Annotated in this window: 52 protein-coding genes and 1 tRNA gene; 34 read left to right on the plus strand and 19 right to left on the minus strand. The window is 38.5% G+C overall.

The annotated features are described in order from the left end of the window. The first annotated feature begins 478 nt into the window (after positions 1-478). A complete protein-coding gene (locus JI666_RS11355) occupies positions 479-1,075 on the plus strand; it encodes a sulfite oxidase-like oxidoreductase (RefSeq protein WP_136947938.1) in 597 nt (198 codons plus the stop codon). A 61-nt stretch (positions 1,076-1,136) separates the two neighbouring features. Here the strand turns inward: JI666_RS11355 and JI666_RS11360 are convergent, their stop codons facing one another. Next, positions 1,137-2,531 (minus strand): N-acetylmuramoyl-L-alanine amidase, encoded by a 1,395-nt coding sequence (locus tag JI666_RS11360; protein WP_206891838.1) that lies wholly within the window; start codon positions 2,529-2,531, stop codon positions 1,137-1,139. Positions 2,532-2,633: 102 nt separating this feature from the next. Next, positions 2,634-3,218 (minus strand): YiiX/YebB-like N1pC/P60 family cysteine hydrolase, encoded by a 585-nt coding sequence (locus JI666_RS11365; RefSeq protein WP_206891839.1) that lies wholly within the window; start codon positions 3,216-3,218, stop codon positions 2,634-2,636. Between the two features lie 174 nt (positions 3,219-3,392). On the opposite strand from JI666_RS11365, the gene JI666_RS11370 reads away from it, so the two are divergent. Beyond that, positions 3,393-4,103 (plus strand): hypothetical protein, encoded by a 711-nt coding sequence (locus JI666_RS11370; RefSeq protein WP_206891840.1) that lies wholly within the window; start codon positions 3,393-3,395, stop codon positions 4,101-4,103. Between the two features lie 26 nt (positions 4,104-4,129). On the opposite strand, the gene modB is transcribed toward JI666_RS11370, so the two are convergent. The 6 genes from modB to liaF form a co-directional block, all read right to left on the minus strand. Next, complete coding sequence (modB, locus tag JI666_RS11375) at positions 4,130-4,789, minus strand: molybdate ABC transporter permease subunit (protein WP_206891847.1); 660 nt, start codon at positions 4,787-4,789, stop codon at positions 4,130-4,132. Positions 4,790-4,795: 6 nt separating this feature from the next. Then, complete coding sequence (gene modA, locus JI666_RS11380; protein WP_206891848.1) at positions 4,796-5,548, minus strand: molybdate ABC transporter substrate-binding protein; 753 nt, start codon at positions 5,546-5,548, stop codon at positions 4,796-4,798. A gap of 324 nt (positions 5,549-5,872) precedes the next feature. Beyond that, positions 5,873-6,757, minus strand: a complete 885-nt coding sequence (locus JI666_RS11385) for a phosphatase PAP2 family protein (RefSeq protein ID WP_206891852.1) — start codon at positions 6,755-6,757, stop codon at positions 5,873-5,875. Between the two features lie 89 nt (positions 6,758-6,846). After that, entirely contained in the window at positions 6,847-7,488 is a 642-nt protein-coding gene (locus JI666_RS11390) for a response regulator (protein WP_206891853.1), read from the minus strand. Further along, positions 7,478-8,518: a sensor histidine kinase gene (locus JI666_RS11395; RefSeq protein WP_206891854.1), complete on the minus strand. Its 1,041-nt coding sequence runs from the start codon at positions 8,516-8,518 to the stop codon at positions 7,478-7,480. Before JI666_RS11395 ends, JI666_RS11390 begins: the two co-directional genes overlap by 11 nt. Positions 8,519-8,534: 16 nt before the next feature. Continuing rightward, positions 8,535-9,254 (minus strand): cell wall-active antibiotics response protein LiaF, encoded by a 720-nt coding sequence (gene liaF / locus JI666_RS11400; protein ID WP_206891856.1) that lies wholly within the window; start codon positions 9,252-9,254, stop codon positions 8,535-8,537. Positions 9,255-9,763: 509 nt separating this feature from the next. Between liaF and JI666_RS11405 the strand changes: the two genes are divergently transcribed. Continuing rightward, a complete protein-coding gene (locus tag JI666_RS11405) occupies positions 9,764-10,093 on the plus strand; it encodes a hypothetical protein (protein WP_136947928.1) in 330 nt (109 codons plus the stop codon). Positions 10,094-10,119: 26 nt separating this feature from the next. On the opposite strand, the gene JI666_RS11410 is transcribed toward JI666_RS11405, so the two are convergent. Together JI666_RS11410 and JI666_RS11415 are read right to left on the minus strand one after the other, a co-directional pair. Next, entirely contained in the window at positions 10,120-10,950 is an 831-nt protein-coding gene (locus tag JI666_RS11410; RefSeq protein ID WP_206891858.1) for an alpha/beta fold hydrolase, read from the minus strand. 305 nt (positions 10,951-11,255) lie between these two features. Further along, complete coding sequence (locus tag JI666_RS11415) at positions 11,256-12,596, minus strand: sodium-dependent transporter (RefSeq protein WP_206891866.1); 1,341 nt, start codon at positions 12,594-12,596, stop codon at positions 11,256-11,258. A gap of 310 nt (positions 12,597-12,906) precedes the next feature. Here JI666_RS11415 and yugI point away from each other — a divergent pair, with 310 nt between their 5' ends. Then, complete coding sequence (yugI, locus tag JI666_RS11420; RefSeq protein WP_136947925.1) at positions 12,907-13,326, plus strand: S1 domain-containing post-transcriptional regulator GSP13; 420 nt, start codon at positions 12,907-12,909, stop codon at positions 13,324-13,326. 429 nt (positions 13,327-13,755) lie between these two features. On the opposite strand, the gene JI666_RS11425 is transcribed toward yugI, so the two are convergent. Further along, entirely contained in the window at positions 13,756-13,986 is a 231-nt protein-coding gene (locus tag JI666_RS11425) for a DUF378 domain-containing protein (RefSeq protein ID WP_206891868.1), read from the minus strand. A gap of 165 nt (positions 13,987-14,151) precedes the next feature. Here JI666_RS11425 and JI666_RS11430 point away from each other — a divergent pair, with 165 nt between their 5' ends. From JI666_RS11430 to JI666_RS11440, 3 genes are all read left to right on the plus strand, one after another. Continuing rightward, complete coding sequence (locus tag JI666_RS11430) at positions 14,152-15,315, plus strand: iron-containing alcohol dehydrogenase (protein WP_206891870.1); 1,164 nt, start codon at positions 14,152-14,154, stop codon at positions 15,313-15,315. Between the two features lie 380 nt (positions 15,316-15,695). Continuing rightward, positions 15,696-17,057 carry a glucose-6-phosphate isomerase gene (locus JI666_RS11435; protein ID WP_206891872.1) on the plus strand — a complete coding sequence of 454 codons (1,362 nt, stop codon included), beginning with the start codon at positions 15,696-15,698 and terminating at the stop codon, positions 17,055-17,057. Positions 17,058-17,446: 389 nt separating this feature from the next. Next, on the plus strand, positions 17,447-17,857 hold the full coding sequence (locus tag JI666_RS11440) for a YugN-like family protein (RefSeq protein ID WP_206891874.1): 411 nt from the start codon (positions 17,447-17,449) through the stop codon (positions 17,855-17,857). Here the strand turns inward: JI666_RS11440 and JI666_RS11445 are convergent. After that, positions 17,848-18,846, minus strand: coding sequence for a potassium channel family protein (locus JI666_RS11445; protein WP_206891886.1), 999 nt, complete (start codon positions 18,844-18,846; stop codon positions 17,848-17,850). The genes JI666_RS11440 and JI666_RS11445 overlap by 10 nt on opposite strands. A 118-nt stretch (positions 18,847-18,964) precedes the next feature. Here JI666_RS11445 and JI666_RS11450 point away from each other — a divergent pair, with 118 nt between their 5' ends. Further along, positions 18,965-19,273, plus strand: coding sequence for a YggT family protein (locus JI666_RS11450; RefSeq protein ID WP_206891888.1), 309 nt, complete (start codon positions 18,965-18,967; stop codon positions 19,271-19,273). 217 nt (positions 19,274-19,490) lie between these two features. Beyond that, complete coding sequence (locus JI666_RS11455; protein ID WP_206891890.1) at positions 19,491-20,189, plus strand: DUF4386 domain-containing protein; 699 nt, start codon at positions 19,491-19,493, stop codon at positions 20,187-20,189. On the opposite strand, the gene JI666_RS11460 is transcribed toward JI666_RS11455, so the two are convergent. Then, a complete protein-coding gene (locus JI666_RS11460; protein ID WP_206891893.1) occupies positions 20,186-20,782 on the minus strand; it encodes a Crp/Fnr family transcriptional regulator in 597 nt (198 codons plus the stop codon). The genes JI666_RS11455 and JI666_RS11460 overlap by 4 nt on opposite strands. A gap of 182 nt (positions 20,783-20,964) precedes the next feature. On the opposite strand from JI666_RS11460, the gene JI666_RS11465 reads away from it, so the two are divergent. Together JI666_RS11465 and JI666_RS11470 are read left to right on the plus strand one after the other, a co-directional pair. Beyond that, positions 20,965-21,144, plus strand: coding sequence for a hypothetical protein (locus JI666_RS11465; protein WP_206891895.1), 180 nt, complete (start codon positions 20,965-20,967; stop codon positions 21,142-21,144). A gap of 154 nt (positions 21,145-21,298) precedes the next feature. After that, positions 21,299-21,371: transfer RNA gene (locus JI666_RS11470), tRNA-Ala, on the plus strand. A 217-nt stretch (positions 21,372-21,588) separates the two neighbouring features. Here JI666_RS11470 and JI666_RS11475 read toward each other — a convergent pair. Both JI666_RS11475 and JI666_RS11480 read right to left on the minus strand, forming a co-directional pair. Then, complete coding sequence (locus tag JI666_RS11475; RefSeq protein WP_206891897.1) at positions 21,589-22,122, minus strand: hypothetical protein; 534 nt, start codon at positions 22,120-22,122, stop codon at positions 21,589-21,591. After that, entirely contained in the window at positions 22,113-22,289 is a 177-nt protein-coding gene (locus JI666_RS11480; protein WP_206891900.1) for a hypothetical protein, read from the minus strand. Before JI666_RS11480 ends, JI666_RS11475 begins: the two co-directional genes overlap by 10 nt. Before the next feature lie 621 nt (positions 22,290-22,910). Here JI666_RS11480 and JI666_RS11485 point away from each other — a divergent pair. From JI666_RS11485 to argH, 21 genes are all read left to right on the plus strand, one after another. Then, positions 22,911-23,321 (plus strand): hypothetical protein, encoded by a 411-nt coding sequence (locus tag JI666_RS11485; RefSeq protein WP_286170764.1) that lies wholly within the window; start codon positions 22,911-22,913, stop codon positions 23,319-23,321. Between the two features lie 64 nt (positions 23,322-23,385). Continuing rightward, positions 23,386-23,667, plus strand: a complete 282-nt coding sequence (locus tag JI666_RS11490; RefSeq protein ID WP_206891902.1) for a hypothetical protein — start codon at positions 23,386-23,388, stop codon at positions 23,665-23,667. Then, positions 23,654-23,908, plus strand: coding sequence for a hypothetical protein (locus JI666_RS21695; protein ID WP_286170765.1), 255 nt, complete (start codon positions 23,654-23,656; stop codon positions 23,906-23,908). Before JI666_RS11490 ends, JI666_RS21695 begins: the two co-directional genes overlap by 14 nt. After that, the gene (locus JI666_RS21700; protein ID WP_286170766.1) at positions 23,905-24,228 is read left to right on the plus strand and encodes a hypothetical protein; all 324 of its coding nucleotides are present in this window, start codon (positions 23,905-23,907) and stop codon (positions 24,226-24,228) included. The genes JI666_RS21695 and JI666_RS21700 overlap by 4 nt, the downstream gene beginning before the upstream one ends. Further along, positions 24,189-25,145 carry an ImmA/IrrE family metallo-endopeptidase gene (locus JI666_RS21705; RefSeq protein ID WP_286170767.1) on the plus strand — a complete coding sequence of 319 codons (957 nt, stop codon included), beginning with the start codon at positions 24,189-24,191 and terminating at the stop codon, positions 25,143-25,145. Before JI666_RS21700 ends, JI666_RS21705 begins: the two co-directional genes overlap by 40 nt. Positions 25,146-25,526: 381 nt before the next feature. Continuing rightward, on the plus strand, positions 25,527-25,763 hold the full coding sequence (locus JI666_RS11500) for a TIGR04540 family protein (RefSeq protein WP_349769327.1): 237 nt from the start codon (positions 25,527-25,529) through the stop codon (positions 25,761-25,763). Between the two features lie 23 nt (positions 25,764-25,786). Continuing rightward, the gene (locus JI666_RS11505) at positions 25,787-28,873 is read left to right on the plus strand and encodes a DUF499 family protein (RefSeq protein WP_206891906.1); all 3,087 of its coding nucleotides are present in this window, start codon (positions 25,787-25,789) and stop codon (positions 28,871-28,873) included. A 19-nt stretch (positions 28,874-28,892) separates the two neighbouring features. After that, entirely contained in the window at positions 28,893-29,450 is a 558-nt protein-coding gene (locus JI666_RS11510) for a DUF3780 domain-containing protein (RefSeq protein ID WP_206891908.1), read from the plus strand. 11 nt (positions 29,451-29,461) lie between these two features. Next, the gene (locus JI666_RS11515) at positions 29,462-32,380 is read left to right on the plus strand and encodes an anti-phage-associated DUF1156 domain-containing protein (protein WP_206891910.1); all 2,919 of its coding nucleotides are present in this window, start codon (positions 29,462-29,464) and stop codon (positions 32,378-32,380) included. Positions 32,381-32,394: 14 nt separating this feature from the next. Beyond that, on the plus strand, positions 32,395-35,094 hold the full coding sequence (locus tag JI666_RS11520; protein WP_206891912.1) for a phospholipase D-like domain-containing anti-phage protein: 2,700 nt from the start codon (positions 32,395-32,397) through the stop codon (positions 35,092-35,094). A 596-nt stretch (positions 35,095-35,690) separates the two neighbouring features. Then, the gene (locus tag JI666_RS11525; protein WP_206891917.1) at positions 35,691-36,875 is read left to right on the plus strand and encodes a GTPase; all 1,185 of its coding nucleotides are present in this window, start codon (positions 35,691-35,693) and stop codon (positions 36,873-36,875) included. A 333-nt stretch (positions 36,876-37,208) separates the two neighbouring features. Continuing rightward, on the plus strand, positions 37,209-37,415 hold the full coding sequence (locus JI666_RS11530; protein ID WP_414635140.1) for a DUF1643 domain-containing protein: 207 nt from the start codon (positions 37,209-37,211) through the stop codon (positions 37,413-37,415). A gap of 416 nt (positions 37,416-37,831) precedes the next feature. Beyond that, positions 37,832-39,169, plus strand: a complete 1,338-nt coding sequence (locus tag JI666_RS11540; RefSeq protein WP_286170768.1) for a deoxyguanosinetriphosphate triphosphohydrolase family protein — start codon at positions 37,832-37,834, stop codon at positions 39,167-39,169. 265 nt (positions 39,170-39,434) lie between these two features. Beyond that, entirely contained in the window at positions 39,435-40,340 is a 906-nt protein-coding gene (locus tag JI666_RS11545) for a TIR domain-containing protein (protein ID WP_206891923.1), read from the plus strand. Further along, entirely contained in the window at positions 40,333-40,866 is a 534-nt protein-coding gene (locus JI666_RS11550) for a restriction endonuclease (RefSeq protein WP_206891925.1), read from the plus strand. Before JI666_RS11545 ends, JI666_RS11550 begins: the two co-directional genes overlap by 8 nt. Before the next feature lie 806 nt (positions 40,867-41,672). After that, on the plus strand, positions 41,673-42,608 hold the full coding sequence (locus JI666_RS11555; protein ID WP_206891928.1) for an aldo/keto reductase: 936 nt from the start codon (positions 41,673-41,675) through the stop codon (positions 42,606-42,608). 286 nt (positions 42,609-42,894) lie between these two features. After that, the gene (locus JI666_RS11560) at positions 42,895-43,746 is read left to right on the plus strand and encodes a DegV family protein (protein ID WP_206891930.1); all 852 of its coding nucleotides are present in this window, start codon (positions 42,895-42,897) and stop codon (positions 43,744-43,746) included. A gap of 242 nt (positions 43,747-43,988) precedes the next feature. Beyond that, entirely contained in the window at positions 43,989-44,858 is an 870-nt protein-coding gene (locus JI666_RS11565; protein ID WP_286170769.1) for an alpha/beta fold hydrolase, read from the plus strand. A gap of 206 nt (positions 44,859-45,064) precedes the next feature. Then, the gene (locus JI666_RS11570; RefSeq protein WP_206891933.1) at positions 45,065-45,478 is read left to right on the plus strand and encodes a MerR family transcriptional regulator; all 414 of its coding nucleotides are present in this window, start codon (positions 45,065-45,067) and stop codon (positions 45,476-45,478) included. Positions 45,479-45,537: 59 nt separating this feature from the next. Then, on the plus strand, positions 45,538-46,818 hold the full coding sequence (locus tag JI666_RS11575) for a hemolysin family protein (protein WP_206891934.1): 1,281 nt from the start codon (positions 45,538-45,540) through the stop codon (positions 46,816-46,818). Between the two features lie 306 nt (positions 46,819-47,124). Then, on the plus strand, positions 47,125-48,603 hold the full coding sequence (gene argH / locus JI666_RS11580) for an argininosuccinate lyase (RefSeq protein WP_206891935.1): 1,479 nt from the start codon (positions 47,125-47,127) through the stop codon (positions 48,601-48,603). Between the two features lie 169 nt (positions 48,604-48,772). Here argH and JI666_RS11585 read toward each other — a convergent pair whose 3' ends face one another. Next, positions 48,773-50,347, minus strand: coding sequence for a high affinity choline transporter 1 (locus JI666_RS11585; protein ID WP_206892166.1), 1,575 nt, complete (start codon positions 50,345-50,347; stop codon positions 48,773-48,775). Between the two features lie 772 nt (positions 50,348-51,119). Next, complete coding sequence (gene cudC / locus JI666_RS11590; protein ID WP_206891936.1) at positions 51,120-51,668, minus strand: choline uptake/conversion transcriptional regulator CudC; 549 nt, start codon at positions 51,666-51,668, stop codon at positions 51,120-51,122. A gap of 284 nt (positions 51,669-51,952) precedes the next feature. Here cudC and betB point away from each other — a divergent pair, with 284 nt between their 5' ends. Beyond that, a complete protein-coding gene (gene betB / locus JI666_RS11595; RefSeq protein WP_206891942.1) occupies positions 51,953-53,425 on the plus strand; it encodes a betaine-aldehyde dehydrogenase in 1,473 nt (490 codons plus the stop codon). A gap of 143 nt (positions 53,426-53,568) precedes the next feature. After that, on the plus strand, positions 53,569-55,251 hold the full coding sequence (gene betA / locus JI666_RS11600; RefSeq protein WP_206891944.1) for a choline dehydrogenase: 1,683 nt from the start codon (positions 53,569-53,571) through the stop codon (positions 55,249-55,251). A gap of 104 nt (positions 55,252-55,355) precedes the next feature. Here betA and JI666_RS11605 read toward each other — a convergent pair whose 3' ends face one another. After that, on the minus strand, positions 55,356-56,759 hold the full coding sequence (locus JI666_RS11605; protein WP_206891946.1) for a trypsin-like peptidase domain-containing protein: 1,404 nt from the start codon (positions 56,757-56,759) through the stop codon (positions 55,356-55,358). A gap of 213 nt (positions 56,760-56,972) precedes the next feature. Then, complete coding sequence (locus JI666_RS11610) at positions 56,973-57,389, minus strand: cbb3-type cytochrome c oxidase subunit I (RefSeq protein WP_206891948.1); 417 nt, start codon at positions 57,387-57,389, stop codon at positions 56,973-56,975. Between the last annotated feature and the right edge of the window lie 282 nt (positions 57,390-57,671).

The raw sequence follows: 57,671 nt of genomic DNA on the forward strand, positions 1-57,671 counted from the left end.
CAGACACTGAGAAGCCGGCCAATACACGACTTTAGACGATCGTAAGATCAGTCCATGCAGGAGCATACGCCGGCCTCTGCGTTAGGATGAGACTCAACGCAGGAATGTAGGCACAAGATGCCAGGAGAAATGGGAGGGTGAGTCCACCTAGCAAGCAGAGATCATAGGTGCCCATCATTGTAAAATAGGGAGGCCCTTCCAGTCTCTTGACGCAACGCGTAAGCATCATTCCCTTTATTTTGAACAATTTAAAAATAAAGGAATATTAAACTGGACTATACGGTGAGAAACTTTTTTCAAAAAAGAATAAAGTGGTTTAAACCCCTGTCATAATAACTTTTTCCGAGGGAGTCGAGCTCCTTCCGCTCCAATCAACTCCGTAATATTGCTTATTTATACGTTGCCCCTATAAATAAGCATATGTTTATAAAAAAAACTGTCTGGTAAACTATAGTAAAGAAATGAAAAGAGGTGCTGTATGTATTTTGGTAAAGTAAAGGATCATAACCATGACCGTCTTCCGCCAAACCAGCAACTTACATCAGGCTGGCCTGTCCTGCATGTAGGAGATGTGCCTTATTACAACAAGGATTTATCGAATTGGGATTTAAGAATAGGTGGATTGGTTGATCGTCCAACCGTTCTAACATTTGATCAATTGTTAGCCTTACCTGAAACCTCTCAACAAAACGATATTCACTGTGTAACAGGGTGGTCAAAGTTCGATAATGAATGGCAAGGCATTTCAACCCGTGCGATAGCCGAACATGTTGGAATTCGAAAAGAAGCGAAGTTTGTGATGCTAGAAGCGGAAGAGGGATGGACGACTAATGTTCCGCTTGATGATTTTCTAGCCGAAACGAGTCTTTTGGCGTACAAGCATAATGGGGAATCGTTAACACCTGAGCACGGTTACCCATTACGAATGGTGATTCCACATTTGTATTTCTGGAAAAGCGCTAAATGGGTAAGAGCAATTAAATTTAGATCTGAAGATCAACAAGGATTTTGGGAACGGAATGGGTACCATATGTATGGGGATCCTTGGAAAGAACAGCGATTTGCGTGGGATTAATGAGCAGAATATCATAAGAAAACGTTCAGCCTAAAGAGCTGAACGTTTTTGGTATGACAGATTAAATTTCGAGATTATCCAAAGTAGATTTAAGTTTTTCTTGTTGTTTCTCTAATCCATCAATAGCGAACTCTACCATTCTTTCATAGTGCTTTAAAATGAGTTGACCGTATGTTGTTCCTGGAACAGCCCACTTTCCGTTTAATGCTTGCCACGTTGTAGCAGATCCTCTTTGAACGAGTGAAAAGCGCGGATCTACTAGTTTGTCACCTACAGGTAATGGTTTAGTTGAAGTGTAGGCGTAGAGATGCTGAAGATGAGCGATAACACCTGTTGAAGCATCAGGAAAAGATGCACCAGCAGCGCCTCCTCCAGTCGCCCCTAAACCAGCAAAGTTGTTTTGTTCTGGTTTAACGTCACCTGTGAATCGGAAAAAGTTCGTTTCATGAATGGCTTGAGCCAAAGCTATATCTCCGCGTATACCGTAACGTTTACTGTGAGAAAGATAGAGTGCCCCAAGGTTTGGTGCTTTCGAGTTAATTGAACGAATATAAGCATTCATTTGAGCCGCTGTTAAAATTGTAGGTCCTTGAATAGGGTGCCCTTTGTCTGGTTCCGGCTCAGGCTCAGGCTTAGGGGGTTCTTCAGGTGGTGTGATTTTGTCTATTAGCACAAATGCTTCAAATCCTGCTTTGTTTAACCTTTCAACAAGTGCATCTGCATTTTCCATTTCCTTAAATGCGCCTGCCTGGACTCGATAAAAGGTTTGATCATTTACGACTGCCGTTACAACAAAAGCGTTGAACCCTTTCTGGATTAGAAGATTTAATTGGTCGTCCGCCAATTCCCTTTTACTGAATGATCCTGCAATGACTTTATACAACGAACCTTCTGGTGGAGCGGGTTTAAGTGGTAAATTCATAGCAGCTGCTGTAGCATCTGCTATGCCATTTGACATGTCCATAATAAATGCAGGACTTGTGAGAAGTTTAAGATCAGAAGCATTATCCACAAACAATACTTCGATCAGCATAGCACTCATATTCGTTTCGCGTAGAACATGGAAGTTTGCACGTTTTCTACCGCGATTCAAAATTTGATACTTTTTGAGAACAGAGTTTGCAATTCTGTCGTGAATCCTTGCTTGAAGTTGAATTGTTTCACTTGGAATTGTTCCATTGTAGATATAGCTCTCAAATCCACTTCCACCTGAGGCGTTGTGGTGAATACTAAGGAAGAAATCCGGTTTTAATGCATTCGCAAAGTCAGTTCTTTCCTTCAATTCCATCGTTTTGTCTGAATCTCGAGTAAGAACAACTTTGACATCATATTTCGACAGAAGACGATCTCTAACCATACGTGAAATAAGAAAGTTGAAATTTTTTTCCTTATAAGTCTTAAATGTCGCGCCTGGGTCAGATCCGCCGTGTCCAGGGTCAATGACAATTAATTTCAATATACTCCCTCCATCTATGTCGGATACTAGTAGTATATTAAAAAAACGAGAATTGGCATGGACAAACTCAACAATTTGGAGGTTTTTGGTATAAATAGGCTTTTAAGGAATGAGTTCATATAGTGGTTTAACAGATGGGTCTTTCGAGATGTGCTCAGGATATATGAACCCCCGGCCATCGTCTTGAAAAGATAGCCCCGCTTTCTTGTAACATTCTTGAACAAATTCTGAACAAATATATTTATCATTTCGAATTGATGTAAGATCATCGATCACGACGCTTGCGAGGATTTTCACTATTTCTTCAATATCATATGGTTGACCTGTTAAGTCTGCTCCACGCCTAAGCATAGCGTTCAATTTGTTAGGAACAAGGTCCTTTACAGCTGAATGTCTTGCAAGATAAAGATTACCTTTGTATGGTTTACCAGAATTTCGATAGTCACTGAAGTAATGAGAGAGCGGAACAATTCGAACACCATAGCTTTCAACACTTTCTAGAATCATCAATCGATCTACCCATTGGAAAATAAGAGATACATGGCTAAACCGAGACTTAGAAACTTTTTGGATGATTTTACTGACAGGATAAGAGCCGCTACAAAGAAGGAGATCGCCTGTTTGGATGTCCCCACGAATAGATTGGTAGTTGTGAATGGGTAAACCTGTAAATCGGTCAGTAGACATTGTTACCTCCTTAAGGTCAGTCTACCTTTCTAGTTAGATATATAACTCTATTATCCTTTTTTGGAATTATAAATAACTAGTAAAAAGAGAAAATAGGTAAATTAGTTTCAGTTTAAATAAACTGTTGTGCTTTCTGAATGATTGGATCTATAGTAAGAAGTGAGGTGAATCGTAATGGACTTTTTTGAATTTATTGTTTTACTTGCTTTTCTTATCATGGCTGCAAATGTTATTAAACCTTTTATTGGTTCGACAAGAAAAAGAGCTGCAATCTTTGCGTTTTTGTGGCTTGCTTTGTACATAGCTGTTTGGGGCATGCCTTCTTTTATGAGTCCTGAACCGGATAAAGTGAATGGTAATGGGAATGAAGCTATATCTGACAATCAAAAAAATGAAGATGAAGCACCTGTTGAGATGAAGGAGGAGCAAGCGCGTATTGAGGAAGAAATTGATTTTGATCCAGTCTCAATTGAGCTAATTGTTAATGCAAAAGAGTTACTAGGATTATCAAGAGAAGAGTTCCTATCCAACTTTCCGCAGAAGATTGATCCTGATGAAAAGGACCCTATGAAAATGACTTTCGAGAATGGTGAAGTAACTTTTAAGAATAATATTGCCATTTCGATGACCTATTTCCCGGAAGCGCTACACTATCCAGACGACAATAGACTTCTTCTTGCAAGTCTTGGTTTTGAGGTTGAAGAATTAAGGAAAGGTTCTAATCCATTCGAAAAACCAGTTACTATTTATTTAATTGATGGCTTTTCTGATGTCACGATCTATGGAGAAGATAGCGGAGAGAATCAAATAATCGATAAAATATATTTAAAGAAAGAATATTATCCGCCTTCCAACCAATCAGATGATGAAGAAACGGAAGAATAGAAAACTCGCATAATATGCGAGTTTTTTCATGTTCTAACGGCAATGCGGTAAGAAAGGAGAAGCATAATTGTAGATATTAGGGTTGTGACCACTACCCATGACCAGGCGAGCGTCATTTGACCAGAGTCAATTGCAACATAAATGGCTGTGGGCATGGTTTGTGTTTTGCCAGGAAGGTTTCCAGCGAACATTAACGTCGCCCCGAATTCTCCAAGTGCCCTGGCGAAACTTAAGATGACACCAGATAGTAACGCGTTAGAAGCTAGCGGAATCGAAACCTTTTGAAGCACCATCCACCTTCCTGCACCATCGACACGGGCTGCATCTTCAATATCCCGATCTACCGATTCGAACCCGACCTTTGCTGATTGGTACATAAGTGGAAAGGCAACGACGCTAGCGGCTATAACGCCAGCCTGCCATGTAAACACAAGGGGGTGGTGGAAGATCGCTTCAATCCATTGTCCGATTGGGCTCGAGGCTCCGAAAAGGACAAGAAGAATGAAACCAACTACGGAAGGAGGGAGCACGAGCGGGAGCATAATAATTGTATCAATAATGCTTTTTCCTCTAAAAGTTCTCCCAGCCATCAATCTGCTGACGGAGATCCCAAGTACTGTCACAATAACACTTGCTACAAGTGAGATTTTCAGTGATATCCAGATGGGATCAAGAAAGTTAACCATCGGTTCTCACTTCTTTCCTTGAAATCCATATTTCTTAAATATAGTCATAGCCTCTTGGCTTTGTAGGAAAGCGAAGAAGGTTTGGGTTTCTTTACGCGCATCCCCTACAACACCTGCCGGGTAAGTAATTGGTGAGTAAGTGCCAAGAGGAGCTTCTGCCACAAGACTTACATTGTTAGATGTTAAGTAATCCGTCTTATACACGATACCAGCATCAGCATTGCCTGTTTCAACATAAGTAAGCACCTGTCGAACATCTTTCCCGAAAATGAGTTGATCATGTAGCTTGTCCAGCATTTGCAATGATTCCAATGCTTCTTTCGCATAAGCGCCAGCTGGGACGGTTTCAGGTGTGCCAATTGCAATTCGGTCTATGCTGTCTGACAGTAAGTCATCCCATCCTGTCAGCGATGTTCCTTCATTTGTTATAAGAACAAGCTTATTGCTTAATAAATTCGTATGTAGTTCTGGATCAATCAAATCATCTTTTATTAACTCTGTAAAATGATCCTCTGACGCTGATAGGAAGACATCGATTGGAGCACCCTGCTTGATTTGGTTGGCAAGAACACCAGAAGAAGCAAGATTAAGGTTAACATCTGTATCAGGGTGATCTTCTTCGTATTTTGCACTCAGTTCCTCCATAGCATCACTCAAGCTTGAAGCTGCAGCAATCGTTAGAGTTGATTGTTCTGCTTCATTTGTCCCGCAACCCGAAATAACGAAAAGGAGAAGAAAGAGTGTTAATAAATGCTTCATATGTAAGGTCCTTTCATAATCTAATCTTTCATCTATTATAACGGAGAATGAGATTTTTGCACGGAATGAATGCCTAAAAAAGGGTTCATTTCCCAAACTATGTGTTGGAAACGAACCCTTCTATTATGATAGTTCTTCATTCTAATATTAGCGTCTTTTTTAAAGGGTAATTTCTCAAAAATTGTTGCTTGTAAAAGAATTTTTGTATAAAGAATCAAACTTGGCTGATTGGAGTGTAAGGATGCTCAGCGCCCGCCCCGCGGAAAGCGAGCATCCTGGAGCGGAAATCCCTCACTCTTATAGCAACAAAGTATACGAAAAAAGCTACTTATAAAATAACTTTGGCTTTGAAAGAAGCGCATTGTTTTTGCAAATTGGGTGCTCGATCTTTGAACTACATTTGTTTTCAAACTTATGGTCAATTACCTGCTTATAAGGGGGAGGAGTTAATTTTACATGGCGATCTTCACGATAAGGTGTGTCAATCATTTGGCCACGGCTATTTTCTTCTCTGCTTATTTCGGATACGACGATCGAACCAATTTGTTTTCCAAGTCGAAGTCCTTCTGAGTTATCAATCGGGAAATGAACGCCTGCGTAAAGTCTAGAGTCGGCGCATTCTTCGGCAAGTTCAAATAGACGTTTTCTCTCTGTTGGAAAGAAGTAAGATAAGATTTCTGCTGTAACTCCTGCTACGGTTGCATGTCCTGAAGGATACGTTGGATGTCTGGGGGTACAGACAATCGTAGCGAGTTCTTGATCAAGCTGGTTTGGCCTTGCGACATTCCATCTGTATTTTAAGTACCAGGCAGTTGTGAAAGCATCGTTCATTCCTGCTGATACGCACGCGATAATTCGAGCTGCTCGAGCGGCTGTTACACCGTAGTTATCAATTAACTTATCAATGATCGGGGTCCATTGTTTGCTAGCTACTCCTGTTCCCCAATACTCTGCTAACGTCACTTCATGGGGAGTAACGTGATCTAACGTTTCTTTTACTTCCTCTAGTTCTGCATCCCAATCAATTGTTGAAGGATGCTTGATTGCCAAGCGTATCGGCCTTCCATTAAGCGTCTCAAAGCGTCCGAGTGGCTTGTTTCGGATGTAATAATCCGGCCACGATCCTGCATAAGGTTCTTCTGGATTATGAGGGGGAGTGCTTTCGCCAGCGTAAGGAAGCTCTGACCACTTTTCATAACTATCTGCCATCGCTTATTCCTCCTTGAATCACTACTTCCTATAGTAAATGCGACCTAGTGGGAAGAGGTGCGAAAATTGGAGGGCCAACAAATAATGAATTAGCGTGCTAAACCATTGCGAATGGCATACACAGCAGCCTGTGTGCGATCTTGTACCTCAAGCTTACTTAAAATATGGCTAACATGGGTTTTAACCGTCTTTAAACCAATATATAATTCTTCCGCAATCTGGTTATTCGTCTTGCCCTGACCAATTAGGAGAAGGACTTCTTTTTCTCTTTTCGTTAACTCATCATGTAGCTGGGATTTATGTTTCGTACGAAATTGATTCATCATTCGCTGAGCCACTTTTTGTTCGATCACGCTTTCTTCTAGAACTGCTTTACGTATAGTGGAGATGATTTCGTCTGCTGAAGCTGTTTTAAGAAGGTAGCTGAAAGCGCCAGCTTCAATTGCTGGGAAAACCTGTTCATCATCATAAAAGCTCGTAATGATGATGATTTTGATTGAGGGGTAGTGTGCCATGATCTCTCGTGTTGCTTCAATTCCGGTCATCTCTGGCATAATCAAGTCCATTAAAATCACGTCAGGTTTCATTTCCTTAGCGATTGAAACAGCTTCCCTCCCATTACTTGCTTCACCAACGATACGAAAATCAGGCTCTGTTAATAAATAGGCTTTCAAGCCCTTTCTTACCATATCGTGGTCATCTACGATCATTAAATTAACGTTATTGGTCATGTTTTGAATCCTCCATTGGAACGCGAACTTCCACTAGCGTTCCTTCCTCTATTCGTGATACTATGCTAAGCTGACTTCCTATTTCATCACAGCGTTCTTGCATGGAGCCAAGGCCATATGCACCTTTTCGATCGTGCTCCATCGTAAAGCCTGTACCATTATCTTTAATTTGCAGAAGCAATTGATTGTTTTTCAGTTTGCATGTGATGTGAATATCAGAGGCATCAGCATGCCTTAGTGCATTCCCAAGGCTTTCCTGAACAATACGAAATAAATTATCTTCAATTCCTTTCGACAACTCAGGAAGTTGATCTAATAAAAGGTGGAAGTCTACACCTGACTTCTTTTGTAACTCCTGAATGAGCTTCTCAATTCCATCGCCTAATGTATCATCTGAAAGGTGTACGGGTCTTAAGTGGAGAAGAAGCGCTCGCATTTCGACTTGAGCCTTACTTGCTAGATCAGCAACATCAATCATCTGCGTTTTAGCTGTTTCCATATCTCTATCCATTACCTTAAGGGCAGCAGAGGACATCATGTTTAACGCAAAAAGCTGCTGACTTACCGCATCATGGAGGTCACGTGCGAGCCTTTGGCGTTCTTCAATAATCGCTGCTCCTCTAGCTTGATCGGCTAAATCAGCCTTTTGGTTGGCGAGATTTTGTAAGGATGTCACTTGCTTTTGAAGTTTTTCAGCAAGTTCATTTAATTCTTCACTAATCGTTCCAATTTCGTCTTTTTCCGCCATCTCAACTCGCTCTGAGAACTTTCCCTTTGATAGACTTTTAATGTGCATTGATAGATCTTCAAGTCGATCTTTAACTGAACTTGTATTTTTATAACTGAAGTAGCTTCCCACAATAAGAACAATAATCATAGTAACGATTGGGAACACTAGACTAAGCACAAGCTCAGAAATGGGAGAGAATAGTAGCCAGATTTGGACAAATAAGAAAAAGATAAGGCCCGCAAATAACGATATATAAAGAGTGGATTTAAAGAACGTCCACCTTAATGTTAAGCTTTTCAAACGTCTGAATCCTCCTTTAAATCCGATCTACTCTTACATCGAGTACGGAAAAGTCAAATTGAAACACTAGTCGTTGCATGGATTCTTCAAAGTCCACCGTCTGGTAATCAAGAGAGTGACCGCGTCCAACTGCATCCTGGTTGTGTTTATCGATCTTTGCTGAAATAACATGAGCACTACCTTCAACCTTGAAAGGTATTTCTTCTGGTATGAGAATGGAAATATCACCTACGAAGCCTGATAGGTTGATAACTATTTCTTCCTCAGGAATAAAAGTAGTGGAAAAGTCGAAGTCATAATCACAAACAAAGCTCCAGTCGTGAATGGATTCAACTTTCCAGTTTTCTTTCTTATAGGAGTGTGAACGGACAAGACTGAATCCGTGATTATTACGAAATTTCCCAAGCAACTTAATTCCGATAAATACAAAAAGGAGTGGCCACAGTTTCCATATGCTCCACAAACTAAAGGTAATGATGTGGAAACGATCCATAACCAGAAGCAAGCCGAGTGTTAAGAATAGGACTCCTGTGGACATCCGCTTCTTTTTCTTTGTAGGCATTAGTGCGTCTACAACATACTTTCCTCCGAGTAAAAACAACAGGAATGGATAAAAAAAGACAAAGGCTTCCGTCATTTCCATGGAAATAATGCCGATATTTATAAGAAGAAGAAAAATACCGAGAGCTACAAATGACATAGCCGCCAGGAATTGTCCTGTGTGAAAATGCTTCATACGATCTCCTCAATTCATTCTGTCTCCTAGAAAACATATTTGACAGTAATAATCATTAATCCTGCACTTCTAAAGATTGTTGTTTTGAAAGAGGTTTTGTGAAGAAATCCACACTTAGCAAATTGTAGCGGAAGGATGCTCGACTCCTGCGGGATTAGCGGGACAGGTGAGACCCCACAGGCGCGCCTTAAGCGTGCCGAGGAGGCTCACCGCCCGCCCCGCGGAAAGCGAGCATCCTGGAGCGGAAATCAACCACTAACTTTATAGAAACAATCATTAACAAAACAGTGCTTCTTAAAAAGATTCAGAATTTAAATGTTCCTATTAGTATAGTTGAATTATAGAAAGAACAAATGTAGTTGAAGGTTGATTTTTTCTCCGTCTAGAGACTGATTTTTCATGTTAAAATGTAGAAGATTAGTGGAAAGTCTCTAATATGAGAAGGATGAAAGGCAAATGAAATCGAATAGAGTATAATGAGTGAGGTTTCTTATGAGAGAGGGAATGGAATGAAACAAAAACGCATGTTTAAACTGGCTCTTGCAGGATGTGTTCTAGGCATCGTCGCAGCAGTGCTCTCCCGGTTTAATGTGGTACCTCTAATACAGGTCAGAGATATATCGTTTCTAACTGCTTTTATCTTTCCTGTTGTTGCAATCGTAGGCTGTTATTTGATGAAAGCAAAACCGATCGTGGGTGGGTTCAGTTTACTTGTTTCAGCAGCAGGCGGGATCATTTTTCTATCTATTTTCTATATCATTCCAGCTGCTTTTCTTGTTATATCCGGATTCTTTAGCATTCTCTTGAAAGAAGAGACGCAACTGGTAGCGAACAAATAAACCGCTCCTGTGTAAGGGCGGTTTTGTTATGCCTTCGAAAGGAATTCGCGAATTGCTTTCGTCGTCTCCTCAGGTCTTTCTTCTGGAATCAGATGGCCGGTATGAGAGAATACAAGAAGATCTGCATCCGGCAGATCTTTTTTCATTCGCTCACCCACTCGGAGCGGAACGAGCCGATCGTCACTTCCCCATATTAATAAAGTGGGGAAATTAATTTTGTTCAGTGCCTTTGTTGATAAGTCTTCTTCTCGCTCACGAATGAGTCGGGAAAGAGCAAGGTAGAAGCCCTTCTCATTAAAGGCTGTTGTATATCCATCAATCACTTTCTTTGTTAGAAGTGTTTCATCATAAACCAAATGCTCGAAATTTTTCTGGAGGTTAATCGCACTCATTGAAATGCTCAAACAATAAGGAAAGAAGGGAAGGTAAGAGCATAGTCTGAGACCTGGGGAAGACGATTTAATATAACTTGAGCTACATAATAATATAAGCTTTTCAATTCGTTCAGGATGTTGAATACATGTACGCAGTGCTATTTGACCTCCCATTGAGTGACCAACTAGAACGGCTTTATCAATACTCATTTCTTCAAGCAGTGCATTAGTAAGTGCGGCATACTCATGAAGGGAATAGTGAATATCGCAACTTTTCTCACTTTCACCAAAGCCAGGTAAATCGAAACACAAGAGATTGTACTCTTTATGTAGGAGCGGAAGTAGCTTACGGAAACTAAAAGATGACGAAAGAAAGCCGTGAATAAAGACAAGTGTTGGAGCGCTTATGTTCGGATGCTTGTAATACTCATATGAAAGCGTAACATTTCCAATTTTTCTCTTTTCTTTCATGTGGGCAAACACGAATAATCGCTCCTCTCTAATCGTCTATCTAAAGTTTGGCTTAAATTCAAGAAGATTATCCGACTAGAAGGTTGTTTGGATGATTACATCCAGTCATGTTCAATGAACAAAAAAAAAGACGAGGCATTTGCCTCGTCTATCAAAAGGGGGAATATAGATAGCTTACTACTTCTGTTATTCCCAAAGTTTGAGAAGAATATACCTTTTTTATAAAAATGCTTTTTTCGTATATATTGTTGCTATAAGAGTGGGTTAATTTCCGCTCCAATTAGCGAAGCGTGGTGTTTTATATTAAAGTTCTTTTACTAATAAGCAAGTAATGACGTGATTAAAACAATCAGGATAGCAGCTGGAACGATGTAGCGAATTAAGCCATACCAGATTGGGAAAATCACTCGACCAATACTTGATGACATCATCACTTCACTTGAAAGGATCTCTCGTTTCATCTTTCGTGATACGAAAATTGAGATGAGTAGTGCACCAACCGGCATCAACAGGTTACTTGCAAGAAAGTCCATTGCATCAAAAATCGATCTTCCAAAGATTGATACATCTGCTAGCACTCCAAAAGATAAAGCAGAAGGAATACCTAGCAAAAAGACAAAAAATCCAGCAATCCAGGAGACTTTCTTACGATTTCCTTTGCCACGAGTGACAGTGGATACAATGATTTCCAATAGTGAAAAAGCAGACGTTAAGGTTGCGAACAGCAAGAGGGCCATGAAGATGGTAAAGAACAAACCTCCAAATGCCATCTGGTTAAAAACAGCTGGCAGTACCGTGAAGATTAATCCAGCTCCTCCTGAAGGTTCAAATCCAAATGCGAAGACGGCAGGGAAGATCGCAAGCCCAGCAAGAAACGAAATAAACACGTTTAGGGAAACGACAGAAATGACAGACCCTGTCAAGTCAGCGTTCTTATCAAGGTAAGAGCTGTATGTAACCATCAATGAGATTCCGACGCTGAGTGCAAAGAATGATTGTCCCAGTGCATCAAGGACGCCTTCAGCTGTAAGCTTTGTTAGATCTGGCTGTAAGAAGAATGCGACACCTTCCATTGCGCCATCAAGTGAAAGGGAACGAGCAACAAGTACTAAGAAGAGCACAAAGAGTGCTGGCATCATATAGCGACTTGCTGTTTCAATCCCTTTCTGGACTCCGAATTGGACGATCGCGATCGTGATAGCTAGAAAAGCTGCCTGTGTAATTAGTGAGGTAGAAGGGCTACCGATAATTTCGCCGAATAGTTGCTCATATCTGCTGTTTGGAAGTCCTGTTAAGGACCCTGAAAAGCTTCTAAGCAAATAGGTAATAACCCATCCTCCGATGACACTATAGAAGGAGAGGATAATAAAGGAAGCTGTTACTCCAAGATAGCCTAACCACTTCCATTTGGGATTACCCGAAATGGATTCGTAAGAAGAGACAGCGTTTTGTTGTGAATGCCGACCAACTACGAATTCAGCAAGCAACATGGGAGCACCAACGGCAAATGTGAAAAGAAGAAAAACAAGGAAAAAAGCGCCTCCACCGTTTGTGCCAGCCATATATGGGAATTTCCACAGTGCACCAAGTCCAATAGCGGATCCTGCTGATGCGAGTACAAATCCGAACTTGGAAGACCATTGATCATTTGATTTCATATTGTCACCTCATATGGAATAAGTCCTAATGCATTTTATCACTATAGCGAGCGGAAAGTATTCAGTCAATATCAAATATTCTTGTATTTATTTACCACTTGGTGTAAGGGTTGATGTGATTGGGTTTTCAAGAGTTTCCTGTGATAATTTTATTTTGAAAGTAAATCCTTATAAGGACAGAAATAAATATTCTTGCTATTCCCTTAGTGGAGATGTATTATTTTAAAAAAAGGGCTAGTAGGATGCTTTGTCTTGACACAATATCTATGTTATACTAGTTAAGTTGAAAAAATTTGTTAGGAGTGTTTTCATGGCAGAACAATATAACGTCGGTGATATCGTAGAAGGGAAGGTAACTGGTATTAAGCCTTTTGGCGCGTTCGTTGCAATTGACGACCAAAAGCAAGGTCTAGTTCACATCTCTGAAATTTCTCACGGCTACGTAAAAAATATCGAAGACCAACTTACTGTTGGAGACGAAGTTAAAGTTAAAATCCTTAACGTTGAAGAAGGTTCAGGTAAAATCTCTCTTTCAATCCGTGCTACTCAGCCTAAGCCTGAGCGTCCGGAAAGAAAGCCTCGCCCAGCAGCTCCAAGCGGCGGTGGAAACAAGAAACAACAACAAACTTCTTCTCCACAAGGCTTCAACACGCTTGAAGATAAGCTTAAAGACTGGTTGAAAGAGTCTAACGACCGTCAAGCACAGTTGAACAAACGTCTTAAGAAGTAAGTGATGAAAGAAGGCAGCCATATGGCTGCCTTTTTTTGTGTAGATAAGAAAATAGAAAAATCAGTTGAGTCTAGCTCCAGCGCCCAGGTTCTCGAGTCGCTTCAGTCTTTCCGATGAACACAAAGAACGTGTTCACCGGAAAGCCTTCCATCGCTTGTCGAACCTACCGGGCGCTTGCGCTTTTCATGATCTAGCTCCAGCGCCTACCCGCTCGATATCTTAAGCCAAGCCTCATTGTGGCAAAGAGCGCCACATTGAGCCTCGTCTTAAGCTTGTCGCGGGTGAACAAGGCGCTTGCGCTTTTCAATGTCTAGCTTCAGCGCCCAGGTTCTCGAGTCGCTTCAGTCTTTCCGATGAACACAAAGAACGTGTTCACCGGAAAGCCTTCCAGCGCTTGTCGAACCTACCGGGCGCTTGCGCTTTTCTAAATTATGTTGTTGCTCGATCTGGTTCGTGTGAAAGCTCTTCAGTCGGCTTGAATAGTAAAGTTAGGCTATAAAGTCCGCTTAACCCAACAAGACCATATACAATTCGTGCAAGCGCAGCGTTTTGCCCGCCGAAAATAGCAGCTACAAGGTCAAATTGGAAAAATCCAATGAGGCCCCAGTTGATCGCACCAATGATGACTAATGCAAGAGCAACCCTTTGTATTGTGCTCATGAGACTCCCTCCTTTTATTAGGAAACATAGCGGTTCATACATAAGATAACTCGTCTTGTTAAAGATTATTCACAGCTGACAAACATTTCTAATAAGCACTTTACTTTATTTAAATTATTGAATGAGGCATAATAAACGTGATTTGAAATGAAAGGGGACATAACATTGAATAATTTTACATTCCAGAATCCAACGAAATTGATTTTCGGTAAAGGGCAACTTGAAGCTCTTAAGAATGAAATTCCACAATACGGTAAGAAAGTCCTCGTTGTTTATGGCGGAGGAAGCATTAAGAAGAACGGTGTTTATGATAGCGTGATGAAAACATTAGACGAAATTGGTGCAGAAGTTTCTGAGCTAAGTGGGGTAGAACCGAACCCACGCTTAACAACTGTTCATAAAGGTGTCGACATTTGTAAAGAAAACGATATTGATTTCATCCTAGCAGTAGGTGGCGGTAGTGTAATTGACTGCACAAAAGCTATTTCTGCAGGTGCTAAATATGATGGAGACGTATGGGACTTCGTAACGAAGAAAGCAGCTCCAAAAGAAGCTCTTCCATTCGGTACGGTTCTAACGCTAGCTGCAACTGGTTCTGAAATGAACCCTGGTTCTGTTATTACTAACTGGGAAACACAAGAAAAATACGGCTGGGGACACCCACTCGTACACCCTAAATTCTCAATTCTTGATCCAGAAAACACGTACACTGTACCTAAGAACCACACAGTATACGGAATGGTAGACATGATGTCTCACGTACTTGAGCAGTACTTCCACCCAGAAACAGAAACTGAGCTTCAAGAAAACATGCAGTTCTCTGTTCTTGAAACAGTGATGGATACAGCTCCGAAATTGCTTGAAGACATGGAAAATTACGACCACCGTGCAACCATCATGCTAAGTGGTACAGTAGCTCTTAACCAATCTCTACAGATGGGAGTTCGCGGTGACTGGGCTTCTCATAACATCGAGCACGCCGTATCAGCTGTATACGATATTCCACATGCTGGTGGTCTTGCGATCCTGTTCCCGAACTGGATGAGACACAACCTTGATGTGAACGTAGGTAAGTTCAAGCGTCTTGCTGTTAAGGTTCTTGGTGTAAGCGAAGAAGGGAAGACAGATCGCGATATCGCTCTTGAAGGTATCGATAAGCTAAGCGCGTTCTGGAGCAGCCTTGGTGCACCAAACCGTCTTGCTGATTACGATATTGATGATAGCAAGATTGACCTTATGGCTGATCGTGCAATGGCGAATGGGGCTTTTGGTAATTTCAAGTCCCTTGAGCGCGACGATGTTATTGCGATTTTGAAAGCTTCTCTATAAGAAGAATGTAGTTAAGGACCGTTCCGTTTGGAGCGGTCTTTTCTTGCTTTAGCTGGGAGTGATTTTTAGCTCATTTACGCCATTTGTGACAGCCACGGTTAGAGCAAATGAATTTGCTCACCGTGGCTGTCACACATGGCGACCTTTCAGCAGAGCTGAAAGGCGATTGAAACGAAGCGTTTCAATCGAATGAGCTAAAAATCGAGCGAAGAAAATTGTGCCCTAAAGTTATAAAAAGATTTAAGTTCAAAGCAGTTCTAAGATGTTTATAAAGAAATTAATAAGGTATACGCTTACATGGGTCGGTGTTCTTGATTTCGAATAGTTCTTGGGCTAAAGTAAAATGTGAGTGAACAAAAAATGATAATTGGAGGCTAACTATGACTTCAAAAGTAAGTTTTGACTATTCAAAAGCATTGTCGTTTGTTGGCGAACATGAAGTAACATACATGAAGGATGCAGTGAAGGCTGCACATGAAGCGCTACATAATTCAACAGGTGCAGGCAGCGATTTTCTTGGCTGGCTTACGCTTCCACATGATTATGATAAAGAAGAATTCTCACGTATTCAGAAATCAGCTGAGAAGATTAAATCAGATTCTGACGTTCTTCTTGTTGTTGGAATTGGTGGATCTTATCTTGGAGCTCGTGCTGCGATTGAAATGTTGAACCATTCTTTCTATAACGTTCTTACGAAAGAAGAGCGCAAAACACCTCAGGTCTTCTTTGTAGGGAATAACATTAGCTCGACGTACGTGAAAGATCTCTTCAGCGTACTTGAAGGAAAAGACGTTTCGGTTAACGTCATTTCGAAATCAGGTACAACGACAGAGCCTGCAATTGCGTTCCGTATTTTCCGTAAGTTCTTAGAAGAGAAGTACGGTGTAGAAGAAGCAAGACGCCGCATTTATGCTACAACTGACAAGTCAAAAGGTGCTCTTAAGACACTTGCTGACGAAGAAGGTTACGAAAGCTTCGTAATTCCTGATGATGTTGGTGGACGCTATTCTGTTCTAACTGCAGTAGGACTTCTTCCAATCGCAGCTAGCGGAATCTCGATTGAAGACATGATGAAAGGTGCGCAGGATGCTCAAGATGACTTGAACACACCTGACCTTGCATCAAACCAGGCCTATCAGTACGCAGCTGTTCGTAATGCCCTTTACAACAAAGGCAAGAACATCGAGCTACTTGTGAACTACGAGCCATCTCTACACTATTTCTCTGAATGGTGGAAGCAACTTTTCGGTGAAAGTGAAGGAAAAGACAACAAAGGTTTATTCCCAGCTTCTGTAGATTTCTCAACAGATCTTCATTCAATGGGTCAATACGTTCAGGATGGCCGTCGTAGCCTTTTCGAAACAGTATTGAACGTTGAGAAGGCACGTCATGAAATCACGATCGAAGAAGACGATAAGAACTTGGACAAGCTTAACTACCTAGCTGGTGAAACAATGGACTTTGTTAACCAGAAAGCATTTGAAGGGACTATGCTTGCTCATACAGATGGTGATGTTCCGAACTTAATCGTGAACATTCCAGAAATGACGGCTTACCACTTCGGTTACCTTGCATTTTTCTTTGAAAAAGCATGTGCCGTATCAGGTTACCTTCTAGGCGTGAATCCATTTGATCAGCCTGGAGTTGAAGCTTACAAGACAAACATGTTCGCGCTTCTAGGCAAGCCAGGATTTGAGAAAGAAAAAGCAGAGCTTGAGGATCGCCTTAATTCTCACGAATAGAAATCAGAAGAGAGTGCCGTGGGCACTCTCTTCTTTTTGTAAGAGTAGGTTGATTTCCGCTCCAGGTGCTCGCTTTCCGCGGGGCGGGCGGTGAGCCTCCTCGGCGCATAGAAACATTGCGCCTGTGGGGTCTCACCTGTCCCGCTAGTCCCGCAGGAGTCGAGCACCTTCCGCTCCAATCAACTTTACATGTTGAATTTTTATACCAAACCTTTTTCAAGAAAAAATCCTTATTAAAAAAATAGGAAAGGTTACATTTTGTGAAGTCTAGCTTCAGCTACCTACTCGAGATCTTTCGCAAGCGAACAAGTTGCTGATACTTTATAAACATGAAATCTCCCTGTTTGGACACGATAAGCGTAGACTACCTAAACAGGGAGGAAACACCAATGATTACAATGAATTCCGTGCTCGAAGGCAAAACAATTGAACTTAGCATTATGGAAGACAAGCTTCGTCAATTAGGCTACAGCTATGGTGGCGGTTGGGAGTATGATCATGGCTATTTTGATTATAAAATCGATGACGAGGACGGCTATCTTTTTCTAAGAGTACCGATTAAGGCTGTTAAAAAAGAGCTTGATGCGGATGGCGCAATCGTTGAAATCGGTCAGCCGTTCATGCTCTCTCATATGTACCAAGCAGGAGTCGACCCAAAAGGAAACATCACTAATATTACTGCTTCATTTAATCAGTTTCAGGAACCGACCGATAAGGATGCTGAAATTGATGAAAAGTGGTTGAAATATGGTGAGCGCTATTTGAAAGAACTTGATGCAGCGCTCATGCCTTATGTGTGAATAACGAGTAGACGGTCATCTGATTTAATAGGATACGTTGGAGGTGGATTCATGACGAGTTCATCTCCTCTTTTTACTCCAATCAAGAGGATGTCTTTTTCGTTTAGTCGCTGTGCTACATCACAAAATGAATCTTCATTGAAATGCTCGGCGCTCATAAACCCAAGCTGATTAGGTTTCAGATGAGTTAGCATCTCAAGTAACGTTGTTGAAATTCCATGTGAGAACACACTATTTGTCATCACGGTACTGAGTAGATGGGCACTCTCAATAATTTCATCAGCGCCAGCACGTTCAGCATTCACAATTTGTTCTGGAGATAGAATCTCCACAATCGTATAGATCGAGGGGTTAATTCCCTTTACGGTCAAAAGCGTTAGGATTGTTTGCATATCAACTTCAAGCTCACTTTTGTATTGATCAGCTGTGATGAGAACGGTTTGGGCATCTTTCACATTTGCACTACGTAACGTATTATCCTCACCTGGATTCCCACGAATAAAATGAATGCCTTCTTTTTGAAGTGGGTTTTCAGTCAGAGAATGGTCAATTAAGACAATTGCTCGTTCCGGCTGGTTAGAAAGCAGTGCTTTAATCGTATGCCTGCTCCTCGAATTCCAGCCAACAACAACAACATGGTTACTCCGCTCATAGCTTCGCTCACCACGGCCGAGCGCACCCTGTGTTATCACAAAAGATGAGGCAAGCTTTGCCATATAAAATGTCATAAATCCTGCACCAAACATGATAAAGATCATGGCAACAGATTTTCCTATAACTGATTCAGGTGAGGTATCTCCATAGCCGATCGTGGAAGCTGTCACGATCGCAAACCATACACCATCAAAAACACTTGGAAACATCTCTGGCTCTATCAGATGCATAATAAAACCCATTGTAACAAGAATAAGTACAATTAAAACACCGAGTTGTAATACCGGTGGATACCGAGATATATAATAAACGAAGTCACGCATTCTCAATTTCAAACGCTCTCCTTTCTCCACTCCCATTATGCCCATCATTAACTGGAAAAAAACGACACGATTGTGATCAATCGCAATAGGGTAAAGAAAGGATATGACAGTTTAAAAAAGGGTGATCAACATGAGAACTATATCATCATTCCTCGTATCGGTCGTTCGCCTCATCTTCGGCATCATCGAAGCGATTCTAGGAATTCGTATATTATTGAAATTATTCAGCGCAAACCCAGGGGCACCGTTCGTCCAATGGATCTACGACTTCTCAGCTCCATTGTTATATCCGTTCAGAAATATCTTTCCAACCACGGAATTCGCCGGGCAATACGTTGTTGAATTCTCTGCGGTGTTTGCACTGATTGTGTATAGCATAATTGCATCGCTAATTGTTCGATTTGTGGCGATGGGATTAATTGATCGGGAGAGAAGATAGGGTAGAAGAACGCTTGAGAAGAGCGTTTCTTTTATTATGGAAAAGATGAAGAAACCCTCGTGCATTCGCATGAGGGTTTTTATTGAGAGAGTATAGTGAAATAGAAATAACCATCAGCCCAAATTTCTAAAAAAGGATTATTCTTGATTTAAGTCAATGAAAACCTTCCTCAGACAACATACAATCGAGATAACATCAACGTCTGGGAGGTTTTTATATGAAATCAAAGAGAACAACGAAACAAAACATGCAGCAGAAAGCGGCAGTCTTTTCTGGTGTTGCACTACTTGTCATGACAGTTACTGTAATTTTTGCTCAGGGATATGTTCACAGTTCATTAGTCATTGATGGAGATGCAGTAGCGACATTGAAAAACATCCATGCATCTCAAGCCTTGTTTCGTCTTGAGGTACTTGGATGGCTTATCATTTTTATGACGGATCTGATCGTATCATGGGGTTTTTATCTATTCTTGAAGCCCTTCCATCAAGGATACGCATTATTAGCCGGTGGGCTTCGTTTCCTTTACACAGCTATTCTAGCCATTGCGGTTTCACATCTTGTGATAACCAATAATCTTGTTCAGAATTCATCGGATCGAGTGGCACAGCAAGCGATGGATTCCATCACAGCTTTTGAAGCAATCTGGTCATTTGGATTAATCATTTTTGGGCTTCATCTGATCGCAGTCGGCTTGGTCGCAATAGCTACAAAAAAGATACCGAAAGTGATGAGCATTCTAGTCATTATTGCGGGCTTCAGCTATTCCCTTATTCATTTCATGTACAATTTCATGCCACATATTGAAAATTTTACAGGGTTACTAGAATTGATTCTGATGGCACCAATGGTAATCGGTGAATTAGGTTTTGGGATATGGTTATTGGTGAAAGGGAGAAAAGTGACGATGGACTAATCAACTATTCTGAGGTGATTTGCTACGGACCGTTTCTTAATACGACTTAGAGATTCTGGCTTAATTCCCAGGTAGCTTGCTAGTTGGTACTGGGGTACCCGATCAATTAAATCTGGTCTTTTTTTCATCAAGTTTTGATAGCGCTCTTCTGGTGTCGAAGAGATGAAAGAGGAGAAATCATCCCTTATAGCACCCATATCTTCTTCCATCATTTTGCGAGTCATGTCCTCTAACAACGGATGCATGTCGTAAGCTTTCTGCTCAGTAGATAGATCACCTACAACAAGCGTACAGTCTTCCAAACAGCTAAGAGAATATGGAGATACTTTGTCAGGAGTATGCTGATTAAAGATCGTGGCACTCTGTTCCTCCGTAAAGAAATTGTACGTATTCTCATTTCCATTTTCATCTACAGCGTAAAGCCTGACACACCCTTTTAGAACAAAATAGCATTTGTCAGGAATTTCTCCCTGATGTAAAAGGATCGTTCCTTTCTTAAAAGCAGCAACAGGAACATCTACTGTCAGTTTTCTTAATTCGGATTCACTAAGATCAGAAAAGCGTTTCATATACTGGATAAGGACATCTTTCATGAAAGTCATCTCCCTAATCAAGATTTGTATTTACACGTAAGTATAACAATAGGAAACGGGTATAGGTAAGGCGGATTATAACAGCTTATTCAACTAACTAAGCAAATCCGCAAAAAAATTAAACATGATGCTTATACTCATTAGTATACTTAATGAAAAAGCTAAAGTAGGGGGAGATTAGGTTGAATCTATTTTTCTTCATTTCAGTAATTGTTGGGATGACTTATATTTTTTTGTGTTTTGTATTCCACTTTGACTTTAAAAAGAAGAAATTAGAGCTAGAAGAAAAGAAACTAGAGTTGGAACATAGGAAGTTTGAAGTCAATGAAGAAACTCAGGAACAAGGAGAAGAAAAGCTTTGAAAAGAGTCCAATGATTAATAGGTCTTCACTATACATCTCATACTATGGTAATTTGTCGATGACCACTTTCACATATTTCAAAAAACAAGTTGCCCTCTTAATAAAAGCTATGATAAAATAAATTTTGTCGACAGGAAATCGCTGTCATTTATACGGGGCATTAGCTCAGCTGGGAGAGCGCTACACTGGCAGTGTAGAGGTCAGCGGTTCGAGCCCGCTATGCTCCATCAATGGAAAACCCCCTCTTGCGGAAGCAGGAGGGGGTTTTTGTGGTTTTGGAATATAAGGTTTAAGTGTAGTCATAATAGTGATATATGGTACAGATCGACTCGTATTGTCTTTGGTTTTCTTCAATATCATTTACCAAGTGATCTATTTCCTTTTCATCGCTAATTCGGTTATTCTTACAAATAATAAACTCCTTATATTTACATACAGATATCTCTATAAACGAATATACGACAATAATAAACCGCTTTCATTTTGCTGGATGACTTTAAAATCATTTCTATGATAAAACTCCATTAACTCTCTGTTTTCTTGAAATTCTACACAAACGAATCGTAAAGCTGATAAGTCAAATATACGTTGGCAATTTTCAAGAGCGTATTCTAAAATTTCTTTGCCCTTTACGACTTTTTTATAATGATCATTTCTTCCTAATTGAGCAATTAGTATTGTATTGAAGGTAACGGCATTTTTGTCACCGGTTAGCTTACGTCGGGTGTTTCCAGAAACTTCTTCAGAAAAGTGGAAGGGTTTAATTAATAGGGTGAAGTAACCCACGATGTCTTTGTTAGTAGGATGAATAATGAGGCTCGTACGGGTAAGAGATCTTTTTTCGTTAGGGATCGAATTATTATGTAAGAAAGACTCCACGTCTTTGTTTTTACAAGTAAAGAATCTGGAAAGGTAATCATACAGTGTTTCTTCCTCTCCAGAGACCCCGATCAAACTAGATAGACTAATTATTTCCATTTGTTTGATTTTAAGATCTTTGCTGCGTGAGCAATTCTTTCATCTTTAGTTAAATTCAAATCATTGAAAGCATTAGTTTGTCTAATTTTTTTACGTGGAGTCTCAAGAATTTGACTTACTTCATCTTCATTAAGAACAAATTTTCCTGTTATGGCGGTAGTAGCCATATCCATTTCCTCCTCTTCGCACAATTTTATCACCTCCTAATTTGAACATAGGGGGTAACATTATATGCGTTATTAACCCATATTATACCACTTGAAGGTTTTTTAAGACAGTAGAAGGTATTGATTATTAAAGAGAAGGAATCACGGGGATGGTTCTAGTGATGCTATCTAGAAATAACAATGTTTGCGTGGTTCTAGATTGGGATCAGATATAGCAGTATCCTTGTATCATTAACGGTTCTAAAGATTCACTTTAAATTGATATTTCGCAGCAATACTCAAAGAAAACCCAGATGATCTAACCATATCGATTAGATCATCTGGGTTTTTTATGTACACGAGTAAGTCAGTAGACTCTGTAAGCTGATTGCTTCTTTTTCTATATAAAGATAAAAGAGGAATGAGGGACAGGTTCGTCGTCCCTCGCAACATGTCTACAATCAATGAAGTTTATGAATTTTATTAAGACACACTTCAGCCATTTTAATGTTTGCAAAAGGAATTTTTCCACTAACTATTGTTTATTAAATCCTTATGGGGACGTTGTACCTGTCCCTCCTTCCCTCGATCTGGATCATCAGAAATTGGAACGTGAAATTGAATGAGAAAGGTAGGTTGGAAATGATGCGGAAACGCCAAAACGTTACATTACATGAAGAAACGATTGATTTAATAAATGAGTATCAAGAGCAACATCATATTCGATATCCCGGTGAAGCGTTGGACCGTATGGTTGCGGAATGGGAAGAACAACAGTCGAAGGATCATTCGCTAGAATATGTGATGAGTTTGATGGCGAATCGTTTTCAAGAGGTCTTTTCTGATGAGATGAAACGGTTACGGTTAGCAGCAAACAGCACTAACAAAAATACGCAAGTGCTTCTCGAATTAATGAATGGGTTTGCAATGGATCAAAATTTGGAGAGCTGTGTCACCACACAGCTTTTTGAGAGTCAGACAATGAAAGATGCGAGGGAAGCTGTTGAAGAACGGATCATTCATCAACGTCTAAAAAGAATTAGTGGGGACTAGGAGAAGGGGATATCAACTTATTTTATTTTTTCATTACTTTTAAATATCGAGAGGAGTTGGATTCATGTTGTTGTTCGATCAAAACTATGAGATGGGTGTATTTAAAGGTTTCGGGAATAAAAACAATCTAATCATCGAGGTAGGCTCTCAAGAATATGTGCTTGAATTAAACAAAGAAGAGATAGCTGATGTCGTCTACCATTTAATGCATCATGAGAACTTACTCATTCCTTTTAATAAAGAAACGCAGCAGTTGGTTTTACGTTCTGATCAAACCTATGCTGAAGAAGAAATGGATGAGCTCATGAATATCAGTGATGGAGCTGATGAACATGGCGAAGAGTAAGCGAGCTTATCAAAAAAAGTCACCTGAACAAGTCAAAGAGGAAATTGAAAAACTCACGGCTGGAATGGAAGAACGTATTTCAAATCATTTTCATTCGCCGGTCCAGTTAAAAGAGTACTTGGACTTCATGGGAAAGTTTTATCGCTATTCTCCTCGAAATACAGCACTCATTGAATCCCAGTTTCAAGGAGCTGAAGCTGTTGGTTCATATACATTTTGGAAGGAAAAAGCTTTCCAGTGAATAAAAAGGAAAAATCCATTAAAATACTTGTGCCTAATCGATTAGGAAAGCAATTTCAAAATAAAGAGGGGGAATGGATCCCTCTTAAAAAAGCTACCAAACAAGAAAAACAACTAGTGAATGACGGCCAACTCGATAAACGAGATGGTCGTCTTGTTTTTTCTACAGGAAGTATATTTGATATTTCTCAAACAAGCGCAACCCAAAAGGATTTACCTCAAATTTTTCCGAACAAGTGGATCGATGGCGAGGTTGAGCATTACAGTCAATTACGGAAGGGATGGAGGCGATTGCAGAAAAGAATAACATTCGTATTGTGAAGCCTTATGAGGAGCTTGGGGCAACAAAAGGAGTCAGTTATACAGAAAGAGGAGAGGTAGCTCTTAATCCCCGAAATTCCGAACGTCAAGATGCGAAGACTTTACTCCATGAGCTTACACATGCCAAACTCCATACAAAGGACAATTTCAACGCCTACTCAAAACCTGAAAAAGAATTTCAGGCAGAAATGACAGCTTATACTGTTGCTTCTTATTTTAATATTGATACTAGTGACTACTCGTTAGATTATTTGCATCACTGGACGAAGGGGCATGAATTTAACGATCATGAGAGGTTGCTACAAGAAGTTCAGGTAACAGCTAAAGAATTTATTTCGACAATGGAAGAATCTATGAACCAAGAAAAGGAAGGAGAAAAAACTATGAGTTTTTGTGAATCAAAACATGAAATGAAAGAGGATAAAAAAGAAAGAGAGGGAATATCTACTGAAAAGCTTTCGGAACTGTACCGAAGCCAAGTGAGCAAGGCTGAGAAGTATAGCGGACCTTTTAATAAGAAAGAAAAACTTGAAGAGCAATATTCTCATCAAGACTTTAAAGATGCTTATAAAAGAGAGATTACGAATTTTTTTGAACCAATGGTCGGAAAAGGATTAGATAAAGAAGAAAACAATGATTGGCAAGAACGTTTGAGAAAGATACGTACTTTTCAAGATACTCATAGTAAAGAAGAGGTGTATCAACTTAAAAAGGACTCTCTTCAAGAATTGAAAGAAATTCCTTTAACGGATTGCGAAGAGCAGCGACTATCCCGAATAGAAAATAAGATGGATCGAGAGTTCCATGAAGAGAAAGGAAAAAAAAGCATCACTTCGGAAGTGAGGAATGGAAAGGAGAATAAGGAGGCTTTTCAGCAGAAGGAAAAGCCAAAAGAAAAAGTAGAGATCGAACGATAGGCAGGGAGTTTTCTCCATGTCTTTTTTTTATAGCTAATTTTAGAGAGGAGGAAGTGCTGCATGGCCAAACATGTAATCGCGGACCAAAGATTGCTCGGAATGTGGATCTCATAGATTATCTTGAGCGTAACTCAGAGCCATTGAAGAGAGAGGGAAGATAACAAAGTAAATGAAATGTGCCTTTTGGATCTTAGAGGCGTAATTTTTATACGATATTTTACTATTATAATGGAGAAGAATGTAGAAATAGCCGATGTTATTTACAATAATTGTGATAAAATTATTAGGAGTAAGTGACTAATACTTTTTAAGGGTATTTATGCGTTAAGAGTAAGAAAAAAATAAGAATCAAATAAATTTGGTGAGGTGTAAAACTTGGAAGTGAAAAGGTTTTGCAAAACGCAAAGAGAGCTTGCCGTTTCGATTAACACTGTTGTTGATGCTTATTGGGATGAAGATATAACAGAAAAAAAACTACTAGAGGAGATCAACAAACTACATACTCAAAACAAAAATAAAATGATTAAGGGGCGAGATTTTACCACAGTGTTAAAACAACATTGTGGCAAGAGACGTTTAGAAGTAGTTGATAACATTTTGAAAATATATCAATTTTAATATTAGTTTGGGGAGGATCAAGGATGAACACATTATTTGAAGTATGTAAGCCGCGTGAAAGTGTGTTTGATGAAACAAAGAGAGATGACACTTTAGACTTGTCTAATCTAATTGATCAATCGGTTGATGCTGAGCATTTCTTTAGTGAAACATACGTAACTGATGGCATGAAAACTTTATTTGATACTGCTTTTAATAGGTTTGAAGGAAAAGCTCCAAGTGGTTTAATAAAATTAACTCAGTCTATGGGTGGAGGTAAAACTCACAACATGGTTGCACTTGGACTTTTAGCACAAAACTCACAAATAAGAAAACAATATTTCGGTAGTGAATATTCAATTGATGATGAGGTAAATGTAGTAGCTTATACAGGACGTGAGAGCGATATTCCTTATGGTATATGGGGCGAAATTGCCAGGCAATTGGGTAAGGAAGATGTTTTCAAAGATTATTATTCACCTTTAAAAGCACCTGGTCAGTCTGCGTGGACTAATTTATTGAAAAGTGAAAAGCCTACCTTGATCCTCCTGGATGAGTTGCCGCCTTACCTTGAATACTCACGAACAATTGAAATAGGTACAGGAACTCTTGCAGATGTAACAACTAATGCTTTGGCAAACCTGTTTAATGCATTAGGAAAATCAGAACTCCATAATGTTTGTTTAGTCATTTCGGATCTACAAGCAACTTATGAAATGGGCTCTAGCTATATACAGAAATCATTTAAAAATTTAGAAAATGAAATCGGTCGTTCGTCTATAAATATTGAACCGGTAGGTACGACATCTGATGACTTGTATCATATCCTACGTAAAAGGTTGTTTACTTCTATAGCAAGTGAAACAGAAATCCAAGAAGTTGCTCAAGGTTATAAAGAAGCTGTAAAAGAAAGCAAACAAATGAGCCATACAAATTATTCACCAGAACAAATATTTACAGGGATAAAGGATTCTTATCCTTTTCATCCATCTATTAAAGATTTATTTGCAAGATTTAAAGAGAACCAAGGGTTTCAGCAAACTAGAGGTTTTATTCGTTTAACGAGGATTATGGTGAAGCATTTATATCAAGGTAATGAATCTAGAGCTAAAAATCGTTATCTATTGAATCCATTTGATTTAGATTTAGAGGATTCTGAAATGTTTGCAATGGTGAAGAGCATAAAACCTAAACTAAGCAATGCAATATCACATGATATTACTACAATTGCAAAAGATCTTGATAGAGAAACTGGTAACGAAGATGCTCAAGAAATGAGCAAATTACTTCTTTTATCATCTTTAGGTGATGCAACGAATGCAAGATTGGGGCTATCATTACAAGAAGCTATTGGGATTTTATCCAGGCCAGGTCGGGTGATTACTGAAGTAAAAACAGCGTTTGAAGAATATAAATCCAAAGCCTGGTACTTATATGAAGATCGTAATAATCTATGGCATTTTAAAGATGTTAAAAATGTAAATGCGGAATTAAATAGCCTAACAGAAACATATACAAATGAAATAGCAAAGCAAGAGATCAAAAAATTGTTAGAAGTCCAGTTTAAACCATTTTCAAGAGATTGTTATCAAGAAGTTGCGGTGTTTCCTGCTGTCGATGAAATTGAATTAAAACAAGACCAAATATCTTTAATTCTTTTTGAACCTAATTCAAATGGAGTTGGCTTAAAGAAGGAATTAAAAGACTTTCATGACAATGTTAGGTATAAAAATAGAGTATTGTTTCTGACTGGACAGAGAAACCCGATGGAAGATATGTTGGAGCATGCTAAGCAGTTAAAAGCAATTAACGCTATTATAAAAAGAATGAAAGAAGAAAATGTCTCAGAAGGTGATTCACAGTATCAACAAGCACAGAATATAAAGGATAAAATAAACTTGAATTTTCTTTCAACAACGAGGGAAGCCTTCATCACTTTATACTACCCTGTCAGTGATGGATTTGAAGCCAGTGATTTTAAAATGGAGTTCAAAGGTAATGAATTTAACGCAGAAGAACAAATTAGAAATGTATTAATTGATGAGATGAAATTTGATCATACAGCACCTAATAAAACATTCCGTAAGAAATTTGAAAAGAGGATCTTTACTCAAAGACAGATGCGATGGCGAGATTTGAAAGAAAGGGCAGCTACTGATACAAGTTGGTCTTGGCACCCCCCTAAATCCTTAGAAGAATTGAAAGAGGAATGTTTACTTAAAGGTCTTTGGGTTGAAGAAGGTGGTTATGTTGATAAAGAGCCCCCATTACCTGAAACGTCAATTCAAGTTAGAGAAGTAACGACGAATGATGAAACAGGAGAAGTTACACTAAAAATCACCCCGCAAAATGGTGATAAGGTGTATTACGAAATCAACGATGATGCAACAACAGGCTCTTCTGAAGTTACAGACCTTAATAATTTTCAAACAAATGAATTGTATTTATCATTTCTTTGCGTTGATTCTACTGGTGCTCATGAAATTGGCCCCGTTGTTGAATGGAAGCGTGAAGTTAAATTAAAACACCGTTTATTTGATGGGCGCGGTGGGAGTAATGTTGTAGAGTTGAAAGCAACGTCGCCAAAAGTGAAAATTTTATATACTACAGATGGTTCAAATCCTAAAAATACAGGTGGAGTTTATGAAGACCAATTCGAAGTGCCAATAGGAACAAAATATGTACAAGCGATTGCTGTTCATGAAGAACTTGATATTTATTCAGAACCCGTGCAAATACCAATTACCGACAAGAAATTTGAAATAGATCGAAATAAACAATTAAAAGTAACTAAAAAGTTAAGTGTTCAAACAACATCTGAAGTTTATAAGTTATTAGAAGACTTAAATAAGTTTAATGCTGAAGTAAAAGGTTTGGTAGTTGGCATTGAAGAAAAGGAATCAAATGAAGGCAATTGGTTGGATTTGAATGTCTTTGGACAAAATTATTTTATGCCCTCACTTATAGAAAAACAAATTACTCAATTAAGAAGTGGATTGTTTGACATGAAGGCTGTTAACGTTTCACTGGAGATTGATGAGATTAAATTTAACATAGGCCAAGATTTCGAAGATTGGTTAGCGTCTAATAAAGAAAAAATAGAAAAGTATAAGAATTATATTAATCAGTAAAAGACGAGGAGGTTGTGCCTTGGCTAAGAAAAAAGCGCTCGGCTTTGGGTTTATCCCAGAAGAGACAAATCATCACTTTCTTGTAGTAATTCCAAGGAGTTCAAAAGATAATGTAGCCATCTATGAACGTTTTAGCTGGGAAAAAGAGCAAGAGGTACAAGCTGATGGAATTGTTGAGAAAAGTTTAAAGGTGACAATTGATAAAGAAAAATGGGATATGGTTAAAGAATCGGCTTCAGTTGTATTAAATAATCAGTTAAAGGAAAAGAACATCACTGTCGGTCGTTTTAAAATAGGTCAAGTTCCCATTGAAAGATTGCTTGGTAAAGAGTTGATACTTTTATTATGGGCAATAGAGGACTCTGACCCACAGCTAATTCCATCTGCAATTAGAAACTGGAATGGTTTAAGTCGCGAAGAGCGATGGTGGTTATTTACAATGACTAATGCTACAACTGGACATGCTGATAATAAAAGGGGTTGGAGAAAAGCAATTAGATATGCTTTAACAGAGAATCCAATTGAAGACGATGAAGCCCAAGGGAACATTTTAGAGTTGTTATATAAAAACGTTTAAGGGGGGAAAACATGCTGGATTATTCGAAGTCATTTATTGAAACACAATTTCCAGTATCAAAAGTATCAAAAGAGAGTTATAAAGAGCGAAAAGCAAACCTTGGTCAAACATTAACAGGCTTAGGAAAATGGTGGGGGCGAAAACCTTTAATTCTTGTTAGGGCTACTATATTAGGTGCTTTGTTACCTGTATCTGATGACCCTAAAAAGGACCGAGATATCTTCCTTAAATCATTAACAATGGATGAAGACGGTCTTTTGTTAAGAAAAAATAAATCTATCCCACTTAAAGTGCTACTTGAAAATGTGAGACCACGGGAGAGGGAATTATATTTCGATACAACATCTACAAATGATAAACCGAAATATAAGTCTGGAATAAAGCAAGTGGATAAAAAAGAACTACAAGAAAAAGTTTTTAGTCGTTTATCGTATGACGATAAACTGAAATATACTGTGCGTCCAGAACATGTCGAAGAAATACCTGATTCAACTTGGGAAGATATAAATAATCATTTAGATACTTCTGCCTCTAATCTAAACGATTTGATTGAACAACTGGGGCGAAAAAGATTTGGTCATATACCAAGTATTGGAGATGCATTTTCAGGTGGAGGGAGTATCCCCTTTGAAGCAGCAAGAATAGGTGCGAATGCTTATGGGTCAGACTTAAATCCAGTTGCAGCTTTGTTAACATGGGCATCATTGAATATATCAGGAGCGTCAGAACAAAAGTTAAAAGATTTAAAAAGTTTCCAAAAAGATGTATATGAAGCAGTTGATAAACAAGTTACAAACTGGGGTATAGAACATAATGAAGCTGGGCATAGAGCTGATTCATATTTATATTGTAACGAATCGAGTTGTCCTGAATGTGGGTATAAAGTTCCGTTATCTCCTTCTTGGATTATTGGTAAAGGCTCTAAAACAGTCGCTTTATTACATGACAATGGTAACAGTGGATTTGATTTTGAAATTGTACAAGATGCGACTAAAGAGCAAATTAAACAATCAGAGGAAATGTCCACCGTTAGAAATGGCAAATTTTTTTGCCTTCACTGTGAGATGGAGACTCCGATTTCTGTTATAAGAAGAGATCGTAAAGATGCTTATGGGAATAATGTTAGCGGGTTAAGAAAATGGGAGAAAGATGAGTTTATTCCAAGGAACTCAGACCCTTTCCAAGAACGTCTTTATTGTATTCGATACACAAAGAAAGTTAAAACTGATAAAGGTAAAATAAAAGTTGAACGTTTTTACAAGGCCCCAGATAAAAATGATTTGGAAAGAGAAGACAAAGTAATTAATTTGTTAGATGAAAGATTTCTTAATTGGCAAGAAAATGGGTACCTGCCTTCAATAGGAATTGAGAGTGGAGATAAAACCGATGAACCCGTTAGAACAAGAGGTTGGCGTTTTTGGCACCAGTTATTTAATCCGAGACAATTATTGGTGACCGGATTACTCCTAAAGACAGTGGATGAAAAGTCAGCTTCGAAAGAAGAGCTTGTTATTGGATTGTTAGGAGTTAATAAAATCACGGATTGGAACTCGAAACTGTGTATATGGAATGTAGGTGCAGGTGTTGAAACAACTCAAAACACCTATACAAATCAAGCGTTAAATACTTTATATAATTATGGTACAAGAGGATTTATAAAATATGAAAAGAACTGGTTAATAAATTTGAAAGCAAATTTCACTTCTCATAGAAATGTTGTAGAAGTTGGAGATGCAAGAGTAATAGAAGAAGTTAACGATATATGGGTAACAGACCCCCCATATGCGGATGCAGTAAATTATCATGAATTGTCAGAGTTCTTTTTAGCTTGGGATAAAGGTCTACTATCTAAAGCTTTTCCAGAGTGGTATTCGGATAGTAAAAGAGTGTTAGCAGTTAAAGGTACAGGTGAATCTTTCAATAAAAGTATGGTGGAAGTTTATACAAACCTAAGAAACAACATGCCCGATAATGGCATGCAGGTTGTTATGTTTACACATCAAGATGTTAGTGTTTGGGCTGAACTTGCTATGATTTTATGGTCAGCGGGACTGAAGGTATCATCTGCATGGACTATTGCTACCGAAACAGAATCAGGTGGGTTGAAAGATGGGAATTATGTTCAAGGGACAGTGTTATTGGTTTTAAGAAAACAAACATCAGATGATATTATTTTTCAAGATGAATTATATCGTGAAATTAAAAAAGAGGTTAAATCTCAAATTGATAGCATGCAAGATTTAGATGATAAAGATGATCCTAATTTTACAGATGCTGATTATTTATTAGCTTCATATGCTTCTTCTTTAAAGGTCCTTACAAGTTATAAGGATATTGAAGGGGTAGATGTTGAATATGAGTTAACAAAGCCTAAAACTAATGAAAGAAGTCCGATTGAAGAATTAATTGAAAAAGCAAAAGTTGTGGCTTATGACTATTTGATACCTGAAAGCATCGACAAGTTAATTTGGAGAGATTTTAGTCCTTCTGAGCGTTTTTATATTCGGGGACTCGAATTAGAAATGAGTAATGTATATCAAATAGGTGCCTATCAAGAGCTAGCTAAAGGGTTTGGAGTAACTGATTATCAAGATATGTTTGAAAATCAACGTGCTAATACAGTTAGGTTAAAAACCCCGTCAGAATATAAAACACGAGGACTAGATCGTGGTGAATTTGGATCTTCATTATTAAGACAAGTTTTAGTAGCAGTGCATCAAAGTGTTAAGGCTGAATCAACAGAGGAAGGGAAGAAGTATTTGAAAGCTAAGTATGACAATGGTAATGAGTATTGGAATAAGCGCTCAGCTATTATGGAGTTACTTAACTTTTTGTCTAAATCAGAGCATATTACTCATATGAAATATTGGAGTGAAGATGCTTACTACGCACGTTTATTAAAAGAATCTATAAGACATGATGGAATTTAAGGTGGGTACTATATATGATAAATAGATACTCAACCAGGCGTGAAAATGTAAATACGTCTTTTCTTAAAGAAAAGCTTAAGAACGCTAAATATTACGATAGAATTGCTGGCTATTTTAGTTCTTCTATAATAGAGGTTGCTGGTGAAGAATTAGATAGTATAGAAGGGAAAATCAGAGTAATTTGTAATTCTGAAATAGATAGTCGAGATTTAGAATCAGCTAAGTTGGCTCAAGCAGCATTAAAGAAAGAATGGTGCGAGTTTCAACCTGAAGAGCTTCCAAACACATCTGATAGATTCTCAAAACTATATGAGTTGTTGAGCACAGGTAAAATGGAGGTGAAAGTTTTACCTGATGACCGTTTTGGGCTTATCCATGGAAAAGCTGGAGTTATAACATTAAAAGATGGTAGTAAAACTTCATTTATGGGGAGTGCAAATGAGACATATAGTGGGTGGCGGCTCAATTATGAGTTAGTTTGGGAAGATAATTCCGAGGAAGCTGTGAATTGGGTCCAAGAAGAATTTGATGCACTTTGGAATGATTCAAAGGCTGTTCACTTATCAGAATTTATCATTCAAGATGTTAAGAGAATTTCAAAAAGAAAAATAATTAATGGAGTAGAGGATTGGAAAGACAATCCTGACCCAGCCTCTACTGTCGTTGAATCACCTGTAATAAGAGGTGAGTTCGGACTTTGGGACCATCAGAAGTATTTTGTTAACAAAGCATACAATGATCATTTGAATGTAGGTGCACGCTATGTATTGGCTGATCAAGTGGGATTGGGTAAAACAATACAATTAGCACTTTCTGCTCAATTAATGGCTTTAAAGGGTGATAAGCCTGTTTTAGTTATAGTTCCTAAGACTCTTCAGTTGCAGTGGCAGGAGGAACTCAATAGTTTATTAAATGTGCCTTCTGCTATTTGGAACGGCAAAGAATGGGTGGATGAGAATGGTCTAAATTATCCTAATAAAGGACCTGGGGATATAAGAAAATGTCCAAGAACCATTGGGATTATATCCCAAGGATTAATCACTTCTAAATCTGAAGTGATTAACCATTTACTAAACCGTGAATATGAGTGCGTAATTGTTGATGAAGCTCATAGAGCAAGGCGTAAAAACTTAGGGAAAAATAAGGAAAACCAAGCACCAGACCCAAATAACCTATATGATTATCTATTGAATCTAGCTAAGAAGACAAAAAGTATGTTATTAGCGACAGCAACACCAGTTCAATTATATCCAATTGAACTGTGGGACCTTTTAAATATTCTTTCTCAAAACAATGAAGCTGTACTTGGTAATATTTATTCTAAATGGCGAAGAAAGGACTCCATACAGCAGGGGTTAAATATTATTTCAGGTTTGGAAGCACCTCCTCACCGTGAGAGTGATTATTGGGAATGGGTTCGATCTCCTTTTCCGCCATCAGAAGAGTCTAAGCAAATGTTTGGAACAATAAGAAAACGGTTAAATTTGTCAAGTGAAGATTTTACAATAAAAAAAAGCTACATAGACTTACCAAAACCACTTCAAAAAAAGGTTGATCAAATAATAGATAACACTTTCTTTGAAAGATTTAACCCTTATATACGTCATGTAGTGAGAAGAGAACGAGGATATTTAGAAAATAAAACAAATCCTGAAACAAATGAACCTTACTTGCCAAAAATTGAAGTTAAACTTCATGGGGAATCATCACACGATGCTCTGTTATTATCGGGGTATATGAAACAAGCTTACGAAATTGCCGAGGAATTTTGTAATTTATTGGGTAAGAGACATAAAAGTAGTGGTTTCCTAAAAACGTTACTTCTTAAGAGAATTGGAAGTTCAATTCATGCCGGTTTGAACACTGGTAGAAAGATGCTTAATGAGTGGCATACATCATTCTCTAATGAATATGAAGAAGAGGATGAAATCATTGATGCAAATGATATTAAAAATCTTACTGATGAAGAAGAGAAATTGTTAAAAGCGTTTGTTTCTGTACTTGAAACAAACGAGAATACTGATCCAAAACTTAATAAAGTTATGAACCTGCTTAGAAAATGGAATTGGCTTGAAAAAGGGTGTATTATCTTTTCTCAATACTTTGACACAGCTCAGTGGGTTGCCAGTAAACTTTCTTATGAGTTTCCAACTGAGAAAGTAGGTTTATATGCTGGTGGGGATAGATCAGGACTTATTATTAATGGTGAATTTAAGAGGAAAGATAAAGATGTATTGAAATCAATGGTTAAACGTAGAGAACTAAAATTGTTGATTGGAACAGACTCTGCCAGCGAAGGATTAAACCTCCAGATGCTTGGAACTTTAATTAACCTTGACTTGCCTTGGAATCCAACTCGCTTAGAGCAGAGAAAAGGGAGAATTCAACGTATCGGCCAAGTAAATGATATTGTTCATGTGTATAACTTACGATATAAAGGCTCAGTAGAGGATAGAGTGCATAACTTACTTTCAGAACGTCTACAACATATCCATGATTTGTTTGGTCAAATACCAGACATATTAGAAGATGTTTGGGTGGATGTTGCATTGAACGAAAAGGAAAAAGCGAAAGAATTGATTGATGAAGTACCAACTAAACACCCATTTGAGGTAAGGTATAATGAGTCGGTTGAAAAAATCGACTGGGAAACATGTGAAAAAGTTTTGGACAGAAAAGAGTTACGTCGATATTTTGAAAGATCTTGGTCATAAACATCTAACAGAGCGTTTGTTCTATTATGCCTCGAATATATGTGGTGATGTATCCTATTTGTAATATAGAGAATGGATTGATATTAATGTTGGTGGGTATGTTTCAGTAGTTATTTAAAAGAAGCAATAGTGAACTGGCAGTGTAGAGGTCCATATAGGTATACTCCAAAGTTGTAAAAACAACCGTTTAAATGACTAGATTTTAAATGGATAATACACATATTCATAGTTGTGCTATTTATCAAAAAGGTATGGGCGGCATGATTTGGTGAATTCATAAAAAATCTTATTTTATAGAAGTTTAAGGAGTATCACATTACCCACTTCCCATAAATATCACCAAAAAGTAACCAATTAATTTATAGATGTTTTGAAGGACGCTTCCGTACAAAGTTCAAACTTTGTCTGAAGCGTCCTCTTTCATATTATTCGTTATGTAAGATTGATTTTCATAATAGTTTTAATGGGAACCTGAACGACTTTCTCCATTATTGTGACCGCATCTATAACATATCATGGAATATTTTTGGTGATACTTTCTATTTTTATCCAACATATGTGATAAAATATAACTAATTTTAGTAGGAGGAGAAAAAATGGAAGATAACAAAAAATCATCTACAATAGATATTTTAGAATACTTAAAAATGTTCGATGAATATAGAAAAGAGTTTGAAAAGAAGATGATTCATCCTAACATACTTATATGTGGAAAAACTGGTGTAGGAAAAAGTACGTTAATTAATTCAATTTTTCGTGAGCAATTAGCTGAAACTTCTGTAGGTGAGCCGGTGACTATGGGTTTAACAAAGTATACAAAGTCAGATGTCCCAATTACCCTTTTTGATACTAGAGGTTTAGAGTTGAATGGTGAATCACGAAATGAAGTCAAGAAAGATATTACTGAAGAAATTAACCATAGGAATAAATCAACTGATGTATCTGAGCACATGCATATTATGTGGTATTGTATTTCAAATGAATCTGACAGGCTCGAACCTGTTGAAGAGGAGTGGATTCGTCACTTTTCTTCAAAAATGAAAGTAATCCTTGTTTTAACAAAAACGTATAGCCAAAATGAAGAATTTCTTGTTTCACTTAAAAATATGGATTTTCCTATTATTGATATTAAACAAGTTTTAGCGGATGAAAAGGATTTGCTGGGTGGAAATAAAATACCTGCGCATGGTTTAGTAGAGTTAACCCAAAGAACATATGAAGCATTACCCGATGCTGTAAAGTATGCTTTTGCAAATGCCCAAGCTGTTGATGCCACAACGAAAGAAAAGGAAGCTAAGAAATGGCTGTATCTACATCTTACTACATCCGGGGCAGCAGGGTTAATCCCACTCGGTGGAGATTTACTTGCAGTGTGGGGAACGCAAGTATGGATGCTCAGTCATATCAGCTCAATTTTTGGCTTGCCGAAAGACAAGAAATTCTCTATAGAGTTGATTAAAGCAATAACTGGCGGGACGTTAGGGGCTGCTGGACCTAAAGGGTTAGCTAAAGTAAGTGAAAGTATAGCTACGAAGCTAGGAAAAGAAGGGCTTAAACAAGTCTTGAAAAATAGTAACCTTATTATTAAAGCAGCTTCAGCAGGTTCCTCTATTGTTGCTACATTGATCATTGGAAATACTTTTATAAGTGCATGTAAAAAAGTTGTTAGTGAAAATCTAACTGAACAGCTTACTAGTGAGGAAATTAAAGAGTTACTTCAGAAAGCGTATGAGGAAGAATATCACCGTCGTAAAGATGGTGGATTTGATGAAGATTTGTAGATTAAAAATAGCACATCCCTAATGCCCTAATGGACTCGTATATTATTCACTTTAGATAGGGAGTTCCTGTAAATGTATTATGATAATTTTGGCAAATAATTCATTCTCTTTATATTTAGGTTAGTATTATAAGTTAGCCATATTAAGGAGTGAAAACATGCTGAAACCTAGTCATAGATATTGGGCAAATGATGAAAATGTTGCAGTCGAATTTGATAATGATGTTAAGCCCGCATATAGATATATCTTGGAATGTATACGGGATGAACAAGGAAAAATAGTAACCTTTATAATGTTAAATCCTAGTATTGCAAACTCTAATATTTTAGATGTGTGGCCTTTGCTAAGAATTGGGGGTTTGGAGGTATGACTATTTTAAATCTCTTCGCATATATTACACCTTACCCAGAAGACCTGCTTATATTAGATGACCCAGTTGGTGAAAGAAATGACGAAATTATTGAAATCATAACTGATGTTTCAGATGAAATTGTATATGCATGGGGGGGCAGGATACGGCCATTACCATGGAAGGGATAAATATATTGTAGAAAAGTTAAAATGCTATGAGCCTAAATGTATATTGAAGTCAAAAAAAGGTCATCCACGCCATCCACTATATTTAAATAAGGAGTTAGAGTTGGTGATATTTTATATATTAAAACCATAGTACCTGTCCCTAGAGCTCTCATTTAAGGCATTTGGTACTAGTTAAAATAAACAACATGGCTTATTTTTCATCCAAAGTTTACTGGATACAAAGCTAAAAACCATCAGCCCCGCGTTCGTTTTATCGGTCTGCTGTTCAAAACTCACGTTTGAATCTAAGAAGGTTCAAGCGTTTTTTATTAAAATAATGAGATAAATTTTGAGTAGAGCTAACTTATCTAAAACTATTACATTCATATTTTACTTAAAGTGTTGTTATATACCTATATTTACATAGGAGGGGTATTATGGGCGGAGAGGTTAATTACGAGTTAAAAGAATATTTAGAGGAATATTATTATTCCTTAAGAGAAATGGAAAATGTCAGGATATATGATGAAAGTAAAGTTAGAGATAGGAATCCTTCTCAAAGAGATTATTCTAGAGTTTTATATTCACCTTCTTTCCGAAGGTTGCAAGGAAAGATGCAGCTTTTAGGAGTGCAAAGTGATCAATTTTATAGGAACCGACTAACTCATAGCCTAGAAGTAGCACAAATCGCTAGGTCTATTGCTGAAAAACTTCGAAGAGATTCTGGATTAAATGACGTATTTATAGATGATATTTACATTGTAGAAGCTGGTTCATTAGCTCATGACATAGGAAATCCACCTTTTGGCCATCATGGAGAGAGAGTACTTAATGAACTAATGAGAGATAAAGGTGGTTTTGAGGGTAACGCTCAAACTGTCCGTGTGCTTCAAAATTTGGAAAAGAAGTTACCTAAAAGTAGAGGATTAAATCTTACTCTAAGAACTTTGTTTAGTGTGGTTAAGTATTATGTTCCATATAATTACGAAGGAGATTCTAAAATTAAAAAATTCATTTATCAATCCACTTTTGATAGATTACAGAAACAAATCGAGAATAAGTCTATAGAACCACGGACAATAGATGTCCAAATCGTTGATATAGCAGATGAGATTGCATATGCGGCTCATGATTTAGAGGATGCTCTTAGTCTAAAATTATTTAATATTGATGAATTTATTTTTGAATTGAAACAGGGTAATAATATTCATACACTTAATGAGTTTGAGAGGATCGTTGAAAAAGCAAAAGAGTTTGCTTTTTCAGCGGACAATTACCATTCATCAGAAGAATTTGGTTTGTTATTTAGAAAAGAAGTAACTTCAAATCTGGTAGATATTTTGATAAAAGATATCGGGCTAGTAGAAGTGGATGAAATTTTCAAAAAAGAAACTGGAACCTCACATTCAAAAGAGGTTGGTTTTTGTAATTTAAAAGACTTAGCTAAAGGGCTAAAGGACAAGACTTTTGAATGTATAAATCGAAGTAATATTGTCCAAGTTTACGAAAAACAAGGTGAGAAAGTGATAAAAGGATTATTTACTGCTTTTAACGATGAAAAGTTTAATAAGGGAAATCTTTTGTTACCAGTGGAATATCGAATGTTTGACGAGGAAGAAGAGTCTCGTGAAAGAGTAATTGCTGATTATATATCAGGGATGATGGATTCATTTGCTATTAATACATTTACTAAGTTGTTTGGTTCAAACTCATTAGAGAAACTATATGACAAAGAATACTTTGGTGACTATAACAACCATATGAGCGATAAATGATCTGTAACAAAAAAATCAGCAAACTGGAGCAGCTTTGTTACAAGTGAAATGACATAATTTTTGATATGCTTTTGCTCATTTATATTTCTATCATTCTAATAAGAGTAGGCGGAAGCAGCCTAATAAAAATTGCTTTTTTAAGTCGATGCTATTTTTCTTTATTTAACTTGGTAAATCCATGGGCTGCTTGATGTAAGCAACCTTAAACCTCTTTAATAGATAAGAATGTGAATTCAAAAATATTTTGAACCCTGGGGTGACTCCAATGATAAGAATTGGATATATTTCTACCAATCAAAATCGTGCCGAAAAACTAGGAGAGTTATTAGGTTCAAACTATGTAATTGAAACTATTGAATCAGTAACATTTAATAGTAGTAGTCCTAGTAGTATACTGGCATTAATTAGGCTTTGCGATGTTATAGTAGCGGACGTAGGAAAAGGAAGTAACAATGTTTTTTATGAAATTGGTTTAGCACATGGGCAAGGCAAGCCTGTTATTATTGTAACCAATAGTAAGAATGAGTTGCCTGCAAACCTTAGGGGACAGAAGTGTTTTAGGTATACGGATACTCATGAAGGTCTTAAAAACCTTGTATTTTCTATAAAAGAAATTATTAAAAGTGAAGACACACTTTTAGGGTTACGGGGGCCAATAGATCGATTTGACTTACCAGTATTCTCTAATCAAACTAATACTTTAAGTGTACGAGAGTTATTTAAATATGAAGGCGTAAGAAAATTCTACGCGCTTAAACAGTGGTTTACAAATATGGCAAGTAATATACCAGGTTGGAGTGTTGTCGAACCGGGGAAAAATGATCCTGGAATGTTTGACCTTCTGATTTGGAATAGTATAAATGACTTCGACATTAGGACACTTGGTAACCCCATTGCAGTGGAATTTAAATCTGCGTTAAATAAAGATCAAGCATGCCAAATTATTGATATGACATTGAAGTCAGGTGTGAAAAGTCTGTTATTCATTACGCTTGGAAAAAATAGTTCTACATATTATAAATTTATTAGTAAGATTCAGAGTGAAACAGGCGCTGTAATAGTTCTCTTAAACAGGGATGATTTAATAGACATAACATCACCAGAAAGTCTACTAAAATTAATAAAAGTGAAAATCCTCCATGGCCATTACGAGGAGGATGGAAATGTTTGATTTAGAGGTATATAAGGAGAGGCTTATAGCAGTGACTAACTCTACTACAAATACAGAAAAAGGAGAATCGTTTGAATTATTGGCAGAGTATCTTTTTAATTGTCTTTCTGGAATACAGGTTAGGGAAAGAGATATTCTAATGCCCTCAGAAGAAATTGATTTACTACTTTGGAACGCACGTACTGAGGAAGTTTTAGGCCCATGGGATGCTACAATTTTGGTAGAATGTAAAAACTGGTCTTCTCCAGTTGGATCTAGTGTATTAGATAACTTTATTATGAAGTTAAGAAGAAGAAGGCTATCGACAGGGATATTTATTGCAGCTAATGGAGTAACAGGTGACTTTGTAAATGGGAACAATCAATTAAGAGGAGCGGTGGCTATATTACACGAAGCATTAAGCATGGAGGGAATTAGGATTATCGTTATAAGGATGGCTGATTTACAAGGAATATTATCCATAGATGATCTTCGTGAGTTGATAAAAGATAGATACTGTAAATTGATTATGAGAAAAGTATTTTAGCACTCCAGTTTAGTCAGGAAAAGAAAAAAGGGATGGTCCTTAGTTACTTTTTAAAAAGAATAAGATTTTTTATGATTAGCTTCAGTGGAAATTTTCATACGTACTTCTAAGGTGTAGGTTAGGATAGTGATGGAATATTTATATAATCTAGTTACTCTAGGTGAACCCATAGGAGGCATTACTTCTATAACACTGCTCTTATGACTGGATTTTGACTGTATACTGTTCATAAATATTGATAGCGTATTTAACCTCATTCTTAAACGTAAAGTTTTAAACACCGATAAAACAGGTGTTTCACCTCTTATAATTATGTATTTAATGTGCTCAGGGAATGGGCGGCATTCCACCCATGCTTATCAAGGTGATAATAGCAGAACAAAATGTAATTATAGTTGTTGACGAATTGTTGACCGAATACGTCAACAACTACATTTTACAATCATAATTAATCATACACTTAATTAATAAAATTCAGTTATACCGGGCTTCTTTATCCCTTATCACTATCAATACTATTAAGAAATCGTGACTGGCAGTGTAGAGGTCAGCGGTTCGAGCCCGCTATGCTCCATCACTATAATAGAAAGAGCCTTTCATCGTTCAAATCGAACATATGGAAGGTTCTTTCTTATATGATCAAAAATAGTCCTCATTAGCTTAACATAGGAAATTATTGTTAAAATAGTAACTTAGAATCTAAAAGGGAAAATCACTCACACACGATATACTATTTGTTAGACCTACTAAAAACTATAAGTAAACATTCAACAGAAGTATGAATGAGCAAAAGGAGGAAATCGCTCATGAAACACCGCAACCTAGGAAATACCGGAATAAAAGTCTCCGAGATCGGATTCGGAGCATGGCAACTAGGTAATGAAAAAGACTGGGGAAAGATGACAGAGGATGAAGCTATTCATTTAGTGAGGAACGCGATGGATTCCAGGTGTACTTTCTTTGATACTGCTCCTAATTATGGAGCTGGGAAAAGTGAAGAGCTGCTTGGTAAAGCGTTTAAAGGAAAAAGAGATCAGGTGGTCATTAGCAGTAAATGTGGCCATCACTCGAATGGTGAACAAAACTTTGACCCTGATAAATTGATGGAATCAGTAGAAGGTAGTTTACGAAGGTTACATACCGATTATCTTGATAGTCTTCTCCTTCATAATCCGCCATTCACCACCCTTAATGGAAACAGCCCGCAGTTTGAAGTACTGGAAAAACTGAAAGAGCAAGGGAAGATCAGAGCATATGGCGCTTCGGTAGATACTGGAGTAGAGATGAATGAACTATTAAATAAAACGGATAGTCAGGTTATTGAGGTTATGTTTAATCTCTTTCATCAAGAACCAGCGGCTGCTATACAAGCAGCTGAACAGCAAGGAGTTGGCGTGATCACCAAGGTTCCGCTCGATTCTGGCTGGCTGACAGGCAAGTATGATGCGACTAGTCGATTTAGCGGAATTAGAAGCAGATGGAGTGCAGAGGAAATTGAACGAAGAGGAAGGTTAGTAGATCAAGTTCGACGAATTCTGGGAAATGATATTCCAATGGCACAAGCAGCACTGCAATTTATTCTTTCCTATCAAGAAGTGTCTACCATTATCCCTGGAGCAAAAGATATTCAACAATTCAACCAGAATATCGCGGCATCAGAAGGCAGCTTATCCATAGACATCATCAACGAGTTAAAGGATATTTGGGCTGAAGAAATAAAGGATTCCAAGCTACCCTGGTAAATATGATCAGATAAAGAACAATATGCGTGGAATTGAGGTGCCTGATCCTCGATACGTTAGCTTAGTAACGTATCGGGATCAGGCACCTTTTTTCCATATAATGCTGTCTACTTCAGGATAACGCCTTTTACGTAACAATAAATAATCGTTTTCCACACATCGAAATTCGCATCTAAAGGACGACAAATAAAGTTTTCTCAATTCTAATGTAGTCTTATCATGTATAGTAAAGGCATAATGTAGTAAGAGTATAGACGGACCTAAATATAATCAAGGGGGAAATCGAATGCGTAGGATCATCTTATCAACCGAAAGCGGTGCAGACGTACCGGGTGATTTAGCTGAAGAGTACGATGTTCAAGTCGTTCCCATGCACATCATTATGGATGGAGAGGATTATTTAGACGGTTCATTGCCGGTCCAGGATATTTATGACTATTACGGACGTACCAAGAAAATACCTTCTACCACCTCTACAAATGCTCATGAGTATCAAGAGTTCTTCGCAACTATAAGAGAGAATTTCCCAGACTGCACTATTATACATATTGGATATACATCAAAAGCGTCTTCTTCTTTTCAGAATGCTGTTATTGCTGCGAAAGAATTTGAAGACGTTTTTCTCATTGATGCTCTAAACGTTACGGGTGGACTAGCTGCGATTGTATTGTATGCCGCTAAAGTATTAGAAAAAGAACCTGATATTGAACCGGAACACTTAGTTGAAGAAATAGAGGCAATTGTTCCTAAATCAAGGCTCGTTTTCATTCCAGGTAGCCTCGAGTTTCTTAAAGCGGGAGGGCGTGTTAGCAATATGGCTTCTCTGATTGGAGCTTTGTTGAAAATAAAGCCATGCATTGAGTTGAAGGATGGAAAGCTGATGTCTACAAAGAAGTATCGGGGAAAAATGAGTGGTGCTAGTGAAAAGCTTTTGAAAGATTACTTAAATGAATTCAACATCGTTCGAGAGCAGCTTTATTTTATCTACTCTATCGGACTCGATGAAACGATTAAGCAGCGGATGGATGAGCTTGCGAAAGAAAACGGCTTCCAGAATATACGATGGATTCAAGCGGGCGGTATGATTTCGACTCATTCTGGAGCCGGGGGCTTCGGTATTGCAGGATTAGAGCAATAGGACGGGTAGAATGAGACGTTAACTTAAAAACCAGGAGAATTCACCGATTAAGGGCTGAGTAAAATGATGAATGGCGAGAATGATACTCGCTCTTCTTGCTCGATTCTATCCAACTATTTACACATCTTTCATTTAGGATTTATTTCCCATTTTTCTACTCATAAGGACATTCCAATTGCGAATCAACGGGAGGAAGAGTAACGTGTCTCCATGTTAGAAGTAATTGTAGGAAGGTGGATGAAATGATGAAAGATGGTTATGTGAAAGTGAATGAGGTCAATCTTCATTACGTTACTGAAGGAGAAGGCGAATTGATGCTGTTTCTCCATGGTTTCCCTTATTTCTGGTATAACTGGCACCACCAAATGGAAGAGTTTTCAAAGGATTACCGTGTTGTTGCGGTTGATATGAGAGGGTACAACTTATCTGACAAGCCGAAAGCAATTTCGTCCTACGAGATGTCCACTCTAGTCGAAGATGTGAAGCAGCTGATTGAAGCTTTCGGGGAGAAGGACTGCATCTTAGTAGCTCATGACTGGGGCGGGGCGATTGCATGGACGTTAGCTTATACCGCGCCTGAATATGTGAACAAATTGATCATGTTCGATGCGCCTCATCCCTATACATTCAGACGAGAGCTAGCAGAGAACCCTGGACAACGAGAAGCAAGCCGTTATATGGCGTATTTCCAGCGAGAGGATTCCCATGAAGGATTGCTTGAGAATAACGCGGAACGATTAAGGAACATGATGACGATTCCTGGGAAGAAAAAAGGGTATTTAACCGAAGAAGATGAGCAGAAGTACATAGAGGCATGGACCAAGCCGGATGCGATGAAGGCAATGCTTCATTATTATCGTGCTATTTCCTTCTATCCGTTCGAGGAACATGTTCAAAAGCCGTTAGAACTATCGTATCAAATGTTCGAATCGCCAACGCTGATCATTTGGGGTGACGCGGATGCTGCTTTTGAAAATAGTAATTTGGACGGGCTGGAAGATTATGTTCGTGACCTTACCATTCACAGAATGGAAGGGGTAAACCATGCCCCGCATCATGAGAAGCCGGATATGGTGAATCAGTATATGCGCGACTTTTTAAAAGTGACGTAAATGAATTTAGGCTGTCCTTACATAATGGGGCGGCCTTTTTGTATGAAGGGAAGTTGGGATGCTTTGGTGTATTCTCTGAAATAGAGGGTAAGGAGAGCTTGCCCTTCAGCTTTTTATAGCTACTTATAGGGAAATAGAACCATAACGTTCTACTGTACAGTTTGCGCATTATCACTTACAATTAGAAAGAGGTGATTGATCTTGGGGTGTTGTTAAAAATAGGTGAATTAGCCGAAGTTTGTAATGTATCAAAACGTACAATTGATTATTATACAAAAATAGGTTTGTTGCAGTGTGAGCGATCTGATACGAATTATCGCTTCTATGGAGAAGATGCGATTGAGGACATTCAATTCATTGAAAACTGTAAAGACATGCAAATGACCTTGAAGCAAATAGAACAACGGTTAATGGTTAAAAAATCTAGTCAGGTTGATACCGAATTGATTCATAATCAGGTAAAGGAAGTAATGGATAAAATGACATACCTGGAGGCTGAATTGAAGGATATTCATGAAAGCGTTGAGAGATTAGACGACGATTCGCAGATGAAGATTAAGAGTCGTCTTTCGCCTCAGACTGTCGCACTTATTCAATCGTTGCTTCTTTACTCAACTTGACTTAGCCAATTCGAAAGATGCAAGTAACGACTAACAACAACTCAGGAGAGTGAAACTTTTTGAATGACATACCACTGGATTCGATTCTTTTATTAGGTTCCTTGATTCTTTTATCAGCTTTTTTCTCATCAGCTGAAACGGCCTACTCGAGCGTTAACAAAATTAGGCTGAGAAATTTCGCAGATGAAGGAAAGCGCGGAAGTAAGAGGGCTTTAGCGATTGCCGAGAACTTCGACAAAGCGCTATCAACGATTCTAATTGGAAACAATATTGTCAATATTGCTGCTGCTAGTATTTCAGCTGCTGTCGCAACCGATCTATTTGGCGGTAACACGGGACTTGTTATTAGTACAGTTGTTATGACGATCTTAATTCTAATCTTTGGGGAAATACTTCCTAAATCGTTAGCTAAGGAACACGCAGAATCTTATTCATTGTTGATTGCTACTGTGTTATACGTGTTAATTAAATTATTAGCTCCAGTTAACTTCTTCTTCGTTAAATTAAAAGAGCTTGTATCGAAATTTTTTGCCAAGAGCAGCACACTTCCTTCCGTAACAGAAGAAGAATTAAAAGTGATGTTAGATATTAGTGAAGAAGAAGGGGTTATTGATAAAGAAGAAAGAGATCTCATTCATCGCTCGATGGATTTTGATGATACGCTTGCGGGTCAGGTGTTAACACCGCGAATTGACATAGTAGCGATTGATATCGAGCAATCCATTGACGAAATGAAAGAGATTTTCTTTGAAGAACGATTTTCAAGAATACCAGTTTATCAGGATAGTATTGATAACATTATCGGCATATTAACGGAGAAAGAATTTCTTACTCATCTGATAAAGTATAAGAATGTCGATGTTAAAAAGCTAATTAGAGAGCCACTGTTTGTCGTAGAGTCCATGAAGATCTCAACGTTGTTACCCAAACTACAAAAAGAAAAAGTGCACATGGCCATCGTTCTAGACGAATTCGGTGGAACGTCAGGTTTAGTTACATTAGAAGATGTTCTAGAAGAAATTGTAGGAGAAATTTGGGATGAACAAGATGAGAAATTCAGTACTATGCTACGAATTTCTGACAGTAACTATCATTTTGATGCTCAACATCAACTCGATGATTTCTTTGAGGTAATGAATGCTACTCCTCCTGAAAGCTCTTACCATACCTTAGGCGGATGGGTTATTGAAACCCTTGGTACGGTTCCTAGCATGGGTGATTCTTTCTATTATGAAAACCTTAAGATCATAGTCGATCAGGTTGAAGAACGTCGCGTTAGAAAAATACAAGTAGAGGTTCTGCCGAAGGATCAAACTGAAGATGTTCTGTTAAAAGCCTAGAAGTATTTGGGGACGTTTTTTAGTGCCTTAGTAGTTATATAAATAAGAAAATGAACAAGAGCTTGGTATTCTCCTTATTTCAAGGATACCGGGTTCTTTTTTTAAACAAAATTTTGGATTAGGGAGGACGATTTTCGGGATTCTCAATAGTATAGAAAAGAAGGGATTTAGTACATAGAAAAGATCATAGTCCGAGTACAAGATTAAAATTAAATGGACATGAGTAAAGGGAACCTTCTCGAAAACTCCCTTACAAATTCTTCGGTGTAAAATCAGAAAATACGCTCTAGTAAAAGAGGTGAACATATGACGATGAAAAAGGAAGATTTTGAAGTAGAAGATGGTGCTTATTTTCCCGGGAAAACCTATGTAGACGAGCTTCTTAAACCAGTTTTCAAAGATCAGCGTGATTACTTGTTTGATGCGATGTTTATGATTCATCGTGCGCATACGACGATGCTGAAAGAACAAGACATTATAACGAATGTTGACGCAAAGAAAATATTGGCCGGTGTAAACCAAGTTGCAAAAATGGAGAAAAGCTTGTTTAACTATATGCCAGAATATGAAGATCTCTTTTTCCTTGTGGAAGCTGAAGTTGCGAAAGTGATTGGTCCCGATTTAGCGGGAAAGATGCATATTGCGAAGAGTCGAAATGATATGGGGGAAGCCATGTATCGGATCGTGATTCGTGATCATATGCTTGACCTTCTAGATAACGTAAGAAAATTAGGACAATCGCTTGTGATCCAAGCAGAAGATCACGTGCACACCATTATGCCTGCTCACACCCACACGCAACCTGCTCAACCGACCACCTTTGGTCATTATTTACTCGCAATTGCAGATAATCTTTCAAGAGACGTAGACCGATTATGGCAAGCTTATCATACAGTGAATCGTTCACCGATGGGGGCAGCTGCGATTACAACGACCGGTTTTCCAATTAGTCGCGAACGAATGGTCGAACTATTAGGATTTGAGGATATCATGGAGAATTCTTATGATGCAATTGGAACTGGGGATTACTTACTTGAAACAGCTCTTACATTAGTAAGCATGATGACTAATATAGGTAGGTGGGTTCAAGAGCTTCTTCGAATGGCCTCTAATGAAGTAGGGTTACTTAACGTTTCTGACGCTTATGTGCAAGTGAGTAGCATTATGCCACAGAAAAGAAACCCCGTATCATTGGAACATTCAAGAGCGCTCGCTAGCAGCGCAGTTGGTGAAGGACTAAGTGTCATTCAGATGATTCATAATACACCATATGGAGATATTGTGGATACAGAAGATGATTTGCAACCCCATCTCTATAACGGGTTTCATAAAGCCAATCGTGTAACAAAGCTGTTAACGGCTGTTATTACGACCATGAAATTCAACAAGGAACGAGCGCTTGATCAAGCTAGAACTAACATGATTACAATTACAGAGTTAGCCGACGTATTAGCAAGGGACTACAAGGTACCATTCCGAAAGGCCCATCAATTATCTAGTTTCGTCAGTAAGAAAGCGAATGAGGAGAAGAAAGAGTTATATGAAGTGAGCACTTCTGAAGTGAATGAGTGGATTGGCGATGTGAAGCTTTCAGAGGAAGACTGGCATCACATTTGTGATCCATCTAAGTTTATTGAACGTAGAAGCGTTACAGGGGGACCGAATCCACAGGTTGTAGAAAGAATGGTGCAAGAACGGAAAGTACGTTGGACAGAATTAGGTAAGAAAGTAGAAGCCTATTCTACTAGACTAGATACTATTAAAGAGGATCTGCGGAATTTATAAACGAGGGAGAAGATTTCTTATCACATAATTGAATCCTTCCCATCTCTCTAACAAATGAGAAGCAATATACAATAAAAAAGCACCTCACCAGATGGCTCTATCGGAGTCATCCAGGTGAGGGGCTTATTAAATATCATTTCAAATTACTACTAAGGATGCCATAACACCATTAAGCAATTCTCTCGATTTTCTCATTGCCATTCTCTCTTTCAGATGGCATTAACAAAGGTTTAGGTGGACATGCTTTTTTGGTCAATTTAGATACAACGATAATCGTTAGTAGACCAGAAACCATTGCGAGTGTACGGAATGGGAAGAGAACCAGGCCATCTTCAATCATTGGATAAGGTAGGAAGATAGGAAGTCCAATCATTGGCTCTCCACCACCGATTCGGAGGAAGAACGATACGATTAACCCCGCAATTGAACCGTACTTATTTGCCCCTTTAAAGAATAAAGCAGTAGTTAGCTGTGGAAATAGAATAACATATACTAAGTCCGCAGCGAGGTACCATAGAGCATAAACACTTTGTACGTTTAATGCAATGATCGTAGCGGCAATCCCAACTAGGATAATGGAGCGTTTGATAACCTTCTTAAGTTGATCACTAGACGCATTCGGTTTGAATAATGGACGATACAGATTCCAAGCAGCCATTGAAGAGGCTGATAGAATAGATGAATCCATCGATGACATGACGGCAGCTGCAAGTGCTCCTAATCCAATCGCTCCAATAATATCTGGCGTTAAATATTGTAAGACATAAGGGAGGATCATAGCTGGATTATCAGGTGCATTCACACCAAGACTTGCCCAATCGGTGTCTAATCCAATTGCGCCGATAATCACAGCGGGTATTGCTGCGATAATACAAACGAAACCTGCTGTAATCGATAGCCACATCGCGGTTTTCTCAGTTTTAGCTGACAGCACACGCTGGAAATATACTTGCCATGGGATACCGCCTAGAATAAGTAGTAAGGCAAAGTCCCACCAGTTCCAGTAATAATTGCCCCAAGCAGGATCAGTCCACCCATCCAAAGGTGGGAAAAGACTTGCATAGCTTCCCATATCCGTTTGATAGTTACTCCAAACAGAAGTTAGTCCACCCACTTCCGATAGAGCAAAAGGAAGGACCAGGAATAGTCCGATCATAACAGCTAGCATTTGAAAAACGTCGGTAAACGCAACGGACCACATACCACCAACGACAGTATACGCAATTGCAATGATCGCTGATAGTATAATAGACGTTTGAAAGTCTAAACCTAGAATGGTCCCAAACGTTGTTCCTAAAGCAGTTAAGATCGCACCACTCCAGAAGACTTCTCCTAAAAGAGCCGGAATATATAGAACACCAGCCACTTTTTTTCCGAAGCGTTGTTCAAGTGGATCAATCATAGTCATGAATTCATATCGACGCATTTTTCTTGCGTAGAAAATTCCTCCGATAATTAAGCTTAGTGCGTAACCCCATGGTGCCTGAGCCCATGCTAGTCCAAGTGAATACGTTGATTCTGCAGTACCTGATATGTACCCACCGCCGACCCAGGTGGCAGCCATTGTAAACATTGAAATCCATAATGGTAAAGAGCGTTTGGCTACCATCATGTCTGATGCTGATTCAGATTTATTACTTGCCATAAATGCCCCAATGTAATAGATCACGGCGTAGAAGGCTAGCATAGCAATAAACGAACCCCAATTAATATTCGTATTCGTCATTCCTAAGTACACAAACATTGCGACTATAGCTGCTACAAATATACCGACTTTTAGTAGATTTCCTTTTCGTTCAGTCAAACAACATCACCTCTTCAATTAATTTTCAATCAAAACCTCTTTAAGTCGTATCCCAGCAATTAGTTAGTTCTATCACTTTTGACTTTCTTTTTTATTATTAAATGGCATTTTTCGTAAACATTGTTGCTATAAGAGTGGTGGATTTCTGCTCCAGGATGCTCGCTTTCCGAGGGGCGGTGAGCCTCCTTTTCGCTAACGCTCCTGTGGGGTCTCACCTGTCCCGCTAGTCCCGCAGGAGTCGAGCACCTTCCGCTCCAATCAGCCAAGTTTGTTCTTTATACATAAATTATTTCAAAAGCAACAATCTTTGAGAAAAGAACTTTATAAAATTAACTATTTCACTGAGATAGGAAGCGAATCACCGTAAGGGTAAGCCGCTTTTCAAGATTTGATCAGTTCTCGTTCCGACTTAACTCATTTATTCGCATGGTTATGTGCTTTTCTCGTATGTAAAACCACCTCTTCTTCGTGCAGAAAATTAAGTATGTTAAATATTTTCTTAACGTAATTATAAATGTTATATGATTCGATTTTTATTGTCAAATCAATTAAGTAGACTTTACTAGCGTCGTTTATGGAGGTTTCGTAGAGAATTAATCTCTTCTTTTCATAGACTTAAATCCGAATGATAGACCGTCATGATCCTCACATCTGGTTGAAATAAAGCCACAAAAAAAGAGGACGCATTAAATGCGTCCTCATTGTGTATGATTCATTTCTGATCTTTAGGTAGGAATTCGAAGATCTTACCGCTTCTTATACTTTCAACCAAGTCTTCTAACCAGTGATAGTATGCTTTTGATTCTTCTAACTGATCATAATATGTTTTCGCTTTTGCAACAATTTCTGAAGTGCTGTTGGCATCTTTGATCACTTCTATGAAATCTTCTTGTGCTTCTTCAATGGCTTCCATATTCATCTTGGCTTCGCGTTCCCACATTTGACAATAAAATGCCATGAAGGAACGAAAGAAATTTTTTTCTGCTACGTAAGTATGTTTCCTTGAACCGCGTGTGAACGTTTTTTTCACCATTTTAATATCTTGAAGCCTACGTACGCTTGTACTCATGCTTGGCTTACTCATTCCGAGTTCGGTTCGCATCTCATCAAGTGTCATTTGATCTTTAAAATACATTGTTGCGTATAAGTTTGCAGCGGCGGGAGTTACGCCATATAAATCCATTGTCTCTGCTATCGTGCCAATGACTTTCTCTTTCGCATCTTCTATCTTTAGTTCTGGTCCTTCATTGGGTTCACTCATAGTACAAGTCGCTCCTTCACAAAAAAAGTAAATCAAATTAAATATATATTGAATTTATTTATTAACTTATTGTTGACGTGTTCACATGAAATGTCAATCAAAAGATAATGAATGACCAAATTGAGCTAACTGTTACCCTACTAGTTATTCCCATCATAGTGAAAGTTAAATCTCTTGTCCTAGCTTTGAATTTATTTTGACACAAAAAAAAAGAAGTGTTAACGTTAAATGTGTTAAATAAATTTTTAATAAAGTTAATTACTTCGACATTGGAGTTGATCAATATGAATTTGAAATTAAAACAATACATAGATGGTGAATGGGTTAATGCGAACTCAGGAAATACGCGTTCCATTATTAATCCATATAACCAGGAAGTTATTGCTATTGTTCCTGAAGGTGATGAATCAGATGCGAAAGCAGCGATCGCTGCAGCACGGGAAGCCTTTGATAACGGTGAATGGGCTGATACGCCTGCAACAGAGCGAGGCGCTATCGTAAGAAAGATTGCTGAATTAATTGAAAGAGACAAAGAAGAACTGGCTCATCTAGAATCATTGGATACTGGGAAAACAGTAGAAGAAAGCCGTGGAGACATGGATGATATCGCGGGTGTATTTCGATATTTCGCTGAACTCGCTGACAAAGATGGCGGGGAACTAATCGATTCTCCAGTGCCAAATTCAATAAGTAAAGTGGTCCGTGAACCAGTTGGTGTCTGCGGTCAAATTACGCCTTGGAATTATCCATTACTTCAAGCGTCATGGAAATTGGCGCCAGCACTCGCAACAGGAAATACGTTAATTATAAAGCCAAGTGAAATTACACCTCTCACTCATATAAAAGTATTTGAACTAATGGAAGAAGCGGGAGTGCCTGCAGGTGTTGCAAACCTTGTTCTAGGTGCAGGCGATACGATTGGTGCAGAGTTGTCTAGTAACGTGGATGTAGATCTTATTTCTTTCACAGGTGGTATTGCAACAGGAAAGAAAATTATGCAATCTGCAAGCGCAAATGTGAAGAAGCTCGCACTAGAGTTAGGCGGTAAAAACCCAAATGTTATTTTCGCTGATACTGACTTCGATCTAGCAGTTGACCAAGCATTAAATGGCGTGTTCTTCCATGCCGGACAAATTTGTTCCGCTGGGACAAGACTGATTGTAGAAGAAAGTATTCATGATGAGTTTGTTAACGCACTTGTGGAGCGAGTGAAGAAATTTAAGCTTGGAAGCGGATTTGACGAAGACACTCAAATGGGACCTCTCATTTCAGCAGAGCATCTTGCGAAAGTAGAAAAATATGTTGAAGCGGGAATTCAAGAAGGTGCAAGAGTAGTAGTTGGCGGTAAACGCCCAGAGGATCCTGAATTGCAAAATGGCTTCTTCTACTTGCCTACGATCTTCACAGACTGCACAACAGATATGAGCGTTGTTCAAGAAGAAGGTTTTGGTCCGGTTATTACAATAGAGAAATTCAGCGCCGAGGAAGAAGCGGTAAGACTAGCAAATGACTCGATCTACGGTCTTGCAGGCGGTGTCTTTACAAACGATATTGCAAAAGCTGAACGCTGTGCAGCGAAAATGCGTATGGGTACGGTTTGGATCAATGAATTCAACTTGTATTTCCCGCACGCTCCGTGGGGTGGATTTAAACAATCTGGTATCGGACGTGAACTAGGAAAGCTAGGTTTGGAAGAATACACAGAAACAAAGCATATTTTCCAGAACCTGAAACCAGAAACGATTAACTGGTTCTAAACACACCAACCGATTTTAAGGAATAAAGATGAAACTTAGGCTTAAGAAACTATAAATAAATTAGATAGGAATGATGGGGTTAGGCAATTCTTTTAAATTGTCTAAGTTCCTTTTCCTATGTCAACATCAAGGAGGAACATACTATGACTGAATCATTTGATTATGTAATTGTAGGTGGTGGGAGTGCGGGTTCCGTACTCGGTAACCGTCTAAGTGAAGATGGAAAGAAAAGTGTGCTTGTCTTAGAGGCGGGGCGAAGTGATTATTCATGGGACCTCTTGATTCAAATGCCAGCAGCTTTGCCTTTTCCATCAGGAAAAGATCTCTATGATTGGCAATATGAGACGGACCCAGAGCCATATATGAAAGGTCGAAACATCCCACATGCTCGTGGTAAGGTGCTCGGAGGTTCTAGTTCCATTAATGGTATGATTTATCAACGCGGTAATCCGCTCGACTATGAACGTTGGGGTGGCGACCAGGGCATGGACAGCTGGAACTTTGCTCACTGTCTACCTTATTTCAAACGATTGGAGAATGCTTTGGCTTCACCGGATGATGATCTTCGCGGCCATGATGGTCCAATTAAACTAGAACGAGGTCCAGCTAAAAATCCGTTATTCCAGGCTTTCTTTAACTCTGGTGTAGAAGCTGGTTATTCACGTACCCCTGATGTGAATGGTTTCCGTCAGGAAGGATTCGGACCGTTTGATAAGCATATTTACAAAGGTCAGCGTTTGTCTGCATCACGTGCTTATCTCCATCCAGTTATGGATCGTGAGAACTTAACAGTTAGAACGCGTGCTTTTGTTACAAGCATCGACTTCGATGGTACTCGCGCTAAAGGATTGACATATCGTCGAAATGGTAAGACTCATCAAGTTGAAGCAGGTGAAGTGATTCTATCTGGTGGTGCAATTGCAACGCCACAAATGCTTCAATTAGCAGGAATCGGTGACGCGGAACATCTTCGCTCCGTTGGCGTTAAACCTCTCGTAAATCTTCCAGGTGTAGGAGAAAACCTTCAAGATCACCTTGAGGTCTATGTGCAGCACACATGTCCAGAACCGGTTTCTGAACAGCCAAACCTTAATGTGGCACGTATGCCATGGATTGGCTTGCAGTGGATGCTCAACCGTACGGGCCCTGCGGCGACAAACCACTTCGAAGGTGGAGGATTCGTCCGTTCGAACGAAGATGTCGACTATCCGAACTTGATGTTCCATTTCCTTCCTGTAGCGGTACGTTACGATGGTCAAAAAGCAGATACGAAACATGGCTTCCAAGTACACATCGGTCCTATGTACTCTGATGCTCGCGGATCATTAAAGATTCGCTCGAAAGATCCGAAAGAACATCCGAGCATGGTATACAACTATCTGTCTACTGAACAGGACAAGCGTGAGTGGGTAGAAGCGATTAGAATCACACGCGATATTATGTCTCAACCATCTATGAAAAAATATAATGGCGGTGAAATTTCACCTGGACCTTCTGTGCAAACAGACGAAGAAATTCTTGATTGGGTGAAAGAAGATGCTGAGACTGCGCTTCACCCTTCATGTACTTGTAAAATGGGGCCTGAATCAGATCCAATGGCTGTAGTCGATCCAGAAACGATGAAGGTACACGGTGTTGAAAACCTTCGAGTTGTCGATGCATCTGCCATGCCTTACGTTACAAACGGAAATATCCATGCACCAGTATTGATGTTAGCAGAAAAAGCAGCCGATCTTATCCTTGGACGTAAACCATTGGATCCGATTGATGCCGACTTCTATCGTCACGGAGTACATCCGGCTGATGCGGGGACAGTAACGAAATAACTTACTTTGAGAAGGACTCTATCATCATGTATTTGCTAGTGAGGCATACATGAATGAGAGAGTCCTTCTTTTTTTTGTTTTAATATAAGGTTTCTATTCTATTTCTATTGGTCAATTTCAATATGCCTTATTTTGTAAAACCCATCTTCATCTACAATGACGACATAGTCCTTCGTACGTTCATAGACACTCCATTCTCCGGCAGCGTTCATGAAGTCAAAAACCTCGAAGGTACTAACAATAGCTTGATCTGCTTGTATTTCAATATTGGTCACTTCATTGGAGGTGAAATCGAAAATCATTCCTTGTCCAGCTATTTCATCCATATAATTAGCCATTTCGTAATAGGCGACGCTATCATATAGCAGCATATCTTCAATATAACTGAAGTCTTCATTTTGCAAGGCAATTTCATAGTCTCCTCGAAAATTCAAGATAAAGTCAGATAAACTAGCTTCATCAAATGTAAGGTCATAAGCCTCTTCTTCTTCTTCTTCTAAAGAGTCCTCTTCATAATTTTCCTCGTATTCATATTCATCAAAAGCAGTAAATTCATTATAGAAATGAAAAGTGCTTGTTACTGCATTCTCATCCATCGGTGACTTTGACCAACTCGTTAATAGTTCCATCATTGTATACATTGGAATAGAGAAAGCAATTGAATCATCTCGGGTTAATAAGGCGGAATTTATACCAATTACTTTCCCCGTATTCCCATCTAGCAGTGGTCCACCGCTGCTTCCGGGTGAAACTTGTGCGTCAATTTGATACACATTTTCATATTCGAAGTTCGAAACAAATGAACGGTCGAGACCAGTTAGATATCCGATTGATGCTGTGTTCTCCAAACCTTGAGGACTTCCAAGGGCAATAACCTCTGAACCAATTTCCGATTCCTTCATTTCCATCTCTAAAGGAGGAGAACCTGTTAAGTTATCTGTTTGAATGAGTGCTACATCGTATTGATTTGATATGCCAATTACCTTGCCATTCATTTCTACGCCATTTTGGTCACGCACTAAGACATCGATGTACCCTGCTACAACATGAGCATTTGTCACAACTGTACCGTTCTTCTGAAACAAGAATCCGGATCCCTGGCTATCCGCTGTTAGGATTGTATATACTTTGGTTTGAGCCTCTCGTATGATATCTTTTTTGTCTTTTTGAGTAGCTGCTTTCTGATTAGTAGCCTTCTTTTTCTTCTCAACGGTTTTCGAAGTGTTTGTCTTCGGATCTTTTTCAACTTTTGGTTGTTTTTCTGGTTTAGTAGAGTCAACTTCACTATCGACCTGCGTTGGTGTTATTTCTTTTACTACAGTTTCGTTATTCAATTCTTTATTAAGAACGAAATGATAAATAAAACCTCCACACACCAAAAATAAAGAAAGGATGATACCTGTCATCCACCATCTGTTCTTCTTTTGTTTATTAGTATAAGAGTGACCACATTGGATGCAGAACCGTGCGCTTTCTACGTTTTTTGTCCCGCAATTAGGACAGAACATAGGACTCCTCCTCTTATAATCTTTTTGATTATTATACCTCATCCCAAAGTATGAAGGGTATCTAAATTAGCATATTAAGGAAAAAAAGGAACTGTAGTGAACGCAAATAACATAATAAAAATTCAAAAAGGGCCTGGTATTCATGCACACATGAATACCAGGCCCTTTTTGATTCAGCTTAATTAAAATTCATTACTCTATAATCATGCGAATTTATACAGACGTATTGTGCCCTTTCTTAAAGAACTGATTGACATCTTCTCCTTTTACATTCACAAATACGTTAACGACAAATAGGACGACACTCAATACGAGTAGGTTAGGGAAGATCATTAGTAGAAACATTAGCGAAGTATTGCCTACTAGAAAGAAAGATAACCCAAGCATAAATAATGGTAGCGAGATGTTATATAGCCAGAAATGAAGCTTTGCTAAAAGCGTTTCGGAAGCTTTTGGGAAAAGAATATAAATGACGCCGAACATAGCCATTGAGGCCCATCCCAACAGGTTAAGATGCGCATGGGCACCGGCTAAACTGTGGTCTTTGATTACCTCCATAATCAGTCCCATACTAACTCCAACTAGAAAATAAAGAGCTGCCAATTTAAGAAAAAGTATTCCAACCCGCATTGTGTAATCCTCCTCTTTACAAGTTTTATAGACCGTTTAAGTATATAAAACCACTTTGATCATTATGACGATTTTAATGGGTTAATTAGGAAATTTTGAATCGAGGATGGGGGTTATCGTTGTTGCAGCTTTTTCATTACGAATGGTAATGAACGATAAAAGAAGATCTTTGCTGAGTGATATCACAAAGATCTGCATTTGGTTTTTATAATCAAAAAAAGAGACCTGGCAGTCATCCCAAGTCTATCCGTTACCTATTGTTGTCGAATCAACCAGTAATTA

The sequence above is a fragment of the Bacillus sp. NTK071 genome (assembly GCF_017303315.1).
Classification (GTDB): domain Bacteria; phylum Bacillota; class Bacilli; order Bacillales; family Guptibacillaceae; genus Guptibacillus.

Coding starts and splice junctions, on each gene's coding strand:
- JI666_RS11355 (WP_136947938.1), top strand. CDS start 479: ATGTATTTTGGTAAAGTAAAGGATCATAACCATGACCGTCTTCCGCCA.
- JI666_RS11365 (WP_206891839.1), bottom strand. CDS start 3,218: ATGTCTACTGACCGATTTACAGGTTTACCCATTCACAACTACCAATCT.
- JI666_RS11370 (WP_206891840.1), top strand. CDS start 3,393: ATGGACTTTTTTGAATTTATTGTTTTACTTGCTTTTCTTATCATGGCT.
- modB (WP_206891847.1), bottom strand. CDS start 4,789: ATGGTTAACTTTCTTGATCCCATCTGGATATCACTGAAAATCTCACTT.
- modA (WP_206891848.1), bottom strand. CDS start 5,548: ATGAAGCATTTATTAACACTCTTTCTTCTCCTTTTCGTTATTTCGGGT.
- JI666_RS11385 (WP_206891852.1), bottom strand. CDS start 6,757: ATGGCAGATAGTTATGAAAAGTGGTCAGAGCTTCCTTACGCTGGCGAA.
- JI666_RS11390 (WP_206891853.1), bottom strand. CDS start 7,488: ATGACCAATAACGTTAATTTAATGATCGTAGATGACCACGATATGGTA.
- liaF (WP_206891856.1), bottom strand. CDS start 9,254: ATGAAGCATTTTCACACAGGACAATTCCTGGCGGCTATGTCATTTGTA.
- JI666_RS11405 (WP_136947928.1), top strand. CDS start 9,764: ATGAAACAAAAACGCATGTTTAAACTGGCTCTTGCAGGATGTGTTCTA.
- JI666_RS11415 (WP_206891866.1), bottom strand. CDS start 12,596: ATGAAATCAAATGATCAATGGTCTTCCAAGTTCGGATTTGTACTCGCA.
- yugI (WP_136947925.1), top strand. CDS start 12,907: ATGGCAGAACAATATAACGTCGGTGATATCGTAGAAGGGAAGGTAACT.
- JI666_RS11425 (WP_206891868.1), bottom strand. CDS start 13,986: ATGAGCACAATACAAAGGGTTGCTCTTGCATTAGTCATCATTGGTGCG.
- JI666_RS11435 (WP_206891872.1), top strand. CDS start 15,696: ATGACTTCAAAAGTAAGTTTTGACTATTCAAAAGCATTGTCGTTTGTT.
- JI666_RS11440 (WP_206891874.1), top strand. CDS start 17,447: ATGATTACAATGAATTCCGTGCTCGAAGGCAAAACAATTGAACTTAGC.
- JI666_RS11450 (WP_206891888.1), top strand. CDS start 18,965: ATGAGAACTATATCATCATTCCTCGTATCGGTCGTTCGCCTCATCTTC.
- JI666_RS11455 (WP_206891890.1), top strand. CDS start 19,491: ATGAAATCAAAGAGAACAACGAAACAAAACATGCAGCAGAAAGCGGCA.
- JI666_RS11460 (WP_206891893.1), bottom strand. CDS start 20,782: ATGAAAGATGTCCTTATCCAGTATATGAAACGCTTTTCTGATCTTAGT.
- JI666_RS11475 (WP_206891897.1), bottom strand. CDS start 22,122: ATGGAAATAATTAGTCTATCTAGTTTGATCGGGGTCTCTGGAGAGGAA.
- JI666_RS11480 (WP_206891900.1), bottom strand. CDS start 22,289: ATGGCTACTACCGCCATAACAGGAAAATTTGTTCTTAATGAAGATGAA.
- JI666_RS11485 (WP_286170764.1), top strand. CDS start 22,911: ATGATGCGGAAACGCCAAAACGTTACATTACATGAAGAAACGATTGAT.
- JI666_RS11490 (WP_206891902.1), top strand. CDS start 23,386: ATGTTGTTGTTCGATCAAAACTATGAGATGGGTGTATTTAAAGGTTTC.
- JI666_RS21695 (WP_286170765.1), top strand. CDS start 23,654: ATGGCGAAGAGTAAGCGAGCTTATCAAAAAAAGTCACCTGAACAAGTC.
- JI666_RS21705 (WP_286170767.1), top strand. CDS start 24,189: ATGGAGGCGATTGCAGAAAAGAATAACATTCGTATTGTGAAGCCTTAT.
- JI666_RS11505 (WP_206891906.1), top strand. CDS start 25,787: ATGAACACATTATTTGAAGTATGTAAGCCGCGTGAAAGTGTGTTTGAT.
- JI666_RS11515 (WP_206891910.1), top strand. CDS start 29,462: ATGCTGGATTATTCGAAGTCATTTATTGAAACACAATTTCCAGTATCA.
- JI666_RS11520 (WP_206891912.1), top strand. CDS start 32,395: ATGATAAATAGATACTCAACCAGGCGTGAAAATGTAAATACGTCTTTT.
- JI666_RS11525 (WP_206891917.1), top strand. CDS start 35,691: ATGGAAGATAACAAAAAATCATCTACAATAGATATTTTAGAATACTTA.
- JI666_RS11540 (WP_286170768.1), top strand. CDS start 37,832: ATGGGCGGAGAGGTTAATTACGAGTTAAAAGAATATTTAGAGGAATAT.
- JI666_RS11545 (WP_206891923.1), top strand. CDS start 39,435: ATGATAAGAATTGGATATATTTCTACCAATCAAAATCGTGCCGAAAAA.
- JI666_RS11550 (WP_206891925.1), top strand. CDS start 40,333: ATGTTTGATTTAGAGGTATATAAGGAGAGGCTTATAGCAGTGACTAAC.
- JI666_RS11555 (WP_206891928.1), top strand. CDS start 41,673: ATGAAACACCGCAACCTAGGAAATACCGGAATAAAAGTCTCCGAGATC.
- JI666_RS11560 (WP_206891930.1), top strand. CDS start 42,895: ATGCGTAGGATCATCTTATCAACCGAAAGCGGTGCAGACGTACCGGGT.
- JI666_RS11565 (WP_286170769.1), top strand. CDS start 43,989: ATGATGAAAGATGGTTATGTGAAAGTGAATGAGGTCAATCTTCATTAC.
- argH (WP_206891935.1), top strand. CDS start 47,125: ATGACGATGAAAAAGGAAGATTTTGAAGTAGAAGATGGTGCTTATTTT.
- JI666_RS11585 (WP_206892166.1), bottom strand. CDS start 50,347: ATGTTTGTGTACTTAGGAATGACGAATACGAATATTAATTGGGGTTCG.
- cudC (WP_206891936.1), bottom strand. CDS start 51,668: ATGAGTGAACCCAATGAAGGACCAGAACTAAAGATAGAAGATGCGAAA.
- betB (WP_206891942.1), top strand. CDS start 51,953: ATGAATTTGAAATTAAAACAATACATAGATGGTGAATGGGTTAATGCG.
- betA (WP_206891944.1), top strand. CDS start 53,569: ATGACTGAATCATTTGATTATGTAATTGTAGGTGGTGGGAGTGCGGGT.
- JI666_RS11605 (WP_206891946.1), bottom strand. CDS start 56,759: ATGTTCTGTCCTAATTGCGGGACAAAAAACGTAGAAAGCGCACGGTTC.
- JI666_RS11610 (WP_206891948.1), bottom strand. CDS start 57,389: ATGCGGGTTGGAATACTTTTTCTTAAATTGGCAGCTCTTTATTTTCTA.